Raw genomic sequence first — 55640 nt, forward strand, 5'->3', positions numbered from 1 at the left:
CGGTGCCGGTCAGATCACCATTCGAGAACGTACGGCACGCCCTTCCCCCGGAAATGGCCCACGTTCACGCATTCGGTGCGCCCCACGCGGGCACGCGCGCGCAGGGGGTTGTGCACGTGGCCGAACAGGGCGTAGCGCGGCTGGGTGCGCCTGATCGCCTCCAGCGTCGCCTCGCTGCCGCGCTCGAACCGCCGGGCCACCACGTCGTACAGCAGCTCGGGCAGCGCGGGCGGGATGTGGCAGCACAGCACGTCCACCTCGCCGACGGCCTCGACCTTGGCGGCGTACTCCTCGTCGGGGATCTCGTGCGGGGTGCGGTAGGGGGTCCTGAGCCCGCCGCCCACGAAGCCGAACCGCAGCCCGCCGATCTCCGCGACCTGCCCGTCGAGCACCTGGTGGCCCGGCCTGAGGTAGTCGCCCCACAGGCGCGGCAGGTCGACGTTGCCGTAGGTGAGGAAGGCGGGGGTGGGCATGGCGGCGAAGAGGGCGTCGTACTGGGCGCGTACGTTGCGCTCGATGTGCTCGCGAGGATCGCCGTCGAGCGAGGCCCACAGCCGCGCCGACATGGCTCTGGCCTCGTCGAACCGCTTGGCCGTGCGCAGCTCGATGAACCGCCTGGCGTTCTCCGCGCCGAACAGGTCGGCGAAGATGCCCTGGGCGTGGTCGTCGTAGTCGACGAACAGGATCAGATCGCCCAGGCAGATCAGCGCGTCCGCGCCGTCGGCCGCGCCGGCCAGGGCGTCGGCCCTGCCGTGGACGTCACTGACGACATGCACCCTCATGGGGAGATCCTAAGCCCGCCCGGATCGGCGTTTCCGGTGCGCGTGCGGGCGGGCGGTGGCTGCTAGCGTGAGAAACGCCCTTCATAACGCCTCAATGACGGAGCTACCGGCGCGTAACTTAAGGCGGTAACGTCCAGGCGGTCCCCGAAGAGGAGTTGAGTTCGTGCGCGAGTACAGCGTCCCCGTCCTGGTCGACGTGCCTGCTTCCGCGGGCCTGGCCGACACCGTCTTCCGGCGCGCCGAGCAGGAGCCCGGCGCGGTGGTGATGCGCCGCAAGGTCGGCGCGGGCTGGCCCGTCGTCACCGCGGCCGAGTTCCGCGACCAGGTGGTCGAGGTGGCCAAGGGGCTGATCGCGGCGGGCGTCGAGCACGGCGACCGGGTCGCGCTCATGTCGCGCACCCGCTACGAGTGGACGCTGGTCGACTACGCCATCTGGGCCGTCGGCGGGGTGACCGTGCCGATCTACGAGACGTCCTCCGTCGAGCAGGTCAGGTGGATCCTGCACGACAGCGAGGTCAAGGCAGCGTTCGTCGAGCTCGACGGGCACGAGGAGGCCGTCAGGGAGGCGGCGCCCGAGCTGAAGTCGCTCTGGCGGGTCGACGGCACGCTGGAGACGGGCGAGGTCACCGCCGCGGACGTGGACGAGCGCAGGAAGCGCGTCACCTCCGCCGACCTGGCCACGGTCGTCTACACCTCGGGCACCACGGGCCGGCCCAAGGGCTGCCGGATCACCCACGACAACCTGCTGTTCACCGCGCTCAACGTGCTGCGCGGGCCGCTGGAGCCGCTGTTCGCCCGCAAGGACCCGGCCGCGCTGCTGTTCCTGCCGCTGGCGCACATCTTCGCGCGGATGATCCAGGTCGTGCTGATCGAGGCGGGCGCCGTCATGGCGCACACCCCCAACATGAAGAACGTGGCGCCCGACCTCCAGGACTTCCAGCCGACGTTCCTGCTGGGCGTGCCGCGGGTGTTCGAGAAGGTCTACAACGGCGCCGAGCAGAAGGCCATCTCGGGCGGCAAGGGCAAGATCTTCGCCCGCGCGGTGGACGTGGCGGTGGCCTGGAGCAAGGCCGAGAGCTCCGGCGGCGCGCCGCTCGGCCTGCGGCTGCAGCGGGCCGTGTTCGACAAGCTGGTGTACTCCAAGCTGCGCGCGGCCACCGGCGGCCGCCTGTCGGCCGCCGTGTGCGGCGGCTCCGCCCTGGGCGACCGGCTCGGCCACTTCTTCCGGGGCGTCGGCATCGAGGTCTTCGAGGGCTACGGCCTGACCGAGACCTCGGCCCCGGTCTCGGTCAACATGCCCGGCGCCAACAAGATCGGCACCGTCGGCAAGCCGCTGCCCGGCGTCACGCTGCGCATCGACGGCGACGGCGAGATCCTGGCCAAGGGCCGCAACGTCTTCCACGGCTACTGGAAGAACGACTCGGCGACCGGCGACGTGATCGACGCGGACGGCTGGTTCCACACCGGCGACATCGGCGAGCTGGACGCCGACGGCTACTTGCGGATCACCGGGCGCAAGAAGGAGATCCTGGTCACGGCGGCGGGCAAGAACGTCGCGCCGGGGCCGCTGGAGGACGCGCTGCGGGCGCACCCGCTGATCTCCCAGGCCATGATCGTGGGCGACGGCCGGCCGTTCGTCGCGGCCCTGATCACGCTCGACCCCGAGGCCGTCCCCGCCGGCGCCAAGGTGGCGGAGCTGCGGGCCGACCCGAAGGTGCAGGCGGAGATCCAGGGCGCGGTGGACCGGGCGAACCTGTCGGTGTCCAAGGCCGAGCAGATCAAGAAGTTCGCGATCCTCGACGTGGACATCACGGAGGAGAGCGGGCACCTGACGCCCACGCTCAAGGTCAAGCGCAGCCTGGTGATGCGCGACTTCGCCAAGGACATCGACGAGCTCTACAGCGGTCACTGAGCCGGCGAGGCCCGGCGGGCGCCGGAGCCCGTGAAACCGGGCGAGCGCCGGCCCGTGCGGCTGGGCGGGCGCGCGCCGGGCCCGTGACGCCACTCACGGTCAGGCGGCTCCCGCCAGAGTGCCCGCCAGGGGTGCGGCCTGGCCGGTCGTCCGCTCCGTCTCCGCCACCAGCGCCGCCAGGCTGTCACGGGTCGCCTGGATCTCGGCGAGCTGCTCCTCCAGGCCCGCGAGGCGATCGCGCAGGTGCCCCAGCGTGCAGGCGTCGAGCACCTCGCCCGAGCCGGACGCGCACGGCAGCACGTCCCTGATGACCTTGGTCGGCAGCCCGGCGGCGAGCAGCGTGCGGATCCGGCGGACGACGACGGGGGCGTCCGCGTCGTAGCGCCGGTGGCCGCCCTCCCCGCGGTGGGAGGACAGCAGCCCCTGCTCCTCGTAGTAGCGCAGCAGCCTCGCGCTGACCCCCGTCTCGCGCGACAACGCCCCGATCCTCATGTGACGCTCCTCACAGCCTTCCCGCTTGAATCTCACATCCATGTGAAGTCCTAGCGTGACGGCCATGAGCGAAATTCCTGCACGTGAGACCTTTTCCCTCGGCGGCGACCTCCCGGTGAACCGGATCGGCTACGGCGCGATGCGGCTGGCCGACGGCCCCGAGCCCGCGCCGTCCGCCACCGAGGCACACATCTGGCGTCCCCCGGCCGGTCGGGCGGACGCGATCGCGCTCCTGCGCAGGGCCGCCGAGCTGGGGGTCGACCTGTTCGACACGGCCGACGCCTACGCCCTGGGCGCCAACGAGGAGCTGATCGCCGAGGCGCTGCACCCGTACGCGGGAAGCGTGACGATCGCCACCAAGGTCGGCGTGGTACGCCCCTCGCCCACCGAATGGGTCACCCACGGCCACCCGGCCTACCTGCGCCAGCAGGCGGAGCTGGCGCTGCGCCGGCTGCGCGTGGAGCGCATCGACCTCCTCCAGCTGCACCGCATCGACCCCGAGTACCCGCTGGCGGACCAGATCGGCGCGCTCGCGCAGCTCAGGGACGAGGGCAAGGTGCGCCACATCGGCCTCTCGGAGGTGGGCGTGGACGAGCTGCGCCGTGCCTCGGAGATCACGCCCATCGCGAGCGTCCAGAACCTGTACAACCTGAGCACCCGCGAGCACGACCCCGTGGTGGACTACGCGGCCGGGCACGGGATCGCGTTCCTGCCGTGGTTCCCGTTCGCGGCCGGCTCGCACGCCGGGCCGGGCAGCCCGCTGGCGGAGGTGGCGGCCGAGATCGGGGTCACGGCGGCGCAGGCGTCGCTGGCCTGGCTGCTGCGCCGCTCCCCCACGGTGATCCCGATCCCCGGGACCTCCTCGATCGCGCACCTGGAGGAGAACGTGGCCGCGCTGTCCGTCAAGCTGACGGACGACCAGTACGACCGCCTCTCCCGCGCGATCTAGCCGGTCACGCGACGGCCCCGGGGTGGAGGCCCCAGCACGGCGGCCCGATCCGTCCGTTGACAGTTTGAAATGTTGGCTTTTCGATGAGGGAAGGTGAGCGAACTCGGGGGATTCTGACCGGGTCCGGCAAGGAGGCACCCCCATGAACCAACGGCCGCCGATCTCACGCCGCAATCTCCTGCTGGGCACCGCCGCCGCGTTCGGCGTCCCCGCGGCCCTGGCCGGATGCGGCTCCGGCAGCCCGTCCCCCGCGCCCGGCGGGACGGGCGGCACCCTCGGCACGGTCACGATCGGCTCGAACGCCTCCGACGAGATCCCGAAGAAGTCCCTCGAGACCGTGGTCAAGGGCTTCACCCAGGCCACGACGAGGATCAACACGGTCGATCACAACACCTTCCAGGAGAACATCAACCGCTACCTCAGGGGCACGCCCGACGACGTGTTCACCTGGTTCGCGGGCTACCGCATGCAGTTCTTCGCCGAGCAGGGCCTGGCCGTGGACATCTCGGACGTGTGGCAGGAGGTCGGCGGCAACTACACGCAGGCGTTCAAGGACCAGTCGACCGGCGTGGACGGCAAGCAGTACTTCATCCCGTTCACCTACTATCCGTGGGCGGTCTTCTACCGCAAGAGCCTGTGGCAGGAGAAGGGGTACGAGCCGCCGGCCACGCTGGACGAGCTCACCGCGCTGGCCAGGAAGATGAAGGCCGACGGGGTGATCCCGATCGCGTTCGCCGACAAGGACGGCTGGCCGGCGATGGGCACGTTCGACATCCTCAACCTGCGGACGAACGGCTACGACTTCCACATCTCCCTCATGGCCGGCAAGGAGTCGTGGACGGACCCGCGGGTCAAGCAGGTGTTCGAGACCTGGCGGGGGCTGATGGAGTACCACCAGCCCGCGGCGCTGGGCCGTACCTGGCAGGAGGCCGGGCAGTCGCTGGCGCAGAAGAAGACCGGGATGTACCTGCTCGGCATGTTCGTCGCCCAGCAGTTCCCCGAGGCCGACCGCGACGACCTCGACTTCTTCACCTTCCCGGAGATCAACCCGGCGCACGGGACGGACTCGATCGACGCCCCCATCGACGGCTACATGATCTCCGCCAAGGCCAGGAACGTCGAGGGCGCCAAGGCCCTGCTCAAGCACTTCGCCCAGCCGTCCTCGCAGGACGTCGCCACGGAGCTGGACCCCGGCACGCTGGCCGCGAGCTCGAAGGCCGACACCTCCGGCTACAGCGCGCTGCAGAAGCGCGGCGCGGAGCTGGTGTCGAAGGCCACGCACATCGCCCAGTTCCTCGACCGGGACACGCGGCCCGACTTCGCCTCCACCGTGATGATCCCGTCGCTGCAGTCGTTCGTGAGCAAGCCGGACGAGATCGACTCCCTGCTGGCGAGCATCGAGAAGCAGAAGGCGAACATCTTCCGCTGATGGCCGCCAAGACCCGTCGCTACTCCGCCCGCGACGTGACCGTCCTGGTCATCGGGCTGGGGGTGGCCGTCGCCGTCAACGTGAGCGTCATCTGGGGGCCCACGCTGGCCTCCATCGGGCTGTCCGGCACCGACTGGGACGGGATCGGGCCCGTCGAGTGGGTGGGCGGGCGGAACTACCACGACCTGTCGGCCGAGTACCCGCCGTTCTGGTCGGCGGTCCGCAACAACGTGTTGTGGCTGGGCTTCCTCGGGCTGGTCGCGACGCCGTTCGGGCTGTTCTGCGCGGTGCTGCTGGACCGGCGGCTGCGGCTGTCGCGCTTCTACCAGAGCGCCCTCTACATGCCGGTCGTGCTGTCGCTGGCCGTGGTGGGCTTCATCGCGCAGCTCGTCTACTCCTCCGACTACGGCGTGCTGAACGCGGTGACCGGGCTGGGCGTGGACTGGCTGGGCGACAGCTCCGTCAACATCTGGGTCGTCATGGTCGCGGCCGGCTGGCGGCACGTCGGCTACGTCATGATCATCTATCTGGCGGGGCTCAAGGCGGTCGATCCGGCGCTGAAGGAGGCCGCGGCCATCGACGGGGCGAACGAGCGGCAGGCGTTCTTCCGGGTGGTGTTCCCGACGCTGCGGCCCGTCAACGTGATCGTGCTGGTCATCACGGTGATCGAGGCGCTGCGGGCGTTCGACATCGTCTACGCCATCAACAAGGGCAGGAACGGGCTGGAGCTGCTGTCGGTGCTGGTCACGGAGAACATCGTGGGCGAGGCCGGCAGGATCGGGTTCGGCTCGGCGATCGCGGTGATCCTGCTGGTGATCTCGATGGGGTTCATCGTCGTGTACCTGTCGCAGATGTTCAGGGAGGAGCGATGACTCTCAGCCTGTCGCGGACGCCCGGGGAGGAGCGATGACCCTCACCGCGCCCGCCTCCGCTCCCCCGGCCCAGGCGCGGCGCGCGCCCTCCCGGCGTCCGGTCAGGCCGCTGCGGGTCCTGCTGCACGCCTTCCTCGTGCTGGTGGCGCTGGGGTGGCTGCTGCCGCTGGTGCTGGCCGTGTACGCCTCGCTGCGGCCGTACGAGGAGACGGCCCGCCTGGGGTACGTCTCGCTGCCCGAGCAGCTCACGCTCGGCTACTACACGCAGGCGTGGACGCAGGCCGAGCTGCCCCGCTACTACCTCAACACGTTGATCATCGTGGTGCCCGCGGTGGTGGTGACGCTGCTGCTGGCCTCGTTCACGGCGTTCGCGATCGCGCGGCTGCGCGTCCCCGGGCGCAAGACGCTGCTGATCGTGTTCACCGCGGGCAACCTGCTGCCGCCACAGGTCCTCATCACCCCGCTCTACACGCTCTACACGCTCGTCCCGCTGCCGGCGTGGCTGTCGGACTCGCAGTCGCTCTACGACTCCTACCTGGGCCTGATCCTCATCCACGTGGCGTTCCAGTTCGGCTTCTGCGTCTTCGTGATGGCGAACTTCATGCGCACGATCCCGGAGGAGATCACCGAGGCGGCGCTGGTGGACGGGGCGGGGGTGTGGAAGCGGTACTGGCGGCTGACGCTGCCGCTGTGCCGGCCGGTGCTGGCGGCGCTGTCCACGCTGCAGTTCACCTGGATGTACAACGACTTCCTGTGGGCGCTGGTGCTGATGTCGTCGGGCGACAAGCTGCCCGTCACCTCGGCGCTGAACAACCTGCGCGGCCAGTTCTTCACCGACTACAACCTGCTGGCCGCCGGCTCGATGCTGGTGGCGCTGCCGACGCTGATCGTCTTCCAGCTCCTGCACAAGCAGTTCGTGGCCGGGCTCACGCTCGGCTCCACGAAGGGCTAGAGCAACTGGCGGAAGCGGGCGGCCACCTGGTCCCACGCCCACTCGCAGGCGACCCAGTCGCGGCCGCCCGTCCCCATCTTGCGGGCCTTGTCGGGGTCGGCCAGCAGCTCGACGACGGCCCGCGCCACCTCGCCCGTGTCCTCCCCGTTCACGACCAGCCCGGTCTCGCCGGGCCTGACCGCGTCGGGCGCGCCGCCGGACGCGCCCGCCACCACCGGCAGGCCGGTCGCGGACGCCTCCAGGAACACGATCCCGAGCCCCTCCACGTCCACCCCCTTGAGCCTGGTACGGCACGGCATCGCGAACACGTCGGCCGCCGCGTAGTACCCCGGCAGCGCGGCCGCCGGCACCGTGCCGGTGAACCTGATCGACTCCTGCCCCGCCGCCAGCCGCTCCAGCCTCCTGCGGTACGGCCCGCCGCCCACCAGCAGCAGCACCGCCTCCGGCACGGAGCGCAGCACCTGGGGCCAGGCCCTGATGAGCTGGTCCTGGCCCTTGCGCGGCACCAGCCGCGAGACGCACACCACGACGGGCCGCCCCGGCGGCAGGCCCAGCTCCGCCCTGGCGGCGCCGGGGTGGAACTGACCGACGTCCACGCCAGGCGCGAGCCGGACGAGCTTGCCCGCCGGGATGACCGCGGCCAGCCGCTGGCGCGTGTACTCGCCCAGGTAGGTCACCACGTCGGCGTGCCCGCCGATCCTGCGCAGCACCGAGCGGAAGCCCGGCGCGCTCGCCCACGACGCCTCGTGGCCGTGGGTGAGCATCACCACCCGCCGCGCGCCCGCCCGCCGCAGGCGCGGGGCGAGCAGTCCCAGCGGCGCCGCCGCGCCGAACACCACGGTCCGCGCGCCGTGCTCGGCCACCAGCCCGGCCGCCGTGCGCGCGACGGCCGGGGTGGGCAGCATGAGCCGCGTCGGGTGCCGCACGATCCGGTACGGCTGGCGCCGGTCGAACTCGGCGGCGCCCGGCCAGGCGGGGGCGTAGACCACGACGCCCGGCGTGCGCAGCGCGAGCCCGTGCACGAACGACTGGATGCCGCCCGGCCTGGGCGGGAAGTCGTTCGTCACGATGAGCACGCTGCCGCCGGCGTCGTCGGCTGGGCGGCCGGGGTGGGTCACGGCTCGGGAACGCCGTTCAGCTTGGCCCATGCGCGGGCCATCGCGATGCGCTCGGGGCCGGAGGGATGGGAGGCATAGAGCACATATTCCACCGCATCCGGCGACAAGTCGGAAATATTGGTTATGGCGAGCCGTTTTTGCATGGCGATGAACATGGCCGGATCCCTGGTCAGGTCCAGCGCGTGCACGTCGGCCCTGGCCTCGACGTGCCGGCTGATCACGTTCTGCGCGGGGCCCATGATCAGCGAGCCGAGCGTCATGAGGCCCATGACCACGCCGACCGCCCGGGGATCGGTGATCGAGGTGACGCCGGTGCGCCGCCGTACCGGCTTGAGGACCAGGAACAGCGCGATCGCGCCGAAGCCGGCGCCCAGGGCGCCGATGATCGTGCCGTACAGCACGTCGTCGTACTTGGCGTGCCCCAGCTCGTGCGCCGCGACGAGCTCGACCTCCCGCTGCGGGGCCTGCAGCAGCGTGTCGTAGACGACGATGCGGCGCGTGGCGCCGAAGCCGGACACGTACGCGTTGAGCGCCGTCGTGCGGCGCGAGGCGTCGGCGACCAGCACGTCCTCGACCGGCACGCCGTCGCGCGCGGCCATGTCGAGCAGGTTCGTGCGCAGGGGGCCCTGACGCATGGAGCTGAAGTCGTTGAACAGCGGCTCGAACACCACCGGGTACACGAACGACGTCACCACCGTCAGCGCGAACGCGCCCACCGCCGCGGGGATCCACCAGCGCCTGACCTTGCGCGCCAGCGCGACCAGGGCCAGCAGCATGACGCAGAGCAGGAACACCTCCACGCCCAGGTTCTTCAGCCGGTCGCCCGCCCAGCCGGCCCAGTCCTGGGTGGACAGGCCGTAGTCGCGCAGGATCGTCTCGACCCACATGCCGAGCGGCCACCTGATCACCTCGACGAGCGCGGTGATCACCAGGGCGCCGAGGACGACCCGCAGCCACCACGGGCCCCGCAGCCTGCCCAGCACCCTGGCGCTGAACGGGGTGGCGACCAGGATGCCGGCGATGATGATCGTGAGGGCCAGCGAGAGGTAGCTCGGCAGGGTGGTGGCCGCGTCGAACGCCCGCGCCCTGGCGATCTGGGCGGCGCCGAAGTCGCGGGCCGGGTCGGGCGGGCCGCCGGTGAGCACCTGCCAGGGGGTGCTGAAGGCGGCCACGGCCAGGATCACCAGGCCCAGCAGCACGAGCGCGATGGCCGCCGGGCGCCTCCCACCGCCGTCCTCGCCGCCTCTTCCTGTCACGGGCACCTCCTCACGATGCCCCGGCGCGGGCCCCTCCGCATCGCCCGGCGCCGCCGCGTTGCCGGGGTGGGCGCGTCCAGGGTGGGTGGCGGCGTCCTCCGATTCCGCCGCCTCCTGCCCGTACGGGCCCTCGCTCCGCCCGCCCTCCCCCGAAGGGCCGGGCCCGCTCAGCGTGTCCGGCGCCGCCGCCTCCCCGAGGCCGGCGCGCTCGCCGCGCCCCGTGTCCTCGTCCGGATGGCCGGCGGCGCCGACGGCGGCCATCGCGCCATCCGTCACCTCGTCTTCCCGTGCCGCGTCGTCAGTGTCTCTTCGATCGTCCATCTGCCTCCCCTTCACACGAGCTGATCCCGCACGTATGCGCGCCACCGTGCCGTCAGCGTGGCGACGGAGAGCCCCAGCGAGGCGAGCGCCCGATCGGCGCCTGCCGCCTGGGCTTCACGGTAGAGCCCCACCAGGGTCCCCTCACCGAACCGGTCAGCGAGGAAGCGACACGCCAGCCAGGCCTCCTGGTACGCCCGGGCGAGCCGGTTCGGGTCACGCCCGTCGGCCGCGAAAGCCTCAGGCCCGGGCAAAGCGCTCGGCAGCCGCCCGGCCCGCACCTCCGCCGCCAGCTCGGCGGCGGCGGTCGCCACCGGCAGCCCGGCGTCGCGGTAGCCGACGTAGTCGGCGAAACCCTCGTACAGCCAGACGGGCAGGCCGTCGGTGCCGGCCACGACGTGGGTCAGCTCGTGGGTGAGGACCACGTCCCTGCCGGTGGGGTTGAGGGTGGCGAACGCCTCGGGCACGACGATCACGCGCCGCCCGTCGGCCACGGCGGCCAGCCCGTCGAGCCGTCCCGCACCGGCCAGGCGGGCGGCGTCGCGGCCGGACTCCGGCAGCACGACCAGGGGGCGTACCGGCATGCCGAGCACGGCCGAGACCCGCGCGCCCGCGCTGTCGGCCCTGCGCGCCAGCTCGTCGAGCCGCTCGGGCGGGACCGTGCCGGGACCTGCGACGGTGGACCGGGCGCCGCGGCTGACGGCCGTACGCCGCCCCGGCCACAGGCCGCGCAGCTCGGGGGGAAGGATGGGGGAATCGGGCAGCGGGGTGGCCGCGGCGGGGACGAGGAGCAGCAGGCCCGTCACCACGGCTCGCCGGCTCACCTGCTCGAACACGATGCCCGATCGTAGTGTGCCCTGCCTGCTGAGAGCTCCGGACGTGCGAGAGCCCCGTCCGAATCCAGGAAATCCTCCAAGAATCCGGACGGGGCTTCTTCACATGCCGGGACGAACAGCGCCCACGAAGGACGATCGGCGCCATCCGCTCAGCTTGTCGATGCGTACCCGTTCGCCTGTCCGTGGCGAGTGGATCATCTTGCCCTTGCCGACGTACATGCCCACGTGGCCGAGCCCGCTGAAGAACATCAGGTCGCCAGGCTTGAGATTGCGCCAGGAGACCTTCTGCTTGGTACGGGCGAACTGGCTGCTCGCCACGCGCGGGAGCTTGACGCCGGCCTTCTTCCAGGCGAACTGGACGAGACCGGAGCAGTCAAACGAACCAGGCCCTGTGCCTCCGTACCGGTACGGGTCACCGATCTGGTTCTTGGCCACGGCGATGGCCTTGCGGGCTTTCACTTTCTGCCGAGCGAGCTTGGCTGCCCTTCGCTGGGCGACCGTGGCCTTCTTGGACGTCTTGGCGGTGGTTTCCGCCTTCACCGTCGTCGGAGCGGCCGCATCGCTCGTCGTCGTCGCCTGAGCCGTTGGGGCATGGAGGACGAGACCTCCGGCCGTCACGGTCATCGTGAGTGCTACGCCACTCAGGGCAAGGCGGGACAGGCGGGGGTTCTGCAGGGGACTAGACAGGATTTCTCCTTGTGTCTTCCACGAACGCCTACCGGGTTAGCTGACGGATTCGGGCGTGGAAGTCGCCCTACGGCGCGATGGCGCGCCGACTCACCCCTGATCCCTCGGGGAACTCGGGATCGCTTGGGTCCCCGGCTCCGTGCTCCTGGCTGCACGGATTCGGCAGGCCGCGTGCCCCGATCCAGATTCGATGTGGGGATGCTCGGGGAGCGACCGGCGGATTCTTTTGTCTGTCTCGCATCGGGGCAGACCCGGTGCGGGGTTCGCGGGGACATGGCTTGTTCACCGCGACGACGCCAGAAGCTACGCGGAAAGGTCAAGAATCGGCAAAGGGTGAGTCAGCTTGTAAAGATCAGGCAGAGGGGGGTGTCAAGTTTGAAACCCCTGCTGGAACACCAGGTTCTGTTACCGAAATGTGACCCTGCTCACACTTCGGAACCGCCGGGTTTGTCAGGTCCCAATTGTCACTTAAGTCACATTTGACACCCTTTAAACGTGAGCAAGGCCACTGGGAGCGCTCCCGCTCGCCCTGTCCCGCAACGCCCCGCCATGCCCAAGCAAGCCTCGAAATCTACGGACCTCGCTAGTATTCGTCACTCCTGAGCAGAGTGCGCCTCAGGCCGCTACCGAGGCGACGATCTACGATGCTCGATCGTAGATACTGGCCCGGCAGGGCGCCGGATGCGCCCGCAGAGACCCGCGTACTTCGGCACGCTGAACGCGGCCACCGGAGACCGAAACGGGTGCGGCCACGCCCGGCCCTCAGGAGCCCGGAACTGGTTACGGGCGGACCGCTCCGACGAGGGAACGACCGTAGCCCGAGAGCTTGACGACCTTGACGACATCGCCTGTCTGCGGCGCGTGGACGATCTGGCCATTGCCCGCGTAGATACTGACGTGCCCGAGCCCTTCACTGAAGATCAGGTCCCCGGGCTGCAGCGCGTCGAGCGACACCTTCCGGCTCGCCCCCCACGACCACTGCTGCCACGTCGTACGGGGCAGCGACACGCCCGCCGCCGCCCAGGCCGCCTGGGTGAGTCCCGAGCAGTCGTAGCCGCGCGGCCCCGTACCTCCGTAGATGTACGGCTTGCCCACCTGCGCGTACGCGAACCGCAGCGCCGCCGCCGCGCTGCCCGAAGCCGGACCCGTGTACTTGATGCCCGTGCTGTTGGGATTGCCGGGGTTGTACGCCCCCAGCCTGTCCAGCAGCTTCTTCTGCTGGGCGATCAGCTTGCGGATCTCGGCGCGCTCCTTCTCGACGGCGTCGCGCTCCTCCTCGGCCTCGTCCAGCGCCACCTCGGCCTTGTCGCGCTCGGCCTTCAGCCCCTTGTTCTCGCGGTCGAAGGCGGCCAGCTTCTCGGCCCGTTCGCGCGAGAGCTGCCCGGCCACGGCCCAGCCCGAGAGCATGGCCTGGGGGTTGTTGGAGCCGAACATGCCGGGCCAGGAGGTGACGTCCTCGCCGAGCTTGTAGCTCTCGACGGCCATCCCGATCACCTGCGCCCGCAGGTCCGCGACCGTCCGCAGCTTGCGCTTGTAGCTGTCGTTCAGCTTCGTGTAGGTGCTCTTGGCCGTCTTGTAGCGCTCGTTCGCCTGGTTGAACTGCTCGACGACCTTGTCGGCCTTGTCGTTGAGCTTCTCCAGCTTGGCCTTGGCCTGCGCCAAGGTGGGGCGAGGATCAGCAAGGGCAGCTCCCAGCGGGGTCAGCACCAGTCCGAACGCGAGACCCGCGGCCACCGGTACCCGGCCAAACCTCACTGTATCGCCTCCCAGGGATTACACCTGGGGCGAAATAGTACAGAAGTGGCAGACGAGGTACGGCCAAACCTACCAATTCGTAATTTATGCGCGGCCCAGCCTGCGCAGCAGCAAACCAGACGGAACGGGTCTGGCGCCCATCCGCCTGACGGACTCGGCCACCTCCCGGTCCGACGACACCACGGCGATGGCCCGGCCGGACGGCTCGGCCCGGACGAGCTGCCTGATGAGGTCGTCGGCGATCTCCCCCGGCGCGCTGAACAGCACCCGCACCCCGCGGGGCGCCACCACCTGCACGGGCGCGTTGAGCTCCGCGCCGTCGAACACCACCGTCACCTCGACCCTGGTCTGCGCCACCAGCCCGCCCAGCGAGGTCATCAGCCGGGTGCGCTGGTCGGCGAGGGTGAGGGTGCCGTAGCCGGTCTTGGTGACGTTGTAGCCGTCGATGATCAGATGCACCTGCGGCAGCGCGAGGAGCTGGTCGAGGAGCTGCGGGTCGTCGTCGGCCAGGGCCCGCGCGGGCACGCCGCGCACGCCGGGGCGCTCCCCGGTGACCGCCGCGACGGAGTCGGCGGGCCGGCTGATCGTGGTGGGCAGGGCCAGCTCGCGGCGGAGCCCGGCCGAGGCGTCCTGCAGGGCGTCGAGCAGCACCCGGATGCGGGCGTCCTCGATGCTCCTGCCCTCGCGGGCGGCCCGGCGCGAGGCCTCGAGCTGTTTCTCCACGTCGGCCACCCGCTCGCGCAGCCGCCGCAGCTCGGACTCGCCGGCGCTGCCCGCGGCCGTGGCGGCCGATCTGGCCTCCTCCGCCGCCCGCTCCATCTCCTCGGCCCGCCGCGCGGCGGCCTTGGCCCGCTCGCGCGCGTCGTGCAGCTTGCGGCGCAGGTCGGAGTTCTCCGCGCGGGCCGCCTTGATCTGCTCGCGCAGCCGGTCGGCCTCCTCCTTGGCGGCGCTCTTCTGCGCGGCGAGCTGCTCGCGCAGCCGGGTGACCGTCTCCTCGCGCTCCAGGTCCTCGGCGGCCACCGCCGACTGCTCCAGGTCGGCGCGGGCGGTCTCGATCATCTCCGCCCAGCCCGGCGGCCGGGTCAGGTACGCGGCCGCGGCCACGAGCACGGGGTCGGCGGCCGGCGGCACGTTGCCCTCGGCGAGCGAGGCGACCAGCTCGGGCCATCCGGCGGCCACCGACTCGGCGACCAGCTCGCGGAACTTCTTGTCGTTCTCGAGCTGCGCCGCGATGGGCGCGCCGCCCAGCTTGGCCCGCTTGCGGGGGTCGAACTTGGCGATGCCGCGCAGGGGCGGCGGGATGGTGGCAGCGGGCATCGACCCGAGGACCTGGGAAGCCAGATCCACGACGTTGAGCCGCACCTGCTCGGGAAGCGGGCGAGACAGGCCTTCACCCGCTGAACTCATCCCACTTGTCCCTTCGTGACATGCCCTTTCAGACAAGGGTACGGCTGCTGCGTACCTGACCGTAACGGCCGCCCCAATATGGACAAGCGCTTGCTAGGGGGTATACGACTGTCGAAGGGCACATGTCCAACCGGGAGGCCCCCTGTGACGGAACAGCTGCGCACCTCCACCCGTGACCTGGAAGAACTGCGGAAACGTGCCACCGCCTGGCTCCGCGCCCAGGTCGGCGCCGACGCCACGGTGTCCGAGATGTCCAGACCGTCGGAGAACGGCCTGTCAAGCGAGACCCTGTTCTTCACCGCCACCTGGGACGGGCAGAGCACGCGCTGCGTAGCCAGGCTCGCACCTGCGGTGGAAGCCGTTCCGGTTTTTCCTTCCTACGATCTGCGGGCCCAGTTCCAGATGATGCGCCTGGCCAGGGAAAAAGCTGGGATCCCAGCGCCCAGGCCCCTGTGGTTCGAGCCGGACCCCGGCCCGCTGGGCACCCCGTTCTTCGTCATGGAGCGGGCCGAGGGCGAGGTGCCGCCCGACGTGATGCCGTACACGTTCGGCGGCTGGCTGCACGACGCCTCCCCCGCGGACCAGCGCCGGCTCCAGGACGCCAGCGTGGGCATCCTGGCGGCGCTGCACCAGACCGCGTTCACGCCGGAGGAGCTCGCCCCGTTCGGCGCCGCCGGGCTGCGCGCGCACGTCGAGGCGCAGCGCGCCTACTACGAGTGGGCGCACGGCGAGCACCGGATCCCGCTGCTGGAGCGCGCGTTCGGCTGGCTGGAGGCGCACTGGCCGGACGATCCCGGCCCCGACGTGCTGACCTGGGGTGACGCCAGGATCGGCAACGTGATGTACCAGGGCTGCGACCCGGTCGCGGTGCTGGACTGGGAGATGGCCGCCGTCGGGCCGCGCGAGCTGGACCTGTCCTGGATGATCTTCTTGCACCGGTTCTTCCAGGACATCACGGTCAGCGCGGGCCTGCCCGGCATGCCGGGGTTCATGCGCCGCGAGGACGTCTGCGCGACCTACCGCGACCTGACCGGCTACGAGCCGCGCGACCTGGGCTTCTACGAGATGTACGCGGCGCTGCGGCACGGCGTCATCATGGCCAGGATCTGGCACCGCAGGATCCACTTCGGCGAGCTGCCCATGCCGGACGACCCCGACGATCTGGTGCTGCACCGGGCCACCATCGAGGAGCTGCTGGCCGGCTACGAGCCGGCGTCGTAGACCAGCAGCGCCACCTGGACCCGGTTGTTGAGGCCCAGCTTGGTGAGGATCCGGGAGACGTGCGCCTTGACCGTGGGCACGCTCATGTAGAGCTCGCGCCCGATGTCGGCGTTGGACTTGCCCTGCCCGACGGCCGTGGCCACCTCGCGCTCGCGCTCGCTGAGCCGGCCGAGCAGCCTCCTGGCGCGCTCGCCGCGCTCCCCCGCCTCGCCGCCGTCGGAGACGTGGGTGATGAGCTGCCGCGTCACCGCGGGCGACAGGATCGGCTCGCCCGCGGCCACCTTCCTGATCGCCTGCACGAGGTCACCGGGCGCGATGTCCTTCAGCAGGAACCCGGCCGCCCCGGCGCGCAGCGCCCGCAGCACCTGCGCGTCGGCGTGGAAGGTGGTCAGCACCACCACCTCGGGCGGCTCCGGCGTGCGGCGCAGCGTCTCGGTGGCGGTCAGCCCGTCGATGCCGGGCATCCGGATGTCCATCAGCACCACGTCGGGCCGGTGCGCGCCCACCAGGGGCGGCACCTCGGAGCCGTCGCCGGCCTCCGCGACGATCTCGATGTCGGCCGCGCCGCCGAGGATCATCGACAGCCCGGCCCGCACCATCGCGTCGTCGTCCACGATCAGCAGCTTGATCGGCCCGTCAGCGGTCATGCCTCGTCCTCCCGAGTCGTCTCCACCGGCCACGGCAGCCAGGCGCGTACCACGAACTCCCCCTGCGGCGTCGCGCCGTGCTCCAGCCTGCCGCCGGCGAGCTCCGCCCGCTCGGTCAGCCCGATGAGCCCGGCGCCCGCCCCAGGGATGCGCGCGCCCGCCCCGGGAAGGCGCGCGCCGTGCCGCGGCCCCAGCGGGTTGCGCACCTCCGCCGACAGCGCCCTGCCGGGGGCGCCCTCGACGGTGACGGCCACCGGCGCGCCGCCCGCGTGCTTGCGCGCGTTGGTGAGCGCCTCCTGGACGATGCGGTAGAGGTTGCGGCCCAGCCCCTCGGGCGCGCCGTCGGCCCGAAGGTCGAGCCGCACGTCCATGCCCGCGTGGCGGCACTCCTCGACCAGCGCGGGCAGGTCGGCGAGCGTGGGCTGCGGCCGTTCCGGCACCGTGTCCTCGCCTTCGGAGGTGGAGTGGCGCAGCACGCCGATCACCTCCCGCAGGTCCTGCAGCGCCAGGTGGGCGTTGGTCCTGATCGCCCCCGCCGCCCTGGCGATCTCGGCGGGCGGCGCGTCGGGCCGGAACTCCAGCGCGCCCGCGTGCAGGCTCAGCATCGAGATGCGATGGGCCAGCACGTCGTGCATCTCCCTCGCGATGCGCTCGCGTTCGAGCCGCTTGGCCTCCTCGGCGGCGCCGTCGGCGCGCTGCCTGAGCGACCAGACGAGCTGCCGCCTGGCCCTGATCACGATGCCCCACGCGAACACGGTCAGGACGATGGCCACGCCGAGCGCCGCCGCCCAGGTGCGGTCGAGCTCGCTCTGGGGCCGCAGCGAGACGTACGGGACGAGCGTGAGGAGGTTGAACAGCGTGATCGGCCCCGAGACCTTGAACGGGCGATGCACCGCCACCGTGAACAGCGCGACCACCGACGCCCCGCCGGGCATCTCCAGGTAGGAGGAGAGCAGGCCGGTGACCACCGCGAGGCCCACCGGCCACCTGCGCCGCAGCCACACCGCCGCGCACGACAGCGCCCCCGTGACCTGCTCGATGAACACCAGGGGCTCGGACGGGTTCTGCTGCTGGAGCTCCTCCAGGGACAGGAAGGTCAGAGCGCAGGCGAGCAGGAACATGACGATGTCGACGATCCAGTCGCGCATCGAGCGCCGCACGCGCCCGCCCGCGCGGCCGTCGCCGAGCAGCACCGACGGCAGCGCCCACCGGTATTCGGAGGTGGCGGCGCCGTCTCCCCGCAGTTCCGTCACGTTCATCGAGGTTAGGCCCTTCCGCGGGTACGGCGACAGCGACCAAAGTCGGTGCCTGCCGAGACCAACGGCCGACGCGGGCGGCCGGGTGGCCGGGCGAGGCTTGACGGCATGCAAGCGGTGTTGAAGGTGTTCGGCTGGCTGCTGATCCTGCAAGGGGTGGGCGGCCTGGTGAACGGCCTGCTCGGATGGTGGCGGTGGGCCCACGACCTGCTCGTGGTCAATCTGCTGCCGCTGCTGGAGGGATACGAGGTGTTCGCGGCGATCGTGATGGGGGTGCTCGGGTTCGCGCTGCTGGCCGTCGCCGAGTCCATGGACGGAACGGAGGCCGGGCAGTGAGCGCGACCCGGCTGCGGCCGCCGCGCCACCAGGTCGATCCGCGGGCCGTGGCGTGGTGGACGGTGCAGTGGCTGATCCTCGTGGTGCCGGTGGCGGGGGCGTCCGTGGCGGCGTACTGGTGGTTCACGGAGCGGCCGGTGTGGCTGGGCGCGGTCGTGGGGGCGTTCGCGGCGGGCTGCCTGGCGCTGGCGGTGGTGGCGCCGCGGGCCTCGTACCGGGTGGAGCGGTGGGAGGTCACCGACCAGGCGGTCTACACGCGCAAGGGGTGGCTGACGCACACCTGGCAGGTGGCGCCGATGTCGCGGATCCAGCGGGTCGACACCGCGCGGGGGCCGGTGCAGCGACTGTTCGGGCTGGCGGACGTCACGGTGACCACCGCGTCGTCGGCCGGGGCCGTCAAGATCGAGGCCCTGGATCACGAGGTGGCGGCCGAGCTGGCCGAGCGCCTGACCGCCATCACCCAGGCCACCCGGGGGGACGCGACGTGAGCCCGTACGACACCTCCCCGGCCGCGGCGGAACGGCACGGCACGACCCGGGGAAGCGCTCCCGTTGACGGCGGGTGGCAGGGGCTGGCGCGGCGGAGCCTGTGGGCGTCGGCGGTCAAGTCGCTGGCCATCGTGGCGGGCGCCACCGCGGGGCTGGTGCGCCTGCTGGCGGGCCGCGACTGGCCGGTGGGCGGCATCGTGGCGGTCTGCGCGGGCGCGGCGGTGCTGATCGTCGCGGGCGTCGTCGCGTACGACGTGCTCAGGCTGCGCACCACCCGCTGGCGGCTCACCCCCGAGCGGCTGGAGCTGCGCTCCGGCATCACGGTCCGCCAGCACCGCGCGATCCCGCGCGACCGGGTACGCAGCGTCGACCTGCGCGCCGACCCGGTGAACCGGATGTTCGGCCTGACCGTGGTCAAGGTGGGCACCGGAGAGCGCGCGGAGGACGGCTCGGAGGTCAAGCTCGACCCGCTGAGCAGGCACGACGCCGAGGCTCTGCGCCGCACCCTGCTGCACCAGGGCCAGGAGGCCGCTGCGGGCGAGGGGCCGCTGGCGGAGCTGAGCTGGTCGTGGATCAGGTACGCGCCGCTGTCGGTGTGGACGTTCACGGGCGCGGCCGTGGTGCTCGGGGCGCTGTACAAGGCGCTCGACTCGTTCGGGCTCAAGAGGTTCACCACCCGTCTCGCGACGGGCCTGTGGGAGTGGCTGGTGGCCCAGCCGCTGCTGGCCGTCCCGCTGGTGGTCGCGGCGAACGTGCTGGTGGGCGTGCTGGGCGCGGTGCTGCTGTTCGCCGAGTCGTGGGCGCGCTACCGGCTGGAACGCGAGCCGGGCCGGCTCAGGCTGCGCAGGGGCCTGCTGACCAGCCGGTCGCTGACGCTGGAGGAGCGCAGGCTGCGCGGGGTGGAGATCGGCGAGCCGCTGCTGCTGCGGCTGGCCGGCGCGGCCCGGCTCAGGTCCGTCGCCACCGGGCTGGGCAAGAGCGCCGACAACGAGACCGAGGACGCCGCCGCGCTCACCCCGCCGATGCCGCGCGCCCTGGCGGTGCGGGTCGCCGCCGCGATCATCGGCGCCGGCGTGCCCGCGCTGGCGGCGCACCCCGCCGCGGCCAGGCGCAGGCGGCTGGTACGGGCGATGACGGCGGCGCTGGTCACCGGGCTGGCCACGGCGCTGCTCACCGGCACGGGCGTGGCGGTGCCGTGGCCCCGGGTGAGCGGCTGGGTGAGCACCTGGCTGGGCGGCTGGGTGTGGCTGTTGCCGGTGGCGGTGCTGGCGTACGGGCTGTGGCACGCCGTGGCGAGCGCCGCAAGCCTCGGGCACGCGCTGAGCCCCCGGCATCTGGTCACCAGGACAGGCGCCGTGGTGCGGCGCACGGTCGCGCTCGACCGCAAGGGCATCGCGGGCTGGACCTTCACCGAGTCGTACTTCCAGCGGCGCTCCGGCCTGCTGACGGTCTCGGCGACGACGGGGGCGGGCCGGGGTCACTACGACGTGGTGGACGTGGGCCGCGGCGACGGCCTCGACCTGGCCGCGCAGGCCGTTCCCGGGCTGCTCGAGCCCTTCCTGTCCCGGAACAAGCAATGAGCCGCGAGATCCCCCACGGTTTGCCCATGCCCCTGTACTGGACAAACGTGATCGCGCGGCTCAGGTGCTTGCAGACATAACCGTATTTGTCCCGCTTGCAACCGGGTTGCAGCCGCATTAACCGTTGCCGCAGATCATGAGTCAGAGTCACGAAAGCCGCGACCGGCCACGCGCGAAGGGGCGCCACGCGGCATCGGCCGGGCCGCGGGGCGCCCTGTCAGCCGCGCGAGCATCCGTCAGGCCGTAAGACGCCCCGTCAGCCGCGCGGGCAGCGGCCGGGGCGCCCCGCTCCGTCAGCTGCCGGCCGCCTTCTCCAGGTAGGCCCTGGCCAGGGTGAGCGCGCCGGCCATCGCCTCCTTCTCGGGCATGAACTTCACCTTGGGCGAGTTGGTCGCCTCGCCCTCGGGCCGCTGGTGGCCGGAGTAGTCGACGGCGACCACGACCGAGCCCCGGCGGATGATCACCGAGCCGCTGGAGGCCGAGACCTCCCCGCTCCTGCTCCGCACGAACTGCTGGTACGCCTGGTCGCCCAGGCCCTTGACGCCGGTCAGCGCACCCCAGGTGATGCCGCCGATCGAGGACTCGGCGGTGGTCCTGGCCCGGCCGTACTGGCCGGAGTAGTACGCCTTGGCCGCGAGCTCGTCCGCCGCCCCCGCCCGGTTCGTGAACCGGTGCACGGTGATCAGCGCGCTACGGACCTTCGCGACGCCGGGGCCGCCGGACAGTTCCCGGTTGAGCCACCGGCACTCGGTCTGGTTGTCGTCGCCGACCGCGGTGCCGCGCGCGCGGGTCGTCGGCTCGGGCACGAGCCGGGTGGCCGTCTCCGTCACGGCCTGGCAGTCCGCGGGGAAGGAGGCCAGCACGGTGGGCGAGGGCGTGGCGGTGACGGTCGGCGAGACGGTGGCCGCCGCCGACGGCTCGGCCTTGGCCAGCACCCCGGGGTGCTGCGCCTGCCAGGCCGCCGCGCCCTTGGCGAAGTGCCCGACGAGCCCGCTCACCTCGCGGATGGCGTTCTCCTCCGTGACCGCCTGCGTGCTCTCGTTGCTCAGGACCTGCGCGTCCTTGCGCTGCTGGCCCGCCTGGAACCTGACCTCGATCGTCATGTCGCCGACGCGGGCGTGCGCGGTGCCGAAGGCGTACCAGAGCAGCTCGCCGTCGCGGCGCCAGGTGTACTGGGCGAACGCGGCGTCGCCGACGCCCGTGATGTCCTTGACCGGGGAGACGTACTCCTTCTCGCCGGGGTCGAGCGACGGCTTGGCGGTCTCGCCGTACTTGCCGCCGCGGTACTCCATCTCGTACGAGGTCTGCGCCATCGCCCGGCCCGTCTTGGCGCCCTCGCCCTTGTGCTGGTCGATCTTGACGTCGATCTCCCGGCTGCGCCAGAACTCGCCGAACGAGATGCGCTGGTTGATCCAGTTGCAGCCGAAGTTCACCGTGTAGTCGCCGTCGCGGGACGCCTTGGCCACGGTCGCGCCGGGCACCAGCCGCTCGGCCTCCTCCTCGGGCAGCATGGCGCACACGTCGGGAGCCGTCACGGCGGCCGCGGGCTGCTTGGCGGGCGAGGAGGAGCCTGTGGCGGAGGGGGCCGCGCCGCCGGAGACCTTGCCGTACAGGAAGTAGGCCCCCACGCCGCCCGCCGCGACCAGCACGACGAGCGCGGCGGCGAGGGTGGGCAGGAGCCAGGCCGGACGCCGCGGGGGCGGTGGGGGCTGCGGCATGGGCGGCGGCATGCCCGGCGGCATGGAAGGCACGGGCGGCATGGGCGGCGGGCCCGGTGGCTGGTAGTGCCTGCCTGGCCCCTGATGAGGGGTGTTGGGCGGCTGGAACTCGCTACCGGGGTTCACGGGGACTCCTGGGGTTGCCCTGACTTGCGCGGAGACATAGTAGTCACGCCTCTTGCAAGGCGCTTGCAGCGTGTTTGCTCGCTATGTCTCATTTGGCCAGCGCCGCCGAGATCAGCCGCGCGGCGGCGATGGCCGTCTCCGGGTCCGCCATCGCGTCGGCCGCCTCCTTGCGCGGTGAGGCGCCGGCCGACACGTCCTCGCGGTGCCAGACCACCTCGCCCAGCAGGTTGCTCGTGCGGAAGAGCAGGATGCTGCCGGCGGTGCCGCTCTCGGCGGAGTTGATGTAGAACCTGAAGCCGTTCTGGACGATCGCCGCCTCGCCCACGCCGGTGACGTCCCTGACCGCTCCGTACGCCTGCCGCTGGCCCATGCCCTCGGCGGCTGCGCGGGTGCTCTTCTCGCTGGCGAAGCGGCGCTGCGCCACCTGAGGGCCGCCGAGGTCGCGGCTGGGCTGCTCGGCCCAGACGCGCACGACGAGGCTGCGGGCGGGGGCCGTGCCCTCGCGGATGAGCCACTGGCACTCGCCCGGCCTGGTCAGGCTGCGTTTCGGGGCGCCCTTGACGAGCCGGGCGGCCTCGGCGTCGGTGAGCAGGGTGCACGGGTCGGGCGCCGTGACGTACCGGCCGGTCTCCTGCTCGCTGAGCGCGGCGGCGGCGTACCAGCCGCCCGCGCCCAGCGCCACGACGGCGGCGAGCGCGACCGGCACCGGCCACCACCTGCGGGCGCGCCTGTGGCGATGGCGGGAGGCCATGCTGGGGGCCGTGCTCGGGGCCGTCAGCCGGTTCAGCACCTGGCGGACCTGGTCCGCCGTGGGGCGGACGGCGGGGTCCTTGGCCAGCATGGCCATGAGCAGGCCGCCGAGCTCGTGCCCGGCCCTGGCCGGGAACGGCGGCTCGTGCAGCAGCACCGCCGCCGCGACGGCGGCGGGCAGCGCGCGCTCGAACGGCCCGCGGCCCTCCACGGCGGTGTACAGGCTCGCGCCCAGCGACCACAGGTCGGCGGACGGGCCGGACGGCTGCTCGTTCAGCCGCTCGGGAGCCATGTAGCCGGGCGAGCCGGCGCTGCCGAACATGTCGCCCCTGCCGCCCATCGGCGCGGCGATGCCGAAGTCGGTGAGCATCGCCGAGCCGTCGGCGTCGAGCAGGATGTTGGCGGGCTTGACGTCCTGGTGCAGCATGCCGTGCGCGTGCGCGACCTCCAGCGCCGACAGCACGCGCAGCCCGACCGCGGCCACGAAGGCCGGCGGCAGCGGCCCCCGCTCCTTGATCACCTTGTCGAGCGAGCGGCCGGTGGTCAGGTCCATGATGATCCACGGCTGGTCGCCCTCGAGGACCACGTCGTGCACGAGCACGATCGCCGGGTCGCGCAGCCGCCCCGCCGACCTGGCCTCGTGGATGGCCCGGTCGGCGAACTCCGCCCGCTCCCGCGGGCCCAGCCCCTCGGGCACCCGCACCTGCTTGACCGCGACCTGCCGGTCGAGCATCTCGTCGATCGCCCGCCACACCGTGCCGGCGCCGCCCTGCCCGAGCCGCTCGATCAGCCGGTAGCGGCCCGCCAGCAGGTAGAGGTCACCCGGCATCGCGCAACGCCCGCTCGCTCGCCTGCGCGGCTTTCAGGGCCGCCTGCTTGATGTCCTCGTCGGTCGGCTTGTCGCTGAGAGTGGTGTACTCGACGCTCACCACCAGGTTGGCCAGCCGGTAGTAGACGTGGGCCGAGATCATGCGGCCCGTGGGGCCCTTCAGCTCGAAGCCGAACGCCTCCTCGCCGATGCCGGTGACCTGGCGCACCGGCGTGCGCGCCGCCCTCATGGCCTGCTTCACGCCGATCTCCGGCCAGCTCCAGTCGACGGAGTCGTACTTGTTCCAGTAGCGCTGCTGGTTCTGGAAGAGCTTGCGGGCCGAGGCCTCGGTCATGGACCAGGGGTCGACGGTGTCGGAGTCCTTCTGCACCTGCAGGCCCACGCCGGTGCCGGTCAGCGGCCAGCCGCACTTGGGGCCGACCTCGTCGGAGTCCGGCCGGCCCGCGGGCGGCCGCTGCGTGAGCAGCAGCCTGCCGACCTCCTGCTGGTCGATGAGCGTGCAGACGTCCATCGGCACGGTGAACGCGCCCGTGCCGCCCCCGCCGTCGCGGTTCATCAGCACGAACCCGGTCGCGCCCGCCCCCGCGAGCACCACCACCGCCGCCGCGGCGGCGATCCAGAGCGCCGCCCGGCCGCGCCGCCCCGCCGCGTGCGGCGCCGTCACCTCGGCGGTGACGGGAAGCCGCGGCGCCGGGCCGCCCGCCGCCACCTGCCGCAGCGCCTCCACGACCACGCGCGGGTCGGGCCGGGCGGCCGGCTGGTAGGCCATCATGGCGGTCACCACCGGCCCGAGCGGGCCGTGCATGGCGGGCACCGGCTGCGTCAGCGTGGCGCGGATGCGCTGGGCGGCCGAGCCCTCGTAGGCGGGCGCGCCCGTCAGCGCGACGTGCAGCGTGGCGCCGAGCGACCACAGGTCCGCGGCCGGCCCGCCGGGCTCGCCCTCCAGCCGCTCCGGCGCGATGAACCCGGGCGAGCCGATCATCAGGCCCTGCTCGGTGAGCGTGGCCTGGCCCTCCTGCCTGGCGATGCCGAAGTCGGTGAGCACCACCCGGCCGCTGTCGGTCAGAAACACGTTGCCCGGCTTGACGTCGCGGTGCTGCATGCCCTGGGCGTGCGCGACCATCAGCGCCTCGAGCACGTCGGCGCCGACCCTGGCGGCGTAGTCGGGCGGCATGGGGCCGAACTCGCGCACGGTCTCGGCCAGCGTGCGGCCGCGCAGCAGCTCCATGACCAGCCACGGCCGCTCCTGCTCGACGACCACGTCGTGCAGCGCCACGATGCCGGGGTGGCGCAGCCGCGCCATGGCCTGCGCCTCGCGCACGGCCCTGGTCACGAGGTCGTGGCGCTCCTTGTCGGACATGCCCTCGGGCAGCGTGAGCTCCTTGACCGCGACGTCGCGATCAAGCATCTCGTCCCTGGCCAGCCACACTTTCCCCATGCCGCCCGCGCCCAGCGGGTGCAGCAAGGAGTAACGGCCGGCAAGTCTTCCCGCGGACATAAAGGGAAGGGTAACTAAGGATCAAGAGGGGTGCTTACTCGTTCCTGTCGGTCCGGCTCTCTATGGTCTTGGTTCGTGGATCCGGTTCAAGGCACTCTCGACGAGCTCGGCACGCCGCTGAGCGAAGTCACGTTCGTCGTGTTCGACCTCGAGACGACCGGCGGCGCGCCCGCCGAGGACGCCATCACCGAGATCGGAGCGGTCAAGGTGCGGGCGGGCGAGGTGCTCGGCGAGTTCTCGACGCTGGTCGATCCCGGGGGGCCGATACCGCCGTTCATCTCCGTGCTGACCGGCATCACCGACGCCATGGTGACGGCCGCCCCCAAGATCGACTCGGTGCTGCCGAGCTTCCTGGAGTTCATCCGCGGGTCCACGCTGGTGGCGCACAACGCGGGGTTCGACACCCGCTTCATCAAGGCCGCCTGCGCCACGCTCGGCTATCCCCCGCCGGCCAACCCGGTCGTCGACACCGTCGACCTGGCCAGGCGGGTGCTGACCCGCGACGAGACCCCCAACGCCAAGCTGGCCACGCTCGCGCGGTTCTTCCGCAGCCCCGTCGAGCCGTGCCACCGCGCCCTGCAGGACGCCAGGGCGACCGTGGACGTGCTCCACGGGCTGATCGAGCGGGCCGGTTCCTTCCAGGTGCACACGCTGGAGGAGCTCAAGTCGTTCGTCCGCGCCCCCACGCCCGAGCAGCAGCGCAAGCGCCACCTGGCCGAGTCGGTGCCGCACGCGCCCGGCGTCTACCTGTTCGAGGACGAGCGCGGCGAGGTCCTCTACATCGGCAAGAGCACCAACCTGCGCAACCGCGTGCGCTCCTACTTCACCGCCGGCGAGACCCGGCCCCGCATCCGCGAGATGATCGGCATCGCCGAGCGGGTGCGGCACATCGTCTGCTCGACCGCGCTGGAGGCCGAGGTACGCGAGCTGCGCCTGATCGGCGGCGCCAAGCCCCGCTACAACCGCCGCTCCCGCTTCCCGGAGAAGATGGTGTGGCTCAAGCTCACCACCGACGTCTTCCCGCGGCTGTCGATCGTCCGCGACCTCAAGGACGACGGCGCCACCTACCTCGGCCCCTTCACCAGCACCCGCCTGGCCGACGACGCCCGCATCGCCCTGCACGAGGCCGTCCCGCTGCGCCAGTGCACCCAGCCGGTCACGCTGCGTACCCGGCGGGCGGCGTGCGTGCTGCACGAGATGGGCCGCTGCGGCGCCCCCTGCGAGGGCAGGGAGAGCCCCGAGGAGTACGCCGTGCACGTCGAGAACGCCCGCCGCGCCATGACCCTCGACGCCTCCTCCGTCTTCAGCGCGGTGTCGGCCCGCATGGAGCGGCTGTCGGTCGAGCAGCGCTACGAGGAGGCGTCGGTCGATCGTGACCGGCTGGCCGCGTTCGTCCGCGCGGCGGCCCGCATGCAGCGGCTCAGCGCCATCACCCGCATCCCGCAGCTCGTGGCCGCCAGCCCGGCCTTCGGCGGCGGGTGGGACATCCACGTGGTCCGCTACGGCCGGCTCGCCGCCGCCGGGGTCATGGCGAAGGGCACCCATCCGACCCCCTTCGTCACCTCGCTCAAGGCCGCCGCCGAGGTCGTGATCCCAGGGCCGGGGCCCGTGCACGCGGCCAGCGCGGAGGAGACGGAGTGCATCCTGCGCTGGCTGGAGTCGCCCGGGGTGCGGCTGGTGGAGGTGGACGGCGAGTGGAGCCTGCCCGCCTTCGGCGCCGGGCGACACAAGGCCCGCATTGACCTCGCTTACCGGCATCTCGACCAACGCCGCCCTCGGGAGGGGCGACCTTTGAGGTGAAACGATAGAGTTGATACATGGTCACGGCTATCGTCCACATCAATGCAGAGGTAGACCGGATCCCGGAGGTCGCCCAGACGATCGCCGAGATCGAGGGGGTCAGCGAGGTCTACTCCATCACCGGCGAGTACGACTTGCTGGCCATGGTCAGGGTCGCGGCGTACGAGGAGATCGCCGAGGTCGTACCGGGGCGGATCAACAAGGTCGCCGGGGTGCTGCACACGGAGACGCACATCGCCTTCCGCGCCTACTCCAAGCACGACCTGGACGCCGCCTTCTCGATCGGCTTCCCCGAGGCCGACTGACCGCCCCTCCGGAACCACCCCGGTCCCGCACCGGCGCGCACCGCACCCCCGGCCACCGAACGACGCCACTGCCCGCGCCGCCGTGCCACGCCATGTGCTGCCACGCCATGTGCTGCCACGCCATGTCACGCCACGCCATGTCACGCCACGCCATGTCACGCCACGCCATGTCACGCCACGCCATGTCACGCCACGCCATGTCACGCCACGCCACGGCCTCCGGCCGCTGAGCGACGCCACGCCCCCACGCACGCGCATCACGCCGGCCCGCCGCCCTGCGCCGCCCGCCACGCTGATCCAGCGCGTTCGCCCGCATCCGCCACACCCCGTCAGGCGTGCCCCAGGCATGCCAGGCGCACGTGCGCGCACCGGAACCCCGCACCGACGCCGACGGGCCCGGACGAGAGATTCTCTCGTCCGGGCCCGTGCGGTTGTGGCGTCAGGGCTCAGTGGGTGATGCTGCGGTCGTCGCCCCCACCGCTGCCGATGGCGGCGTGCTCGTCCTCGTGCTCGTGCCCATGCCCGTCGTCCATCGGGATCTTCTCCCCGCCGTACGCCTTGGACATGCGCCCGCGCAGCTTGCCGAGCGGCCCGCGCATGCCCTTCGGCGGGATGCCCGAGGTGTCCTCCTCCACCGGCAGCATCGGCACCGGCTCCTTGCCGCGCATGTGGGCCTCGATGTCCTCCGACGGAGGCGTGTGGACCTCGATGAACTCACCGTGCGGCAGCCGCTTGATCACGCCGGACTCCACACCGTGCGAGATGATCGCCTGGTCGGAGCGCTGCAGGCCGAGGCAGATGCGGTAGGTGATCAGGTAGGCCAGGGCCGGCCCGACGAAGATCAGCACACGGCCCGCGTAGGTCGTGTGGTTCAGGCTCACGTGGAAGTTCGCCGCGATCTCGTCGTTCGCGCCGAGCAGCCACAGCACGCCGTAGAACGTGATGGCCGCCATGCCGATCGAGGTGCGGTGCGGGTTGTTGCGCGGGCGGTCGGCCACGTGGTGCTCGCGGTTGTCGCCCGTGACCCAGCGTTCCAGGAACGGGTACAGCGCCAGGCCGGTCATGATGATGCCCATCGGCACCAGCGCCGGGATGATCACGCTCAGCGGCAGCGTGCCCGCGTGGGACGTGCCGAAGAGGTTGATCTCCCACGGCGGCATGATGCGCAGCGCGCCTTCGAGGAAGCCCATGTAGAAGTCGGGCTGCGAACCCGCCGACACGTCCGCCGGCGTGTACGGGCCGAACAGCCAGATCGGGTTGATCTGGGTGAACGTCGCCAGACCGCTGACCACGCCCAGCGTGAACAGGAAGTACGCGCCCGCCTTGGCCATGAAGGCCGGGTAGAACGGCGCGCCCACCACGTTCTTGTTGTCGCGGCCCTTGCCCGGCATCTGCGTGTGCTTCTGCACCCACATGAGCACCATGTGCGCCGTGACCAGCGCCAGGATGATGCCCGGGATGAGCAGGATGTGCAGCGAGTAGAACCGGGAGATGACCGCCTCGCCGGGATACTCGCCGCCGAACAGGAAGAACGTGATGTACGTGCCCACCAGCGGCAGCGAGATCGCCACACCCTCGGTGATCCGCAGACCGGCTCCGGAGAGCAGGTCGTCGGGGAGGGAGTAGCCGGTCAAGCCCTCGGCCAGCGCCAGCGTCAGCAGCAGCACGCCGATGATCCAGTTGATCTCGCGCGGCTTGCGGTAGGCGCCGGTGAAGAACACGCGCAGCGCGTGCACCATCATGCCGGCCACGAAGAGCAGGGCCGCCCAGTGGTGCATCTGCCGCATGAGCAGACCACCCCGGACATCGAAGCTGATCTCCAGCGACGACGCGTAGGCCTCGGACATCATGACGCCCTTGAGCGGCGCGTACGAGCCGTCGTAGGCGACCTCCATCATGCTGGGCTTGAACCAGAACGTCAGGAACGTACCGGTCAGCAGCAGGATGATGAAGGAGTAGAGCGCGATCTCGCCCAGCAGGAACGACCAGTGGTCGGGAAAGACCTTGCGCAGGTTGCGCTTGAGGGCGTTGGCACCGCCGAGGCGCTCGTCGAGGAAGTTCGACGGTCCGGCGATGGCCTTGGGCACGGCCTTCAGATCACTCATGCCTGGCCTCCCTTCTCCCTGACCGCTGCCTCAGCGTCACCGCGCTCCCAGTAGCTGGGGCCGACGGGCACGTCGAAGTCGCCCTGCGCGATGAGGTAGCCCTCGGCGTCGACGGTGATCGGCAGCTGCGGCAGCGGCCGCGCGGCCGGACCGAAGATGACCTTGGCGCCGTCGGCGGCGTCGAACGTCGACTGGTGGCACGGGCAGAGGATGTGATGGGTGTTCTGCTCGTAGAGGGCGGCGGGGCAGCCCACGTGGGTGCAGATCTTGGAGTACGCGACGATGCCGTCGTGCGTCCAGTTCAGCCTGGTGCCGCCCTTGATCTCTTCCGGACGGAACTTGATCAGGATCAGCGTGGCCTTGGCCAGGGCGTTCAGGTCGTGCTCGTACCCCTCGGGGACGACCGACAGGATGCCGCCGGGCGAGTTGAAGTCGGCCGCCCTGATGGGCTGGCCGGTGCCCTCGACGACGAGCCTGAGCGGCTTGCCCTCCTTGTTCTTCTCGCCCCACACCGTGTGGCGCAGCTGCTCGTTGAACTTCGCGCCCGGCATCCGGTTGTTGTCGAGGTCGCGCAGCAGCACCAGCGGCACCAGGCCGAGCGGCGCGGCCGCCAGCAGCAGGGTGCGGCGCAGCAGCTTGTGCTTGACGAAGCCGCTCTCGTTGGCGCCCCTCAGGAAGGTGTCCGCGACGACGTCGCGGTCCTCCTCCTCGGAGGCCATCGTGTGGCGCTCCTGGATCAGCGAGTACTTCGGCATGATCTGGCGGACCCAGATCACGATGCCGACCGCCAGACCCAGGATCGCGATCGTGAGGGTGCTGCCCAGCGCCAGGTTGGAGTTGCCCGTCGCCTCGGGGCTGCCGACCTGGAAGTACACGTAGGAGATGATGAACGCGATGGCCGCGAGGAACGTGATCGTGAAGCAGAGCGCCACGATCTTCTCGGCCTTGCGTGCCTTGACCGGGTCCTGCAGCGTCACGCCGGGGACGTCCTGGTCGGCCTCTGCCGTTTCCGCGGTGCCGAGCATCGAGGTGCCCGGCGCGGGGGTCCCGATGACGCGCTTGGGCACGCGCTCATCCGGCTGCTCGATCTCGTGCTCGTTGTCTGTCATGACTTCTGTCGCTTCTTCGCGGTGATCCAGATGGCGGCGAGTGCTAGGGCAGCGATGCCCACCACAAACGCTACGAGACCTTCGGTGACCGGGCCAATACGGCCGAGGGCGAAACCGCCCGGGTCTCTCTGCTCACGAACCTGGGTGATGTAGGCGATCATGCTGCGCTTCTCTTCGGGCGTGATCGTCGTGTCGTTGAAGACCGGCATGGCCTGCGGACCGGTGACCATCGCCTCGTAGATCTGCGTCGGCGTCGCCTCGTTGAGGTTGGGCGCGTACTTGCCCTGCGTCAGCGCACCACCGGCGCCGACCCAGTTGTGGCACTGGATGCAGTTGGCGCGGAAGAGCTCGCCACCCTTGCCGGCGTCACCGAGCTTGGGGTCGACCTGCTCGGCGCCGGGCACCTGCGGGCCACCGCCGAGCGACTGGACGTAGGCCGAGATCTGGCGGATCTTCGTCTCGTCGACCCACTCGGGCAGCGGCTTGCGCGGCGCCTGGGGGCCGGGCGCGCCGGCCGGCATGCGGCCGGTGCTCATCTGGAAGTCGACGGCCGCGGCGCCGACGCCGATGAGCGTGGGCGCCGTCGTGGTGCCCTGCGCGTTGGTGCCGTGGCAGCTCATGCAGTGCGCTTCGAACAGGCTCCTGCCCTCGGCCACGTCATCGACCTTGCCTGTCGCCAGTGCCGCGTCGGCAGGCTTACCCGCCTGGACAAAGGCGGTGTATACCATCCCGACCAGCGCCAAGGCCAAAATCAGGACGGCGTATCTCGCGAGGGGATGCCGCCGCCAAGCGGTGATCCTAGTCACAGAGATCCCGTTCCTTAACGAATGATGTAGATGGTCGCGAAAAGACCGATCCAGACGACGTCTACGAAGTGCCAGTAGTAGGACACGACGATCGCGCTGGTGGCCTGCTCATGCGTGAAGCGCTTCGCGGCGTACGTGCGTCCCAGCATGAACAGGAACGCGATCAGGCCACCGGTCACGTGCAGGCCGTGGAAGCCCGTCGTCAGGTAGAACACCGAGGTGTAGGCGTTAGCGGACAAGGTCGCGCCCTCTGACGCCAGCTCCATGTACTCGTACAGCTGCCCGGCGACGAAGACGGCGCCCATGAGGAAGCTGACGATGTACCAGAAGCGGAGCTTTCCGACCTGCCCCTTCTCTGCGGCCCACACGCCCAGCTGGCACGTCACACTCGACAGAACCAGGATGATCGTGTTGACCGTCGCGAACGGGATGTTCAGGTGAGCGACTCCCTCTGCGGCCTCTGCGCCTGCAGGAAGGAGCGCGGGACCCCACTCGAGGCCCTTGCCCTCGCTCACCGACCGGATGGTGAAGTACATCGCGAACAGCGCCGCGAAGAACATGAGCTCAGAGGACAGCCAGACGATCGTGCCCACACTGACCAGGTTCGGTCTGCGGTACGACTGTGCTGTCGTCGTCGAAGTTATTGCGGATGCTGTCGCCACGGGCAGCATTATTGCGGCTCCGGTGGTCGGTCCGGCGCACGACCCCCCGTTAGCAGGTACAAACCGGGAGCCAAGCTGGGATAATTGCCACATAACACCCACCAGGCATGGTGCCCTGGGTATGCATCCCGGCACACCGGTACGATCCCAGGTGACCATACCGCTTCGACTGATAGTGAGCGCGACCGATGTCCACTGGGAGCACCGACGAGAAGATGAAGGTCCTCGTCTACAGCGACGACGCCGCCACCCGGGCCGAGGTGAGCCAGGCCATCGGCAGGCGCCCCGCGGCCGACGTACCCCTCGTGGAGATCGTGGAGTGCGCCACCGAGCCCAAGGTCCACCAGTGGCTGGGGTCGGGCGAGATCGACGTGGCGATCCTCGACGGCGAGACGCAGCCCGCCGGCGGCATGGGCGTCGCCCGCCAGGCCAAGGACGAGGTCTACGACTGCCCGCCCATCTGCCTGATCATCGCCAGGCGCGACGACCGCTGGCTGGCCGACTGGTCCAAGGCCGACGCGGTCGTGTCACAGCCCCTGGAGCCCATGGTCGTGGCCGACACCGTGGCCGATCTGATGCGCCGCCGCAACTCCACCCGTCTCAACGCTAAGTAGGTGCCCATGGACTCCCGGACGACCTGGCCCACCCTGCTTTCCGCTCTCCTGTCGGGAGAGCACCTCACCTCCGACGAGTCGGCCTGGGCGATGCGGGAGATCATGTCCGGCGCCGCGACGCCGTCCCAGATCGCCGGCTTCGTGATCGCGCTGCGCGCCAAGGGCGAGACCGTGGCCGAGGTCGTCGGGCTCGCCCGCACCATGCTCGACCTGGCCACGCCGCTGAGCGTGGAGGGGCCGGTGGTCGACATCGTCGGCACCGGCGGCGACCGGGCGCACACCGTCAACGTCTCCACCATGGCCGCCATCGTGGCCGCCGCGGCGGGAGCCAGGGTCGTCAAGCACGGCAACCGCGCCGCCTCGTCCTCCTGCGGGGCCGCCGACGTGCTGGAGCACCTGGGCATCCGGCTCGATCTCACGCCCGAGCAGACGGCGCAGGTGGCGCGCGACGCGGGCATCGCGTTCTGCTTCGCCCCCGTCTACCACCCCGCGCTGCGCTTCGCCGGCCCGACGCGCAAGGAGATCGGGGTGCCCACGATCTTCAACTTCCTGGGCCCGCTCACCAACCCGGCCCGCCCGTCGGCCCAGGCCATCGGCGTCTACGACCCCGGCATGCTGCCGGTGCTCGCGGGCGTCTTCGCCGAGCGCGGGGTCTCCGCCCTGGTGTTCCGCGGCGACGACGGCCTCGACGAGCTCTCCATCGCCACCACCTCGACGGTCTGGGTGGTCAAGGACGGCACCGCGACGCAGACCACGTTCGACCCGGCGGTGCTCGGCATCCCGCGCGCCGACGTCGGCGCGCTGCGCGGCGGCGACGTGGCGTTCAACGCCCAGGCCGTGCACGACCTCGTCCGCGGCAAGACGGGCCCGGTGCGCGACGCCGTGCTGCTGAACACGGCGGCCGCCCTGGTGGCGCTCGACGGCCCCGGCGACGACCTCGACTCGGCCATGATCGACGGGTACGCCCGCGCGGTCCAGGCGGTCGACTCCGGCGCCGCGGCGGCCACCCTCGACCGCTGGATCGAGGCCAGCGGCTCCTTCCGCCCCGCCTCCTGACGTCACCTCCCGGGCTCCGCGCCGCTCACCCGGAGCCCGGCAGTCAGACAGTCCCGCAGCCCGGCAGCCCGGCAGCCCGGCAGCCCGGCAGCCCGGCAAGTTGCGCCGACGCTCTCGCTCGCCCTCAGAACCCCGCACCTGACGCCAACGACGTCATTGGGTGCCCAGCGCAGGCGCGACGACGCGCGCCCGGCCCGCCCGCGTGGCGACAGGAGCGAGCAGGCCGGGCGCGAGCCGTCACGTGGCCGGCCGCCGGGCGCGCCTCAGCGCAGCGCCAGGGTCGGTCCCGCCTTGAGCGAGCTCCACTTGAGCCACTGCTTCCAGTTCTCCTGCCAGTGCCCCCACCCGTTGGTCGGCTCCAGCTTCCGCGGCGACCCCGTGATGATGATCGGATCTCCGATCAGCGTGTTCTTGATGAACCAGGCCGCGTTGGCCGGGCTGATGTTCACGCACCCGTGGCTGACGTTCGAGTTCCCCTGCGAGCCCACCGACCACGGCGCGCTGTGCACGTACTCGCCGCTGTTGGAGATCCGCACGGTGTTGTAGACGGTGAGCCGGTAGTAGCCAGGCGACCCCGGCCCGATCCCGGGCGAGGTCATCACGGTGACGGGCTCGCGCGACATCGCCAGGTGGATGCCCGAGGTCGTGTAGTACTTCCACTGCCCGCCCTGCCCGGCGCTCATCGGCATGGTGCGGATCTTCTTGCCGTCCCGCCTGACGACGAGCACGTGCTCGTCGGTGCTGCCCTTGGTGATCTGCGAGCGGCCGATCTTGAAGTCGACCCGCACGTCGCGCTTGCCGTACATGCCGGGCCCGCCGCGCACCCCCGCGAGCTTGGCCTCCACCCGCACCTTGGTGTGCGCGGGCCAGTACTTCTCCGGCCGGAAGTCCACGTGCTGGCTGTCGAACCAGTGCCAGGCCCCCTCGACCGGCTTGGAGCTGTGCACGGTCAGGTTGCGCTCGATGGCCACCCGGTCGGTGATGGGCTTGTCGAAGGCGATCATGACGGGCATGCCGACGCCGACGGTCAGCCCGGTGTCGTCCTTGTTCGGGGTGATGGTCTCGATGTCGAAGGTCTTGTTCCCCTTGACCGTGGTGAACGCGCTCCTGGTCTCGCTCGCCCGCCCCGAGGCGTCCACGGAGACCGCGGTGACCGTGTAGGAGGTGCCGGGGCTGGCGGTCCCGACGCTGCGCCAGCGGGTGCCGTCGGCGCTCAGGACGCCCTTCAGCGGGCCGGCCTTGCCGCCTGCCACCTGTACGCTCTTCAGCCTGCCCCCGTGGACCGACACCACCACGGGCTGGTCCGTGGGCACGTTGGCACTCTTGTCCGCCGGAGAGACCCCTACAGGGGCGCCACGCGTCCCGCCCGCCATGGCGACCCCTTCTGGCTTGTCGGCCGGGCCCGCCGAGCACGCTGTCAGCAGGGCCAAGGCCAGCAGGCCGGCCGTTCCATACGCTCCGCGCCCCACGAGTACTCCCTCGTCCACCATCAAGCCACTTCTGCCTCCTTTATTACCCTGAGTGATCGAATCACCACATCCGCGCACTGGTAAAGAACGCCAAAAAGCGGGCGTCCTCCCCCAAGGGAGAACGCCCGCTCCAGGTAGGTGCGCTCAGTGCGAGAAGTGACCCCGGTAGTACTGGAACACGAACCCGATCATGGCCATGATCACGAGGAAGACCCCGATCAGGAACATCCAGAAGCCGATCACGAACCCGGCGAAGGCGAAGGCCGCCGCCAGGCACAGGAACAGCGGCCACCAGCTGCTCGGGCTGAAGAAGCCCAGCTCGCCCGCGCCGTCGCTGATCTCGGCCTGCTTGTTGTCCTCCGGCTGCGCGCCGATGCGGCGCGCGGTGAACATCAGGTAGTACCCCACCATGAACGCGAAGCCGACCGAGATGGCCATGGCGGTCGTGCCGACCGGCTCACCCTTGCCCGTGGCGGCCTTCGTCCAGAACCAGTAGGCGATGTCCACGCCGGCGAAGAACAGGCCGCACAGCAGGAACAACCATCCCTGCACCTTCATCAGGACTCAACCTCCGGGTGGTCGGACTTGGCGGAAGCGTGCGGGAACCGCTTGTCGAAGGCGGGACGCTCCGACCGGATGCGCGGCAGCGAGGTGAAGTTGTGCCGCGGCGGCGGGCAGCTCGTGGCCCACTCCAGCGAGTTGCCGTAGCCCCACGGGTCGTCCACGGTGACCTTGGGCGCGCTGCGCCAGGTCTTCCAGACGTTGTAGAAGAACGGCAGGGTCGAGGCACCCAGCACGAACGCGCCCACCGACGAGAGCATGTTGAGGTCGGTGAAGCCGTCGGCCGCGCTGTAGTCGGCGTAACGGCGCGGGAAGCCGGCCATGCCCAGCCAGTGCTGGACGAGGAACGTCGTGTGGAAGCCGACGAACAGCAGCCAGAAGTGCAGCTTGCCCAGCTTGTCGTCGAGCATCTTGCCGGTGAACTTGGGCCACCAGAAGTAGAACCCGGCGAACATCGCGAACACCACGGTGCCGAAGACCACGTAGTGGAAGTGGGCGACGACGAAGTAGGTGTCGCTGATGTGGAAGTCGAGCGGCGGCGAGGCCAGGATGACGCCCGTCAGACCGCCCAGGAGGAAGGTGATGAGGAAGCCGACCGAGAACAGCATCGGCGACTCGAAGCTCAGGTGGCCGCGCCACATCGTGCCGATCCAGTTGAAGAACTTCACACCGGTCGGTACGGCGATGAGGAACGTCATGAACGAGAAGAACGGCAGCAGCACCTGCCCGGTCGGGAACATGTGGTGCGCCCAGACCGTGATGGACAGACCGGCGATCGAGATCGTCGCGCCCACGAGGCTGATGTAACCGAAGATCGGCTTGCGGCTGAAGACCGGGATGATCTCGGTCACGATGCCGAAGAACGGCAGCGCGATGATGTACACCTCGGGGTGCCCGAAGAACCAGAACAGGTGCTGCCAGAGCAGCGCGCCGCCGTTCTCGGAGTCGAAGATGTGGGTGCCGAGCTTGCGGTCGGACTCCAGCGCCAGCAGCGCGGCGGCCAGCACGGGGAAGGCCATCAGCACGAGCATGCTGGTCAGCAGCACGTTCCAGACGAACATCGGCATGCGGAACATGGTCATGCCGGGCGCGCGCATGCAGATGATCGTGGTGATGAAGTTGACCGCGCCGAGGATCGTGCCCAGACCCGACAGGGCCAGACCCATGATCCACAGGTCGCCGCCGATGCCGGGCGAGTTGATCGCGTTGGACAGCGGCGTGTACGCGAACCAGCCGAACGAGGCGGCGCCGCCCGGCGTGAAGAAGCCGGAGACGGCGATGAGGCTGCCGAACAGGTAGAGCCAGTAGCTGACCATGTTCAGGCGCGGGAACGCCACGTCGGGGGCGCCGATCTGCAGCGGCATCAGCTCGTTGGCGAAGCCGGCGAACAGCGGCGTCGCGAACATCAGCAGCATGATCGTGCCGTGCATGGTGAACAGCTGGTTGAACTGCTCGTTGCTGGTGAACTGCAGCCCCGGCTGCGCCAGCTCGGCCCGCATGACGAGGGCCATCACGCCGCCGATGAGGAAGAAGGCGAACGACGTGATCAAGTACATGTGCCCGATGATCTTGTGATCAGTCGAGGACAGCCACTTGGCGATGATCTGGCCCTTGGGGGTCCCCGCGGGCCGGACCGGCGCTGTCGTCAGGGGTTCGTGGATGGCGGTCACTGGGCACTCCCAGCCTGGTTGGTCGCAACGTACTGGTCGAACTCAGCCTGCGGAACGAGCTTCACGGAGAACAACATCCGGCTGTGGTCGACACCGCACAGCTCGGCACAGCGGCCGGCGTAGACACCAGGCTTGTTGAGCGTCGTGATCTGGAACTTCCGGCCCGGGTCACCCTCCGGGATGCCGGGGATGACGTCCCGCTTGAACAGGAACTCCGGCACCCAGAACGAGTGGATGACGTCGTCCGTCTGAAGGTCGAACTCGACCTTCGTGTTCACCGGCAGAACGAGCTGCGGGCCCTGCTTGTAGTCACTCACCGGCACGCCGGCGACGGGCTTGGTGCCCTTGCCGCTCACGGTGGTGGTGAAGCGCCAGCTCCACTGGAAGGCCTCGACCTTGACCTTGACCGGCGCGTCGCCGTCGACCTTGGCGAGCGCCTCGCTGTCGCGGGCGGTGAAGAAGAAGAACACCGACACCATCACCAGCGGGATCAAGGTGTAGAGCATCTCGATCGGCAGGTTGTAACGCACCTGCGGCGGAAGCTCGGCCTTGGCCCGGCGCTTGCGGTGGAAGATGCACGCCCAGATGATCAGACCGATGACGACGGCACCCGTGGCGAGTGCGGCGATCCAGGCCCCGTTCCACAGATTCTGGACGATCTCGCCCTGCTCGGTGATGTGGTCGGGAAGAAGGCCGCGAGACCAGTCGGCCTCGGGGACGTCATTAGCACACGCCGTAGCAGTGGCCAGCAGCAACGCCAAAGCGGCGGCGCGCGGCACCCTGCGCCGGGCCAACGAACGCCGCGTCGTACGGCGAGTCGGACTCACGGATCGCCTACCCCACAGATGAAGCCCAAGAGTCTTTCCCTTGGGCGCTCGTATTGCTCTTTCTGCATCAAGCACAGACTGACAAGCAGACACATTAGCGTGCAGGGGCCTCGCCCCACCGCGCGACCCCTCGGTGGTGCCGGAAGTGGGACGATGAGTCTCGTGGCTTACTTCGACGCGGCTTCGAGCGAACCGCTCCACCCTCAGGCGCGCGAGGCGCTGCTGACGGCGATCGACGCCGGCTGGGCCGACCCCGCGAGACTCTATGGCCAGGCCCGCCGCGCGCACCTGCTGCTGGAGCAGGCCCGCACGGAGGTGGCCGAGGTGCTCGGCGCGCGCCCCGACGAGGTTTCGTTCACCACGTCCGGCACGCAGGCCGTGCATCTCGGCGTCCTCGGCACCCTACACGGAAGGCGCAGGGCCGGGCGCCATCTCGTGACGAGCGCGGTCGAGCATTCCAGCGTGCTGCACGCGGGGCAGGTGCACGAGCGCGAGGGCGGCACGGTCGAGACGGTGGGCGTGACGCTGAGCGGGCGGGTGGATCCCGGCCGGTTCGCCGAGGCGGTCGCGCGGCCCGGCACGGCGCTGGCCTGCCTGCAGACGGCCAACCACGAGGTGGGCACGCTGCAGCCGGTGGCGGAGGCCGCCGCGGCCTGCCGCGAGCACGGCGTGCCGCTGCTGGTGGACGCGGCGCAGACGGCCGGCCGGATGCCGCTGCCGCAGGGCTGGTCGGTCCTGACGGCCAGCGCGCACAAGTGGGGGGGCCCCGCCGGGGTGGGCGTGCTGGCGGTGCGCAAGGGCACGCGGTTCCGCTCGTACCTGCCGGAGGACGAGCGGGAGCGGCGGCGCGTGCCGGGCTTCGAGAACGTGCCGGCCATCGTCGCGGCGGCGGCGGCCCTGCGCGCGGCGGCCGCCGAGGCCGGGCGGGAGCAGGCGAGGCTTTCCGCGCTCGTCGACAAAATCAGGGAGACCGTCCCGAAGATCGTGCCGGACGTGGAGGTCATCGGCGACCCCGTTGACCGGGCGCCGCACATCGTGACCTTTTCGTGCCTGTACGTTGACGGGGAGGCGCTGCTGACCGAGCTGGACAAGGCCGGATTCGCCGTATCGTCCGGAAGTTCGTGCACCGCTAGTACGCTTCGTCCATCGCACGTCCTCGAAGCGATGGGCGTGCTGACGCATGGGAATGTCCGGGTGTCGCTGCCCAGGGGCGCTGACGCGGACGAGGTCGACAGGTTCCTCGCCGCGCTGCCCGAGCTGGTGCGCCGCATCCGCCAGGACGCGGGAGTCGCATGACCGAGGTGACACAGCCGGCTTTGACGATCGACGCGCTGGGCAAGAAGTGCCCGATCCCGATCATCATGCTGGCCGAGCAGATCAACTACGTCCCGCTGAACGCCGTGGTGGCCGTGCTCGCCGACGATCCGGCCGCCTACACGGACGTGCCGGCGTGGTGCAGGCTGAAGTCGCACCGCCACGTGGGGTCGTACGAGCTGCCCGAGGGCGGCTGGGCGATCCACGTCATGCGGAACTACTGAGGTTCCGGCCGTCCGCAAATCCCCGATTCAGTCTCGCACGGTGGGTAGGGGCCTTCCGTACGAGTCCATCGACATGCAGGGGAAAGCCATGATCAGCGGACAACCGAACGAAACCGCCCGCGACGTCATGAGCGCGGGGGCCGAGTGCATCGGCGCGCACGAGACCCTCGACCGGGCGGCACAGATGATGCGCAACAACGACGTGGGGGCGCTGCCCGTGTGCGGTCCTGACGACCGCGTGACGGGCATCATCACCGACCGCGACATCGTCGTCAAATGTGTCGCGGCCGGTCACGATCCGGCGCAGGTGACGGCGGGAGACCTGGCCACCGGGCTGGTCTGGGTGCCGGCGGAGGCCACCGTGGAGGACGCGCTGGCACGCATGGAGGAGCACCAGATCAAGCGGCTGCCGGTGATGGACAACGGCCGCATCGTCGGCATGATCAGCGAGGCCGACCTGGCCAGGCACCTGCCCGACGACCAGCTCGCCGAGTTCGTGCACCGGGTCTACGCGCTGCGCTGACCGCACACGTGGAGGCCGTCCCGCGAGCCGGGGCGGCCTTCACCCTCTTCCCGGCACCTCTTCCCTGCACCGCTTCCTGGGCTCAGGGGTGGTAGCAGCGGACGTGCTCGCCGATCTCGGCGGTGGCCTCGGCCCCGTACGCGGCGGCGAACCGCTCCAGGAAGACCTCCTGGCCCAGCTCGTACTCCTGCCCGCCCACGCGCTCCAGCACGTGCGTGGCGGTGAGGTTGCCGATCTGGCCGCACCGCTCCAGCGACAGGCCCCAGGCCAGCCCGGACATGAAACCGGCGCGGAAGGCGTCGCCGACCCCCGTGGGGTCGGCCTTGCCGCGCTCGGGGGCGGGAGCGACCTGGATGGACGGCTCGCCCTTGCGGTCGATGACGGCGCCCTTGGGGCCGAGCGTGGTGACGCGGACGCCGACCCGGCCGAGGATCTCCTCGTCGGACCAGCCGGTCTTCTGCTCGATGAGCCCCTTCTCGTAGTCGTTGGAGAACAGGTAGGCGGCCCCGTCGACGAGCTGGCGGATCTGCTCGTCCGCCATGCGCGCGAGCTGCTGGGAGATGTCGGCGGCGAACGGGATGCCGCGCTGGCGGCACTCGTCGGTGTGGCGCAGCATCGCGTCGGGGTCGTTGGGGCTGATCAGCACCAGGTCGAGCCCGCCCACGCGGTCGGCGACGGGCTGCAGCTCGATGAGCCGCGCCTCGGCCATGGCGCCGGTGTAGAACGAGGCGATCTGGTTGTGGTGCTCGTCGGTGGTGCACAGGAAGCGGGCGGTGTGCTGCGTCTCGGAGACGTGCACGGAGCCGCAGTCCACGCCGTGGCGCTCCAGCCAGGAGCGGTAGTCGGCGAAGTCGTTGCCGACGGCGCCCACGAGGATCGGGTTGAGACCGAGGCAGGCCATTCCGAAGGCGATGTTCGCGGCGCAGCCGCCGCGCCGGATCTGGAGATCATCGACCAGGAAGGAGAGTGACACCCTGTCGAGCTGCTCGGCGATGAGCTGATCGCCGAAGCTTCCAGGGAAGGTCATCAGGTGGTCTGTCGCGATTGAGCCGGTCACGGCAATGCGCACGGGATTCTTCTTCCTCGTTGTCAGCAGGCCAATGGGCCCCACGAGAATACGCGAAGGTCCCGCACGCACAAAGGCGGGCGGGACCTCTCTCGAGCGCCGGTCGAGCGCTAGTTGAACGAGTCTCCACAGGCGCACGAGCCCGTGGCGTTGGGGTTGTCGATCGTGAAGCCCTGCTTCTCGATCGTGTCGACGAAGTCGATGGAGGCGCCCATCAGGTAGGGGGCGCTCATCCGGTCGGTGACCACGCTGACTCCACCGAAGTCCGACACGACGTCACCGTCCATCGAACGGTCGTCGAAGAAGAGCTGATAGCGCAGGCCGGAGCAACCTCCCGGCTGCACGGCGACCCGCAGCTGCAGACCTTCCTCGCCCTGCTGCTCGAGCAGGCTCTTGACCTTGGCGGCGGCGGCCTCAGTCAGGATCAGGCCCTGTGCCGTGGTCTCGCTGCTCTCAACCGTCATCTGCTGACTCCCTAACCCGGCTGTCTGTTTCCGACGTCCTACTAATGACGCTACCAACACCTGGGCGATGCCACACATTCCCGGGGCCCGCTCCCCCGGAATAACCACGTGGCGCCGTGTGTCATGATGAGTATCGTCAAATCGACGATAAGGGGGTATGGCCATGGCTGCCCAGACCGGACTGCCGCTCTACGTCCTCGGCAGGGGTGCCGATCCGCACAGCGAGAAGGGGGTCGACTGCCCCGGCGAGCTGCCGCCCGCCTCCGATCCCGAGCTGGTGGACCGCGCGCGCAAGGCGAAGGAGGCGCTCGGCGACCGCCTGTTCGTGCTCGGCCACCACTACCAGCGTGACGAGGTCATCCAGTTCGCCGACGTGACGGGTGACTCCTTCAAGCTCGCCCAGCAGGCCGCCGCGCGGCCCGAGGCGGAGTTCATCGTCTTCTGCGGCGTGCACTTCATGGCCGAGTCGGCCGACATTTTGACGGCCGACGCCCAGAAGGTGATCCTGCCCGACATGGCGGCCGGGTGTTCGATGGCTGACATGGCCACGTTCGACCAGGTCGAGGAGTGCTGGGAGGCCCTGGAGGACGCCGGGCTGGCCGATCAGGTGATTCCGGTCACGTACATGAACTCCAGCGCCGACATCAAGGCCTTCTGCGGCAGGAACGGCGGCGCGGTCTGCACCTCCTCCAACGCCCGCCGCGCCCTCGACTGGGCGTTCGAGCAGGGGCAGAAGGTGCTGTTCCTGCCCGACCAGCACCTCGGCCGCAACACGGCGGTGCTGGAGATGGGCATGTCGCTGGACGACTGCGTGGTGTGGAACCCGCACCGCCCCAACGGCGGGCTGAGCCAGGAGCAGCTGGAGCGCGCCAGGATGATCCTGTGGCGCGGCCACTGCTCGGTGCACGGCCGCTTCACGGCCGAGTCCGTGGACGACGTGCGCGCGCGCATCCCCGGCGTGAACGTGCTCGTGCACCCCGAGTGCCGCCACGAGGTCGTGCTCAAGGCCGACCACGTGGGCTCCACCGAGCACATCATCAAGACGCTGGAGGCGGCGCCCGCGGGCTCGAGCTGGGCCATCGGCACGGAGCTGAACCTGGTCAAGCGGCTGGCCCAGACCTTCCCCGACAAGAACATCTCGTTCCTCGACCGCACGGTCTGCTACTGCTCGACCATGAACAGGATCGACCTGCCGCACCTGGTGTGGGCGCTGGAGTCGCTGGTGCTCGGCGAGGTCGTCAACCAGATCACCGTGGACGCGGACACCACCCACTGGGCCAAGGTCGCCCTCGACCGCATGCTCGCCCTGCCGTAGGCGTCAGGCGAAGTCGTAGCCGAGCTTCACGTGCACCGTGAGGCTCTGGCGGCCGGGGCTGATCGAGGCGTCGCTCTCGGCCGCCAGGGTCTGCGCCATCTGCCGCATCGGCACCGGTGGCGCGCCCACGACCTCCTCGACCCGCACCACCGGGCCCAGCGGGCGGCCGGCCAGCTCGGCGTACTGGGCCGCCTTGGCCGCCGCCTGCCTGAACGCCCCGACCCTGGCCTCGGCCAGGGCCTCGCCCGGCGCCGCCACCTCGAAGGCCACGCCGTGCAGCCGGGCCTCCTCGCCCACGCCCACCACGGTGTCGATGACGTGGTCGCCCCTGCTCACGTCGCGCACGACGACCTGGAGCCCCTGCGCCGCCCGGTAGGCCGACACCTTCGGATACGACTCGTACTCCGGGCCCAGGGACAGCTCCGCGGTGGACATGTCCTCCGGCGCGATCCCCGCCTGCCGCAGCGCCTCGCCCAGCCGGGCCGCCGCGGCCCGCACGGCGGCGAACGCCTCCCCGGCCGAGGCCCTGCGGACCTCGACGCCCGCGTGCAGCCGCAGCGTGTCGGGCGCGACCAGGACGGAGCCCTCGCCGGTCACGGTGATGTCCACGAGCCCCAGCTCCTCCCGCATGGGTTCAGCCTTGATCCTAGAACGGCGGGCGGAGCTACGGGGAGACCCGGCTGAAGCGGAAGCCCATCTTGTCGAACTCGGCCTTCTTGCCCGCCGTCGCCAGCACCCGGCTGACCTTCCCTGACAGGTCGATCACCACGGCCTCGTACCCGCCGCCCTTCGCCCGCCACACCGCGAGGTGGTCGTCGTCCCACCAGCCGATGAGCCGGTTGCTGGCGAACGGGATCCTGATCGGCTCCGCGTCGCCGCCCGAGGTGGGGCGGGCGCACAGCGAGGTGCCCGCCGAGGTGCAGTGGGCCAGGAACCGGCTGCCCGACGGGGAGATGTCGTCGCCCTCCACCCACACGGGCGTGCCCACCCCGGACAGGGTGCGCACCACCTTGCCGTTCAGGTCGTAGAACCTCATCCTGCCGCCGGTCCACGTGCCCACGGTCCGGCCGCCGGCGTCCCAGAAGAAGCGCCACTCCCCCGCGCCCTCGTCCTTGATCTCGAACGCCCGCCCCTTCTCCGCCGCCACGTCGATGATGCCGAACCCGTGCTCGGCGGCGTTGCCGTCGGTGCCCTTGTAGAGGGTGACCAGGCCGTACCTGCCGTCGGGCGACCAGCGGGGCGTGGTGGGGAAGACCGGCTTGCGGCTGAGCTTGACGACGCGTCTGGCGTCGCTGACGTGGTCGATGATGGACACGGTGGCGTACAGGTCGGTGCTGTAGTCCACGTCGGTGCCCAGGGCCCGGTTGGTGGCGGGGTCGAGGGCGTACTCGAAGTAGCGGGTGTCGGAGGCGAACCGGCCGGTGGCGTGTTTCCTGACGTAGAGGCGCTTGCCGCTGTCCACGGTGTAGGAGGCGAGCCTGATGGGGTCGCCGTCGCGTTCCTGGAGCTTCACCGACGTGCCGGGAAGGGTGAGCGGGCGGGTGACGGGCGCCGCCGTCGTGCTGGGCGGGGCCGAGGTGGTGACCGCCGCGGTGCTCGGCGTGGGGGACGCGGTGCGCTCGGGGATCCCCGACAGGCGCACGGCGACGAACGCGCTGGCGGCGGCGAGCACGAGCGCGCCCGCGACGCCGCCCGCCACCCACCAGCCGGTACGCCCGCGCCGAGCCGGCCGGGTGGCCGGGCCCGGGAAGTAGGCCCCGGGGGGACCCACCGGCGGCCGGTACGCACCACCACCCGAAGCACCGCCCGCACCACCAGCCGGAGCGCCGCCCGGACCACCACCCGGACCACCGCCCGAAGCACCGCCCGGACCACCGCCCGAAGCACCGCCCTGAGCACCGCCCGCGGCGCCGCCTGGTGCGGCTGCGGCCGTGCCCTGCTGGAGCAGGCCGGGCGCCGGGGCGGGCGCCGCGCGGCCCCGGAGGTCGGCGGGCGGGATGCGGCCGGAGGTGCCGGCAGGGGCGCCGTGGCCGAGGAGGCGCATCAGGGCCTCGCTCGACGACGGGCGCCGGGCGGGATCCTTGGCCAGGCAGTCGGTGACCAGCGCGCGCAGCGCGGGATCGGTCAGCGAGCCGGTGTCGGGCTCGGTGTGCAGGATCCGGTTGACCACCGCCGGCACGCTGTCCTGCCCGAAGGGCGGCTGCCCCGACGCGGCGAACAGCAGCGTGCACGCCCATGCGAACAGGTCCGACTTCGGCCCGGGGCCGGTCTCCGTGAGCTGCTCGGGCGCCATGTACGACGGCGTGCCGATCACCGCGCCGGTGAGTGTCGAGGTCAGGTCGAGCGCCTTGGCGATGCCGAAGTCGATCACTCGCGGCCCGTCGGAGGCGAGCACCACGTTCGACGGCTTGAAGTCGCGGTGCACGATGCCGGCCTGGTGGATGGCGACCAGCGCGGTGACGGTGCCGATGGCCAGCCGGTGCAGCGAGGTGCCGGAGCGGGGGCCCTGCTCGCGTACGACGGCGGTCAGGGTGGGGCCGTCGATGTACTCGCTGACGATGTACGGCCGCCCGCCGAACAGGCCGGTCTCGACGACCTGGGCCGTGCAGAACGGCGCCACCCGCCGGGCCAGCGCCACCTCCCGGACGAACCGCTCCGACGCCTCGGCGTCACCGGCCAGGTCGGCGCGCAGGAGCTTGAGCGCCACCTTCGTGCCGGCGGGGTTCGTGGCGAGGTAGACGATGCCCTGCCCGCCCTCACCGAGCCGCCCGGCCAGGCGGTACTCGCCCACCGTCGCGGGGTCCCCTGGTCTCAGGGCCGCGAGGTCCGGCATTGGCGACTCCCCCTATATGGCGTCTTTCCCGCCATTCTGGTGGGTCGTTCGGGGTTCCGTCATGTGTTCGGGGAAGGCGTGCGGCCCGGCTCAGGTGACGGCGTCGGCGACGGCCTGCGGGGCGCGGAGCTGGAGCCGACGGCCGGCCCGTGGCAGGCGTACGTGCTCGGCGGCGAGCTCGCCCGCCAGGTGGCCCGCGCAGCCGTCGGGGTCGTCCGAGCTGATCACGGTGACGGGCACCTCGGGGAACGGCTTCTCGGCCCGCAGCCGGCGCAGGTCGGCGGCCATGCCGCGGCGGGCCAGCCACTCCCCCGCCACCGCGGCGAGCACCCTGCCCGTGCCGTAGACGCCCGACGGGTCGGCCGTCCCGGTGAGCAGCCGGTGCGCGGGCGGCCCCGTCAGGCGGGCCAGGGCCGTCGCGCCCCAGGTGCGGCCCAGCGCGGGCAGCCACCTGCCCGCCGTCCCGGCGAACGGCAGCGGCCGGCGCTCACCCGCGCAGGCGGGCTCCACCAGCACCAGCCTGGCCAGGCACAGCGGGTGCAGCCTGGCGAACGCCTCCGCGTGCCAGCACGCCACCCCCTCGGCGATGAGGGTCACCTGCTGGGGGTGCGCGGGCGACAGCGCGGCCAGGCGGGCGGCCTCGCCGTACAGGGTGGGCGGGACGGGCGTGCACGGGCTGAGCCCGAGGCCGGGCCGGTCGAACCGGATGACGCGGTGACCGCTCGCGAGCCGCGCCGCCACCGCGTCCCAGTGGAACCAGGCTCCCGCCAGCCCGGCCGTGATCAGCACCGCCGGCCCGGCCCCCTGCACGACGACATGCGGCCGCCCGCACCCCACGGCGCCCCACGCGGCAGGATCGACCCCGCCGCACCCGCCCGCCGCCCCGTCGCCCGTGCCGTTCCAGGCGGCAGCGTCGCCCGTACCGTTCCAGGCGGCAGCGTCCCCCGTGCCGCTCCAGGCGGGAGCGTCGTCCGTACGGACCCGGGCGCCGCCCACCCCTCCCATGCGGCCGGGCGCGATCCTCGGCCCCGCCTCCTCGGGGTCGTCGGCGACGAGCAGGCGCAGCGCGACGTACACCAGCCACACGGCGATCATCGTGAGCTGGGCGCGGTGCGCCAGCCCGACACCGTGCCCGACGGCCTGCGCGATCGCGGTGAGCAGGGTGGCGGCCAAGGTCAGCCACGTGAACAGCCACGACGCCCGCGACGCCCATCGCGCGCTGAGCAGCACCATGGCCGCCAGCACGGCGACGGTGCCCAGCACCCGCGCCAGCGCGTGCGCCACGTGCGCGAAGGATGCCTCCCGCCGCCCGCACAGCGGATCGCTGAGCGCGGCGCAGTCCAGCGGGAACAGCCCGGCCGCGAGGGTGAGGAGCCCGAACGCGGCCAGCGCCAGCCAGCCCGGCCACTCGCGCGCCACCCTCGGCACCAGCGCCACCCCCGCCAGGCAGGTCAGCCCCGACAGCACGTCGCTGACCCGGAACAGCCGCGTCCACGGCTGGTCGACGGCCGCCAGCTCGCTGACGTACCCCTCGGTCCTGTCCACGGCGGGCGTGGTGAACTGGCCGGTCACCCAGGCGCTGCCGAGCACCGCCGCCACGATGAACGCGCATGCGGCGAGCACGAACAACCTTCGCTCCACGTAACAATTAGATCACTCCGGGCTACCCGTGCCCATGAGCGCCCCGGTCAGAGCCCCGGAGCGCCCCAGACAGGGAACCATCGGCTGAGATCCTTCTCCAGCGGCAGCTCGCCCTCCAGAGCTCCCCTGGCCTGCAGTTCGAGCGGGTTGTCGCGCCTCTGCCCCGGCAGCGGGGCGAACGGGTAGAAGGTTCCGCGTTTGTACAGGTACACCACGGCCAGCCGCCCGCCGCCCTCGCCGGCGAACGACACCAGCGAGCACAGCAGCGAGGGCCCGAACCCGGCCCCCTCCAGCGTGGAGTTGACCGCGTGCAGCTCGGTGACCAGGTCGCCGAGCGCCTCCGGCGGGCGGCGCGCCAGCAGCCAGGTGTAGCCGTAGCCGTCGTCGGACTCCTCGACGCGCTCCCCCAGCAGCGCCTTGGCGTCGCTCTCCGCCGTGGCGAACGCGCCGCCCTCCGCGGCCCTGAACGCCACGGAGCCGAGGCCGGTGGGCACCAGCCCGGTCGCCGCCTGCAGCGTCACGGCCGCCGACGGCAGCGCGAACAGCGCGTCGAGGTTGGGTTTGACCGGCTTCGACCGGCCGAGCAGCGCGTCGAGCCAGCCCACGTGGCGTTCAGCCCCTTCCGAGTTGCCGGGAGATGTCGGCCAGCTGTTCGAGCCGGCGCTCCAGCGGCGGGTGCGTGGCGAACAGGCTCGCCACGGTCTGGCCCTTGGCCAGCGCCGGGGCGAAGTAGAAGGCGTTGAACGGCTCCGCCTCGCGCAGGTCCCTGGTCGGGATCCTGGCCATGTCGCCGGTCACCTTGGTCAGCGCGCTGGCCAGGGCCGACGGCCGCTGCGTGAGCAGGGCGCCCGCCCGGTCGGCTGCCAGCTCCCGGTAGCGCGACAGGGCGCGGGTGAGCAGGAAGCTGACGGCGTACACGATGACGGACACCAGCAGGATGATCGCGCCGATCGGCAGCCCGCCCTGGCCGCCGTTGCGGCGGCCACCGAGCCCGGTGTAGAGCGCGACCCTGGTCATCAGGCCCGCCACGATCCCGAGGAACGAGGCGATCGTCATGACGGCCACGTCGCGGTGGGCGACGTGGGACAGCTCGTGGGCGATCACGCCCTCCAGCTCCTGCGGCTCCAGGCGGCGCAGGATGCCGGTCGTCACGCAGACGACCGCCTTCTTCTGGTTGCGGCCGGTGGCGAACGCGTTGGGGACGTCTGAATCCGCGATCGCCACCCGCGGCTTGGGCATGTCGGCCAGCGCGCACAGCCGGTCGATCAGGCCGTGCAGCTCAGGAGCCTCCTGCGGCGAGACCTCCCGCCCGTGCATCGCGAACAGCGCGATGCGGTCGGACAGGAAGTACTGCACCAGCAGCAGGCCGCCCGCCAGCACGAGGACGGTCAGCGCCCGCACGCCGAGGGCGACCAGGACGCCGACGAACACGACGTAGAGCAGCCCGAGCAGGAACATCGTCACGACCATGCGGCTGGTCAGGCCGCGGTCGGACGCGAACCGCGTACGCACGGGACTCAGCCCGGGATGAGGCCTTGGTCGCCCAGCATCTCCCGGACCTCCTCGATCGAGGCGTCCGCGGGGGGAAGGATCAGCTCTGACGGCTCAAGGCTGTCGTCGGGGAGCGCCTTGCCCACGTGGCGCACCTTGTCGAGCAACGCGTGCAGCTTGACCCTGAAGGCCTTCTCGTCGCTGGCCTCGATGGCCGCTTCGAGCTCGCTGTCCAGCTCGTTGAGGACCGAGATGTCGTCGGCGGAGATCTCCACCTGACCCTCGCCCATGATCCTGACGATCATGCGCCCTCCCCAGGCTGGCGGTACTGCTGGGTCTGGCCGCCCTGCTGCTGGGGCTGCGCCTGCGGCTGGGGCTGGGCCTGCTGCTGCGGCTGGCCCGGCTCGATCGCCGACTTCGGCGCCGGGCCCTGGCCCAGCTCGGCCTTCATCCTGGCCAGCTCCAGCTCGACGTCCATGCCGCCGCCCATGCGGTCGAGTTCGGCCTGGATGTCGTCACCGCGGGTGCCGCTGAAGTCGTCGAGCGCGCCGCTGGCCAGCAGCTCGTCGATGGCGCCGGCACGGGCCTGCATCTGCGCCGTCTTGTCCTCGGCGCGCTGGATCGCCAGGCCGACGTCGCCCATCTCCTCGGAGATGCCGGAGAACGCCTCGTTGATGCGCGTCTGCGCCTCGGCGGCGGTGTACGTGGCCTTGATCGTCTCCTTCTTGGTGCGGAAAGAGTCGACCTTGGCCTGCAGCCGCTGGGAAGCCGTGGTCAGCTTCTCCTCCTCGGCCTGCAGGTTGTCGTGCTGCACCTTCAGGTCGGCCATCTGCGTCTGCAGGCTGGACCGGCGCTGCAGCGCCTCACGAGCCAGGTCCTCGCGCCCGACGGACAGCGCCTTGCGGCCCTGCTCCTCCAGCCGCTGGGCCTGCTTCTCAAGGCCGGTGATCTGCAGCTCCACCCTCTTTCGAGAGGTGGCGACGTCGGCCACCCCCCGGCGCACCTTCTGCAGCAGCTCGAGCTGCCGCTGATAGGAGTAGTCAAGGGTCTCGCGCGGATCCTCCATCTTGTCCAGGGCCTTGTTGGCCTTGGACTTGAAGATCATCGAAAGTCTCTTCATCACGCTCATGCGCGTCGGCCGTCCCCTTCTAGGTCGTGCTGGTGTCAATCCCAATGCAGCGCAGCCGCCTTGGGATTACCCTACGCATAACGCACGGGGGCGTCACTAAGTTGCAGTCCAGGTAGGGTTGACGTGTGTTGCGACGCCGTTCCCAAACCTCCGTGGACGACACCCCCGTCCCCGTTGACGATCCTAAGCCCCAGGGTAAAGGTCGTCCCACACCCAAGCGCCGGGAAGCCGAGGGCAAGCGGCGCCAGTATGTCTCCGCGCCGAAGGACCGCAAAGAGGCATATCGGCAGATGCGGGCCAAGCAGGCCGCCGAGCGCGAGCGGGCCCGCCAGGGCATGCTCGCAGGTGACGAGCGGTACCTTCCCGTTCGTGACAAGGGCCCAGCGCGCAAGTTCGCGCGTGACTGGGTCGACTCGCGGCGGCTGCCCAGCCAGTATTTCCTGCCGTTCTCGCTAGTGATCCTGCTGGCCACCTGGATCCCGTGGCCGATGGCGGTCCGCGCGCAGGTGCTCGGCTACGTCGTCACCATCGGCTGGCCGATCATGATGATCGGCGTGCTCTTCACCTCGGTCTTCGTGTCGTGGAAGGTGAAGAAGCTGGTGGCGGAGAAGCTGCCCGGCGAGAGCGTCAAGGGCGTGGGCTTCTACGCGGCCATGCGGGCACTGCAGATCCGCAAGCTGCGCTTCCCGCCGCCCCAGCTGCTGCCCGGAGGCAAGCCGGTGCCGCCGAAGCGCTAGCCGCTACGGGTTGCCGTACTCCACGTTCTCCCAGCGCAGCACGCCTCGCTTGACCGCGGGCCGCCAGCCGTCGAACTCCGTTCCCTTCTCCAGGGCGTCGGCCACGGCCCGCACGAGCGCGTAGTAGGACGGCGTGCGCGGCGCCAGGCCGGCGATCGTGTCGTCCCAGCCGGCCGCACCGTCGGCGGAGTCGACCACGGCCCACTGCGCGGAGCCGTCCTCCCGCCCGGCGAAGTAGAGGAACGGGATCAACCGGCCGTTCCAGAACTCCGCCCAGGGGTCGTCGCCGCGGTCGGTGGGGTCGAGGCGGCACATGTGGCGCCAGGTGTCCCTGATGTCGCGGATGCTGAGGTTCGACGCGCCGTAGAACCAGGCCCCGAACCCGAACCCGTCCGTCCCCCGCGAGCCGTTGTGGCGCAGCAGGGAGGCGCGCAGGTCGTCGGGGAAGTCCACGCCCATCTGCGCCTCGGCGATCGCGATCGTGCGGGCCCTGCCGGGGGCGCCGAGCGTGCGGTACGTGCGCGGCGCGTTCGCCTTCAGCCACCGCTCGATCCGCCGCCACTGCCGGTCCACGGCCCGCTTGACCCTCGGGTCGACGGGCCGCACGGTCACCGGGCGGGGCGCGGGCGAGCAGTGGGGGTCGGGGATCTCGGCCGGCGCGGGCGTCGGCGTCGAGGGCGGCCGGGACGTCGCCTGCTGCGCCGCCTGGGCCCGCAGGGCCGCCAGCCTGGCCTCCTCCTGGGTCATCGCCTTCGCCGGGCCCGTCGGGGCGGGTGTCGCCCTTCCCGCGCTGCCCGGCACCAGCGCGGCCGTCAGGGTGACCGCCACGATCGCCGCGATGGCGGCCCACACGAGCCCCATCCGCGTGCGGCGGGCCGGCGGGGCCGGGGCCGGGGTGACGGGCCGCCTTTCTGGCATGCCTGCGCGGCGGCGCAGCCGTACCGCGATCGCGGTCAGGATGGCCGCCGTGAGCGCCAGCCGAACGAGCTTCAGCACGTCGCGCACCCTATCCCGAATCGGATCATCCCATGTGCCGGGATTAAGGTCGGATCCATGGAATTCCGTCACCTTGGTCGCAGTGGTCTCATCGTCAGTGAGATCAGCTACGGCAACTGGCTCACCCACGGCTCCCAGGTCGAGGAGGACGCCGCCAAGCAGTGCGTGCAGGCGGCGCTCGACGAGGGCATCACCACGTTCGACACCGCCGACGTCTACGCGGGCACGAAGGCCGAGGAGGTGCTCGGCCGCGCGCTCAAGGGCGTACGCAGGGAGTCGCTGGAGATCTTCACGAAGGTCTACTGGCCGACCGGGCCCGGCAAGAACGACCGGGGCCTGTCCCGCAAGCACATCACCGAGTCGATCCACGGCTCGCTGCGCCGTCTGCAGACCGACTACGTCGACCTGTACCAGGCGCACCGGTTCGACGCCGAGACTCCGCTGGAGGAGACGCTCAAGACGTTCGACGACCTCGTCCGCCAGGGCAAGGTGCTCTACGTCGGCGTGAGCGAGTGGAACGCCGACCAGATCGCCCGGGCCCTGAAGATCGCCGACGAGATGGGCTTCGACCGGCTCGTGTCGAACCAGCCGCAGTACTCCATGCTGTGGCGGGTCATCGAGTCGGAGATCGTCCCCCTGTGCGAGCAGGAGGGCATGGGGCAGATCGTCTGGTCGCCGATCGGCCAGGGCGTGCTGACCGGCAAGTACCTGCCGGGCCAGCAGCCGCCCGAGGGCTCGCGGGCCACCGACAAGAGCGGCAGCGCCATGATCGCGCGGTTCATGAACGACGACGTGCTCACCCGCGTGCAGGAGCTCAAGCCGATCGCCGCCGACCTGGGGCTGTCCATGGCCCAGCTGGCGATCGCGTGGGTCCTGCAGAACCCGAACGTCTCCAGCGCCATCATCGGCGCCAGCCGGCCCGAGCAGGTGCGTGACAACGTGAAGGCGGCCGGCGTCAAGCTGGACGCCGACGTGCTCAAGCGCATCGACGACGTGCTCGGCTCGGTCGTGGAGCGCGACCCCGCCAAGACGCAGAGCCCGGCTTCGCGTCCGTAACGCCTCCCGCAACAGAAACCCCTTGAGCCGCAACCGCGCTCAAGGGGTTTTTCGGTTATCCCGGAATCACTCCGGACGCAATGACAAACCCGTGTACTCGACGCGGTCCTCATCGAGCAACGCGACCTGCTCAACTCCCGAATCCAGCAGCTCACGCCAGTTCTCGCCGAGCCAGGACTCCGCGTCCGCCTGGCTCGGAAAAACCTCTCGCGGCAAAGGGCGATCGGTTACCTCACCACCATTTGCATTTTCATAACGCCATCGCCATGTCATGCCATACGCTCCTTTTTCCGCAGGTTCGCCGGCGCACCCTCCGCAGGCACTGGAACCCTACTCCCGAGCTTGGAGGTCAATCGATGCTGCGCGCGTATCGTGTTGTGGCAGGGGTCGCCTTCGGGGTGGCCGCCTTACTGTCCCTCCCCTCCTCCGCCCTCGCCTCACCCTCTCCCGAGGGCGCGACGCGGGCGTGGAGCGTCTGGCTGAGCGACGGGACCGCGTGGCTGGCCGCCGCGCCGGGAGACTCGCCGCCGGACGGCTCGGTGGTCGGCTGGCGCTTCTCGGTGGCGCCGGACGGGACCACCGGGGAGCCGCCCGGCGGGGACCTGCCCTCGTTCGAGGCGGTGTGCGGCAGGGACACGGCCGGTTCGGGCCACAAGCGGGTGGTGCTGGCGGTGGACTTCGGCGACGCGGAAGCCGACGCCCACCCGGGTGAGCGGCCGCCCGCGCAGGCGGCGCCGGCGTGCGTGGCGGGCGCCGAGGACGCCACCACGGCCCAGCTTCTCGCCGCTGCCTCCCCGGTCCGCGTGGACGGCGCGGGCGGCGTGACGTCCGTGGACGGCTACCCGGCGGCCCCGCCGCAGGGCGGCACCGCGCTCACCGCCGCCCCGCCCCCCGCCGGGGCCGGCGGGCCGCCGACCCTGCTGATCGTGGGTGGCGCGGGCGCGCTGGCCCTGCTGGCGGCCGGCACCGCCGTCGCCACCCGCCGCCGCATGAACGCCGGATCCGGCCGCCAGGCGCCCGCTTCACCCCCGTAGCTCGGGTCCAGCGGGCCCTGGGTGGGGCCGGGGCGGGGGTGGCTTTGTACGCTCGGCCGGTGAACGTCCTTCTCACCGGTACGGCGGGGAGCGCGGGCTGGCCGGAGCCCGGATGCCGCTGTGCGTCCTGCTCGGCCCTGCCGCCCGGCCACCGCCGCCCCTTCGGGCTCGTCGTGGACGGCGCGGTCCCGTTCCCCTCCGCCGATCCGCCCGCCGGATACCAGGCCCGCGCCGGCGGCCTGGGGCTGGCCGGGCCCGACGGCTCCCGGCTGCTCTGCCTGCCCCGGGGACACGCCGTGCCCTCCGGCGAGCCCGGCCGGTACGACGTCGTGCTCATCGACCTCCTCGACCGCCCGGAACGCCTCGGGGAGCTGCGGCGGGCCGGTCAGGTGGACGAGGGGACCACGGTGGTGGCCGTCGGGCTCGACCACCGGGTCCGGTCGGAGGAGGAACTGGCCAGGCGGCTGCGGTTGTGGGGTGCGCTGGCCGTCCCCGACGGCACCGAGCTGGACGTCGTGCCGGGGCGGGGAGCCGGGGCCGCGCGCCGTACGGTCAGGCGGGCGCTGCTGCTGGGCGGGTCGAGGTCGGGGAAGTCGGCCGAGGCGGAGCTGCGGCTGGCGGCCGAGCCGCACGTGACGTACGTGGCCACCGGGCCCGGCGGCGCGGGCGACGGCGAGTGGGCGGCACGGGTGCGGGCGCACCGGGAGCGGCGGCCCGCGCACTGGAGCACCGCCGAGACCACCGACCTGGTCACCGCGATCCGCACGGCCACCGGGCCGCTGCTGATCGACGGGCTGGGAACCTGGGTGGCGGCGGTGTTCGACGAGCACGGCGCCTGGGAGGGCGACCGCGCGCCGGTCGCCGGCCGCTGTGACGAGCTCGTGGCGGCGTGGCGCCAGGCGCCCGGGCCGATCGTGGCGGTGTCGGACGAGGTGGGGATGGGCGTGGTGCCGGCGACGTCGAGCGGGCGGGCGTTCAGGGACACCCTGGGACGGCTCAACGAGCGCCTGGCGGCCGAGTCGGAGTACGTGGCACTGGTGGTCGCCGGCCGCCTCATCGAGCTCTGAACCGCCGCCGTCATCGGCCGCCGCATCGCGCTCCGGTCCGCCGCCGGCATCGCTCGGGACCGCCGGCGGGAAGGTCAGGGGCGGGACGCGCGGGCGTACCAGCGGCCGTCCACGCGGTCCACGTGGAGGGGACGGCCGAAGCAGTCGCTGAGGTTGGCGGGGGTGAGCACGTCGGCCACCGGCCCGGCGGCCAGCACCCTGGCGTCGCGCATGAGCATGGCGTGCGTCGTCGTCGCGGGCACCTCCTCCAGGTGGTGCGTCACGGTGACGGTGGTCAGCACGGGCCTGGTGGTGGCCAGGTCCTCCACGGCGGAGATGAGGTCCTCGCGCGCGGGCAGGTCGAGCCCCGCGAACGGCTCGTCGAGCAGCAGCACCGCGGGGTCGGCCATGAGCGCCCTGGCCACCCTGATCCTGGCCCGCTCCCCCTGCGAGCAGACGCGGAACTTCCGGTCGGCCAGGTCCTTGCAGCCGAGGTCGGCCAGCAGCCGGTGGGCGCGCTCGCGCTCGGAGTCGCCGTACTTGTCCCACAGCGGAACGCTCGTCCCCGTGTGC

Annotated in this window: 54 protein-coding genes and 1 riboswitch (1 of these 55 running past the window's edge); of the genes, 21 read left to right on the plus strand and 33 right to left on the minus strand. The window is 71.2% G+C overall.

Annotated features, from left to right (window positions below):
- Positions 1-14: 14 nt before the first annotated feature.
- On the minus strand, positions 15-782 hold the full coding sequence (locus ACBJ32_RS12130; RefSeq protein WP_357865814.1) for a metallophosphoesterase: 768 nt from the start codon (positions 780-782) through the stop codon (positions 15-17).
- A gap of 163 nt (positions 783-945) precedes the next feature.
- On the opposite strand from ACBJ32_RS12130, the gene ACBJ32_RS12135 reads away from it, so the two are divergent.
- Positions 946-2694 carry an AMP-dependent synthetase/ligase gene (locus tag ACBJ32_RS12135; RefSeq protein ID WP_375126766.1) on the plus strand — a complete coding sequence of 583 codons (1749 nt, stop codon included), beginning with the start codon at positions 946-948 and terminating at the stop codon, positions 2692-2694.
- A 99-nt stretch (positions 2695-2793) separates the two neighbouring features.
- Here the strand turns inward: ACBJ32_RS12135 and ACBJ32_RS12140 are convergent, their stop codons facing one another.
- Complete coding sequence (locus tag ACBJ32_RS12140; RefSeq protein ID WP_375126767.1) at positions 2794-3186, minus strand: MerR family transcriptional regulator; 393 nt, start codon at positions 3184-3186, stop codon at positions 2794-2796.
- Between the two features lie 64 nt (positions 3187-3250).
- On the opposite strand from ACBJ32_RS12140, the gene ACBJ32_RS12145 reads away from it, so the two are divergent.
- The 4 genes from ACBJ32_RS12145 (at position 3251) to ACBJ32_RS12160 (ending at position 7388) form a co-directional block, all read left to right on the plus strand.
- The gene (locus tag ACBJ32_RS12145) at positions 3251-4135 is read left to right on the plus strand and encodes an aldo/keto reductase (RefSeq protein WP_375126768.1); all 885 of its coding nucleotides are present in this window, start codon (positions 3251-3253) and stop codon (positions 4133-4135) included.
- Positions 4136-4277: 142 nt separating this feature from the next.
- Positions 4278-5564, plus strand: a complete 1287-nt coding sequence (locus ACBJ32_RS12150; RefSeq protein ID WP_375126769.1) for an ABC transporter substrate-binding protein — start codon at positions 4278-4280, stop codon at positions 5562-5564.
- Positions 5564-6436: a carbohydrate ABC transporter permease gene (locus ACBJ32_RS12155; protein WP_375126770.1), complete on the plus strand. Its 873-nt coding sequence runs from the start codon at positions 5564-5566 to the stop codon at positions 6434-6436. Before ACBJ32_RS12150 ends, ACBJ32_RS12155 begins: the two co-directional genes overlap by 1 nt.
- Before the next feature lie 34 nt (positions 6437-6470).
- A complete protein-coding gene (locus ACBJ32_RS12160; protein ID WP_375126771.1) occupies positions 6471-7388 on the plus strand; it encodes a carbohydrate ABC transporter permease in 918 nt (305 codons plus the stop codon).
- Here the strand turns inward: ACBJ32_RS12160 and ACBJ32_RS12165 are convergent.
- The 6 genes from ACBJ32_RS12165 to ACBJ32_RS12190 all read right to left on the minus strand — a co-directional run bounded on the left by ACBJ32_RS12165 (position 7385) and on the right by ACBJ32_RS12190 (position 14765).
- The gene (locus ACBJ32_RS12165; protein ID WP_375126956.1) at positions 7385-8458 is read right to left on the minus strand and encodes a glycosyltransferase family 4 protein; all 1074 of its coding nucleotides are present in this window, start codon (positions 8456-8458) and stop codon (positions 7385-7387) included. The genes ACBJ32_RS12160 and ACBJ32_RS12165 overlap by 4 nt on opposite strands.
- Positions 8459-8502: 44 nt before the next feature.
- Entirely contained in the window at positions 8503-10083 is a 1581-nt protein-coding gene (locus tag ACBJ32_RS12170; RefSeq protein WP_375126772.1) for a M48 family metallopeptidase, read from the minus strand.
- Positions 10084-10094: 11 nt separating this feature from the next.
- Positions 10095-10916, minus strand: coding sequence for a hypothetical protein (locus ACBJ32_RS12175; RefSeq protein ID WP_375126773.1), 822 nt, complete (start codon positions 10914-10916; stop codon positions 10095-10097).
- Positions 10917-11015: 99 nt separating this feature from the next.
- A complete protein-coding gene (locus ACBJ32_RS12180; protein ID WP_375126774.1) occupies positions 11016-11540 on the minus strand; it encodes a C40 family peptidase in 525 nt (174 codons plus the stop codon).
- A gap of 73 nt (positions 11541-11613) precedes the next feature.
- A riboswitch (cyclic di-AMP (ydaO/yuaA leader) is annotated at positions 11614-11778 on the minus strand.
- Positions 11779-12383: 605 nt separating this feature from the next.
- Positions 12384-13265: an NlpC/P60 family protein gene (locus ACBJ32_RS12185; RefSeq protein ID WP_375126775.1), complete on the minus strand. Its 882-nt coding sequence runs from the start codon at positions 13263-13265 to the stop codon at positions 12384-12386.
- A gap of 177 nt (positions 13266-13442) precedes the next feature.
- The gene (locus ACBJ32_RS12190; protein ID WP_357865793.1) at positions 13443-14765 is read right to left on the minus strand and encodes an NYN domain-containing protein; all 1323 of its coding nucleotides are present in this window, start codon (positions 14763-14765) and stop codon (positions 13443-13445) included.
- Between the two features lie 144 nt (positions 14766-14909).
- Here ACBJ32_RS12190 and ACBJ32_RS12195 point away from each other — a divergent pair, with 144 nt between their 5' ends.
- A complete protein-coding gene (locus ACBJ32_RS12195; RefSeq protein WP_375126776.1) occupies positions 14910-15986 on the plus strand; it encodes a phosphotransferase family protein in 1077 nt (358 codons plus the stop codon).
- On the opposite strand, the gene ACBJ32_RS12200 is transcribed toward ACBJ32_RS12195, so the two are convergent.
- Positions 15968-16633, minus strand: coding sequence for a response regulator (locus tag ACBJ32_RS12200; protein ID WP_375126777.1), 666 nt, complete (start codon positions 16631-16633; stop codon positions 15968-15970). The genes ACBJ32_RS12195 and ACBJ32_RS12200 overlap by 19 nt on opposite strands.
- Positions 16630-17892: a sensor histidine kinase gene (locus ACBJ32_RS12205; RefSeq protein ID WP_375126778.1), complete on the minus strand. Its 1263-nt coding sequence runs from the start codon at positions 17890-17892 to the stop codon at positions 16630-16632. Before ACBJ32_RS12205 ends, ACBJ32_RS12200 begins: the two co-directional genes overlap by 4 nt.
- 105 nt (positions 17893-17997) lie before the next feature.
- Between ACBJ32_RS12205 and ACBJ32_RS12210 the strand changes: the two genes are divergently transcribed.
- The 3 genes from ACBJ32_RS12210 to ACBJ32_RS12220 are packed head-to-tail and all read left to right on the plus strand — an operon-like array spanning position 17998 to position 20293.
- The gene (locus ACBJ32_RS12210; protein WP_357865785.1) at positions 17998-18225 is read left to right on the plus strand and encodes a hypothetical protein; all 228 of its coding nucleotides are present in this window, start codon (positions 17998-18000) and stop codon (positions 18223-18225) included.
- Positions 18222-18713, plus strand: a complete 492-nt coding sequence (locus ACBJ32_RS12215; protein ID WP_375126779.1) for a PH domain-containing protein — start codon at positions 18222-18224, stop codon at positions 18711-18713. Before ACBJ32_RS12210 ends, ACBJ32_RS12215 begins: the two co-directional genes overlap by 4 nt.
- A complete protein-coding gene (locus ACBJ32_RS12220) occupies positions 18710-20293 on the plus strand; it encodes a PH domain-containing protein (protein ID WP_375126780.1) in 1584 nt (527 codons plus the stop codon). Before ACBJ32_RS12215 ends, ACBJ32_RS12220 begins: the two co-directional genes overlap by 4 nt.
- A 293-nt stretch (positions 20294-20586) precedes the next feature.
- On the opposite strand, the gene ACBJ32_RS12225 is transcribed toward ACBJ32_RS12220, so the two are convergent.
- The 3 genes from ACBJ32_RS12225 to ACBJ32_RS12235 all read right to left on the minus strand — a co-directional run bounded on the left by ACBJ32_RS12225 (position 20587) and on the right by ACBJ32_RS12235 (position 25214).
- Positions 20587-22137, minus strand: a complete 1551-nt coding sequence (locus ACBJ32_RS12225) for a hypothetical protein (RefSeq protein ID WP_375126781.1) — start codon at positions 22135-22137, stop codon at positions 20587-20589.
- Positions 22138-22225: 88 nt separating this feature from the next.
- Positions 22226-23716: a serine/threonine-protein kinase gene (locus tag ACBJ32_RS12230; protein WP_375126782.1), complete on the minus strand. Its 1491-nt coding sequence runs from the start codon at positions 23714-23716 to the stop codon at positions 22226-22228.
- Positions 23706-25214, minus strand: coding sequence for a serine/threonine-protein kinase (locus ACBJ32_RS12235; RefSeq protein ID WP_357865776.1), 1509 nt, complete (start codon positions 25212-25214; stop codon positions 23706-23708). Before ACBJ32_RS12235 ends, ACBJ32_RS12230 begins: the two co-directional genes overlap by 11 nt.
- 75 nt (positions 25215-25289) lie before the next feature.
- On the opposite strand from ACBJ32_RS12235, the gene ACBJ32_RS12240 reads away from it, so the two are divergent.
- Together ACBJ32_RS12240 and ACBJ32_RS12245 are read left to right on the plus strand one after the other, a co-directional pair.
- Complete coding sequence (locus tag ACBJ32_RS12240) at positions 25290-27014, plus strand: DEDD exonuclease domain-containing protein (RefSeq protein WP_375126783.1); 1725 nt, start codon at positions 25290-25292, stop codon at positions 27012-27014.
- Positions 27015-27031: 17 nt separating this feature from the next.
- Complete coding sequence (locus tag ACBJ32_RS12245) at positions 27032-27319, plus strand: Lrp/AsnC family transcriptional regulator (RefSeq protein ID WP_043638385.1); 288 nt, start codon at positions 27032-27034, stop codon at positions 27317-27319.
- A gap of 446 nt (positions 27320-27765) precedes the next feature.
- Here ACBJ32_RS12245 and ACBJ32_RS12250 read toward each other — a convergent pair whose 3' ends face one another.
- Genes ACBJ32_RS12250 through ACBJ32_RS12265 form a run of 4 tightly spaced genes read right to left on the minus strand, consistent with a single transcriptional unit; the run spans position 27766 to position 32010 of the window.
- On the minus strand, positions 27766-29424 hold the full coding sequence (locus ACBJ32_RS12250; protein WP_375126784.1) for a cytochrome bc complex cytochrome b subunit: 1659 nt from the start codon (positions 29422-29424) through the stop codon (positions 27766-27768).
- Positions 29421-30533 (minus strand): Rieske 2Fe-2S domain-containing protein, encoded by a 1113-nt coding sequence (locus ACBJ32_RS12255; RefSeq protein WP_357865772.1) that lies wholly within the window; start codon positions 30531-30533, stop codon positions 29421-29423. The genes ACBJ32_RS12250 and ACBJ32_RS12255 overlap by 4 nt, the downstream gene beginning before the upstream one ends.
- Positions 30530-31339: a c-type cytochrome gene (locus tag ACBJ32_RS12260; protein ID WP_357865770.1), complete on the minus strand. Its 810-nt coding sequence runs from the start codon at positions 31337-31339 to the stop codon at positions 30530-30532. Before ACBJ32_RS12260 ends, ACBJ32_RS12255 begins: the two co-directional genes overlap by 4 nt.
- 14 nt (positions 31340-31353) lie before the next feature.
- A complete protein-coding gene (locus tag ACBJ32_RS12265) occupies positions 31354-32010 on the minus strand; it encodes a heme-copper oxidase subunit III (RefSeq protein WP_185106915.1) in 657 nt (218 codons plus the stop codon).
- Positions 32011-32189: 179 nt separating this feature from the next.
- Between ACBJ32_RS12265 and ACBJ32_RS12270 the strand changes: the two genes are divergently transcribed.
- On the plus strand, positions 32190-32615 hold the full coding sequence (locus tag ACBJ32_RS12270; RefSeq protein ID WP_357865768.1) for a hypothetical protein: 426 nt from the start codon (positions 32190-32192) through the stop codon (positions 32613-32615).
- 6 nt (positions 32616-32621) lie between these two features.
- Entirely contained in the window at positions 32622-33671 is a 1050-nt protein-coding gene (gene trpD / locus ACBJ32_RS12275; RefSeq protein ID WP_357865767.1) for an anthranilate phosphoribosyltransferase, read from the plus strand.
- Between the two features lie 263 nt (positions 33672-33934).
- Here the strand turns inward: trpD and ACBJ32_RS12280 are convergent, their stop codons facing one another.
- The 4 genes from ACBJ32_RS12280 to ACBJ32_RS12295 all read right to left on the minus strand — a co-directional run bounded on the left by ACBJ32_RS12280 (position 33935) and on the right by ACBJ32_RS12295 (position 38132).
- A complete protein-coding gene (locus tag ACBJ32_RS12280; protein WP_375126785.1) occupies positions 33935-34984 on the minus strand; it encodes an Ig-like domain-containing protein in 1050 nt (349 codons plus the stop codon).
- 300 nt (positions 34985-35284) lie between these two features.
- The gene (locus ACBJ32_RS12285; protein ID WP_080041195.1) at positions 35285-35698 is read right to left on the minus strand and encodes a cytochrome c oxidase subunit 4; all 414 of its coding nucleotides are present in this window, start codon (positions 35696-35698) and stop codon (positions 35285-35287) included.
- Entirely contained in the window at positions 35698-37371 is a 1674-nt protein-coding gene (ctaD, locus tag ACBJ32_RS12290) for a cytochrome c oxidase subunit I (protein WP_375126786.1), read from the minus strand. Before ctaD ends, ACBJ32_RS12285 begins: the two co-directional genes overlap by 1 nt.
- A complete protein-coding gene (locus ACBJ32_RS12295; protein ID WP_375126787.1) occupies positions 37368-38132 on the minus strand; it encodes a cytochrome c oxidase subunit II in 765 nt (254 codons plus the stop codon). Before ACBJ32_RS12295 ends, ctaD begins: the two co-directional genes overlap by 4 nt.
- A 219-nt stretch (positions 38133-38351) precedes the next feature.
- On the opposite strand from ACBJ32_RS12295, the gene ACBJ32_RS12300 reads away from it, so the two are divergent.
- The 3 genes from ACBJ32_RS12300 to ACBJ32_RS12310 all read left to right on the plus strand — a co-directional run bounded on the left by ACBJ32_RS12300 (position 38352) and on the right by ACBJ32_RS12310 (position 40259).
- Positions 38352-39494, plus strand: coding sequence for a cysteine desulfurase family protein (locus ACBJ32_RS12300; protein WP_375126788.1), 1143 nt, complete (start codon positions 38352-38354; stop codon positions 39492-39494).
- Entirely contained in the window at positions 39491-39736 is a 246-nt protein-coding gene (locus ACBJ32_RS12305; protein WP_225273752.1) for a sulfurtransferase TusA family protein, read from the plus strand. Before ACBJ32_RS12300 ends, ACBJ32_RS12305 begins: the two co-directional genes overlap by 4 nt.
- A gap of 88 nt (positions 39737-39824) precedes the next feature.
- Positions 39825-40259, plus strand: coding sequence for a CBS domain-containing protein (locus tag ACBJ32_RS12310; protein WP_375126789.1), 435 nt, complete (start codon positions 39825-39827; stop codon positions 40257-40259).
- 82 nt (positions 40260-40341) lie between these two features.
- Here the strand turns inward: ACBJ32_RS12310 and ACBJ32_RS12315 are convergent, their stop codons facing one another.
- Together ACBJ32_RS12315 and erpA are read right to left on the minus strand one after the other, a co-directional pair.
- Positions 40342-41328: a carbohydrate kinase family protein gene (locus ACBJ32_RS12315; protein WP_357865757.1), complete on the minus strand. Its 987-nt coding sequence runs from the start codon at positions 41326-41328 to the stop codon at positions 40342-40344.
- A gap of 107 nt (positions 41329-41435) precedes the next feature.
- Positions 41436-41789 (minus strand): iron-sulfur cluster insertion protein ErpA, encoded by a 354-nt coding sequence (gene erpA, locus ACBJ32_RS12320; RefSeq protein ID WP_185106933.1) that lies wholly within the window; start codon positions 41787-41789, stop codon positions 41436-41438.
- Positions 41790-41946: 157 nt separating this feature from the next.
- Here erpA and nadA point away from each other — a divergent pair, with 157 nt between their 5' ends.
- Complete coding sequence (gene nadA / locus ACBJ32_RS12325; protein ID WP_375126790.1) at positions 41947-43104, plus strand: quinolinate synthase NadA; 1158 nt, start codon at positions 41947-41949, stop codon at positions 43102-43104.
- A gap of 3 nt (positions 43105-43107) precedes the next feature.
- Here the strand turns inward: nadA and ACBJ32_RS12330 are convergent, their stop codons facing one another.
- The 7 genes from ACBJ32_RS12330 to ACBJ32_RS12360 form a co-directional block, all read right to left on the minus strand.
- The gene (locus ACBJ32_RS12330; protein WP_357865754.1) at positions 43108-43734 is read right to left on the minus strand and encodes an SIMPL domain-containing protein; all 627 of its coding nucleotides are present in this window, start codon (positions 43732-43734) and stop codon (positions 43108-43110) included.
- Between the two features lie 34 nt (positions 43735-43768).
- The gene (locus ACBJ32_RS12335; protein ID WP_375126791.1) at positions 43769-45937 is read right to left on the minus strand and encodes a protein kinase; all 2169 of its coding nucleotides are present in this window, start codon (positions 45935-45937) and stop codon (positions 43769-43771) included.
- A gap of 90 nt (positions 45938-46027) precedes the next feature.
- Complete coding sequence (locus ACBJ32_RS12340) at positions 46028-47578, minus strand: alpha/beta fold hydrolase (RefSeq protein WP_375126792.1); 1551 nt, start codon at positions 47576-47578, stop codon at positions 46028-46030.
- Between the two features lie 47 nt (positions 47579-47625).
- The gene (locus ACBJ32_RS12345) at positions 47626-48183 is read right to left on the minus strand and encodes a hypothetical protein (RefSeq protein WP_375126793.1); all 558 of its coding nucleotides are present in this window, start codon (positions 48181-48183) and stop codon (positions 47626-47628) included.
- A 7-nt stretch (positions 48184-48190) separates the two neighbouring features.
- On the minus strand, positions 48191-49090 hold the full coding sequence (htpX, locus tag ACBJ32_RS12350) for a zinc metalloprotease HtpX (RefSeq protein WP_357865747.1): 900 nt from the start codon (positions 49088-49090) through the stop codon (positions 48191-48193).
- A gap of 5 nt (positions 49091-49095) precedes the next feature.
- Complete coding sequence (locus ACBJ32_RS12355) at positions 49096-49374, minus strand: hypothetical protein (protein ID WP_080041207.1); 279 nt, start codon at positions 49372-49374, stop codon at positions 49096-49098.
- Positions 49371-50174 (minus strand): PspA/IM30 family protein, encoded by an 804-nt coding sequence (locus ACBJ32_RS12360; protein ID WP_375126794.1) that lies wholly within the window; start codon positions 50172-50174, stop codon positions 49371-49373. The genes ACBJ32_RS12355 and ACBJ32_RS12360 overlap by 4 nt, the downstream gene beginning before the upstream one ends.
- Positions 50175-50350: 176 nt before the next feature.
- Here ACBJ32_RS12360 and ACBJ32_RS12365 point away from each other — a divergent pair, with 176 nt between their 5' ends.
- On the plus strand, positions 50351-50935 hold the full coding sequence (locus ACBJ32_RS12365; RefSeq protein WP_375126795.1) for a DUF3043 domain-containing protein: 585 nt from the start codon (positions 50351-50353) through the stop codon (positions 50933-50935).
- A 3-nt stretch (positions 50936-50938) separates the two neighbouring features.
- Here the strand turns inward: ACBJ32_RS12365 and ACBJ32_RS12370 are convergent, their stop codons facing one another.
- Positions 50939-51931 carry an SMI1/KNR4 family protein gene (locus ACBJ32_RS12370; protein ID WP_375126796.1) on the minus strand — a complete coding sequence of 331 codons (993 nt, stop codon included), beginning with the start codon at positions 51929-51931 and terminating at the stop codon, positions 50939-50941.
- 57 nt (positions 51932-51988) lie between these two features.
- On the opposite strand from ACBJ32_RS12370, the gene ACBJ32_RS12375 reads away from it, so the two are divergent.
- Positions 51989-52987, plus strand: a complete 999-nt coding sequence (locus tag ACBJ32_RS12375; RefSeq protein WP_375126797.1) for an aldo/keto reductase family protein — start codon at positions 51989-51991, stop codon at positions 52985-52987.
- Positions 52988-53053: 66 nt separating this feature from the next.
- Here the strand turns inward: ACBJ32_RS12375 and ACBJ32_RS12380 are convergent, their stop codons facing one another.
- Positions 53054-53260 carry a hypothetical protein gene (locus ACBJ32_RS12380; RefSeq protein WP_357865739.1) on the minus strand — a complete coding sequence of 69 codons (207 nt, stop codon included), beginning with the start codon at positions 53258-53260 and terminating at the stop codon, positions 53054-53056.
- An 83-nt stretch (positions 53261-53343) separates the two neighbouring features.
- On the opposite strand from ACBJ32_RS12380, the gene ACBJ32_RS12385 reads away from it, so the two are divergent.
- Together ACBJ32_RS12385 and ACBJ32_RS12390 are read left to right on the plus strand one after the other, a co-directional pair.
- On the plus strand, positions 53344-54021 hold the full coding sequence (locus ACBJ32_RS12385) for an SCO2322 family protein (RefSeq protein ID WP_375126798.1): 678 nt from the start codon (positions 53344-53346) through the stop codon (positions 54019-54021).
- Positions 54022-54080: 59 nt separating this feature from the next.
- Positions 54081-55088: a bifunctional adenosylcobinamide kinase/adenosylcobinamide-phosphate guanylyltransferase gene (locus tag ACBJ32_RS12390; protein WP_375126799.1), complete on the plus strand. Its 1008-nt coding sequence runs from the start codon at positions 54081-54083 to the stop codon at positions 55086-55088.
- A 74-nt stretch (positions 55089-55162) separates the two neighbouring features.
- Here the strand turns inward: ACBJ32_RS12390 and ACBJ32_RS12395 are convergent, their stop codons facing one another.
- A protein-coding gene (locus tag ACBJ32_RS12395; RefSeq protein ID WP_357865735.1) for an ATP-binding cassette domain-containing protein crosses the window boundary here: on the minus strand, positions 55163-55640 show its 3' portion. The gene runs 323 nt beyond the window's last position; only the last 478 of its 801 coding nucleotides appear in the window; its start codon lies off the right edge, out of view; it ends in the stop codon at positions 55163-55165.

Origin of the sequence: Nonomuraea sp. GTA35, assembly GCF_041950525.1 — a bacterium.
Taxonomy (GTDB): domain Bacteria; phylum Actinomycetota; class Actinomycetes; order Streptosporangiales; family Streptosporangiaceae; genus Nonomuraea.

Excerpts from the sequence above, each read along its gene's own strand:
- ACBJ32_RS12130 (WP_357865814.1), bottom strand. The coding sequence starts at position 782 with ATGAGGGTGCATGTCGTCAGTGACGTCCACGGCAGGGCCGACGCCCTG.
- ACBJ32_RS12140 (WP_375126767.1), bottom strand. The coding sequence starts at position 3,186 with ATGAGGATCGGGGCGTTGTCGCGCGAGACGGGGGTCAGCGCGAGGCTG.
- ACBJ32_RS12145 (WP_375126768.1), top strand. The coding sequence starts at position 3,251 with ATGAGCGAAATTCCTGCACGTGAGACCTTTTCCCTCGGCGGCGACCTC.
- ACBJ32_RS12150 (WP_375126769.1), top strand. The coding sequence starts at position 4,278 with ATGAACCAACGGCCGCCGATCTCACGCCGCAATCTCCTGCTGGGCACC.
- ACBJ32_RS12155 (WP_375126770.1), top strand. The coding sequence starts at position 5,564 with ATGGCCGCCAAGACCCGTCGCTACTCCGCCCGCGACGTGACCGTCCTG.
- ACBJ32_RS12160 (WP_375126771.1), top strand. The coding sequence starts at position 6,471 with ATGACCCTCACCGCGCCCGCCTCCGCTCCCCCGGCCCAGGCGCGGCGC.
- ACBJ32_RS12170 (WP_375126772.1), bottom strand. The coding sequence starts at position 10,083 with ATGGACGATCGAAGAGACACTGACGACGCGGCACGGGAAGACGAGGTG.
- ACBJ32_RS12180 (WP_375126774.1), bottom strand. The coding sequence starts at position 11,540 with ATGACCGTGACGGCCGGAGGTCTCGTCCTCCATGCCCCAACGGCTCAG.
- ACBJ32_RS12190 (WP_357865793.1), bottom strand. The coding sequence starts at position 14,765 with ATGAGTTCAGCGGGTGAAGGCCTGTCTCGCCCGCTTCCCGAGCAGGTG.
- ACBJ32_RS12200 (WP_375126777.1), bottom strand. The coding sequence starts at position 16,633 with ATGACCGCTGACGGGCCGATCAAGCTGCTGATCGTGGACGACGACGCG.
- ACBJ32_RS12205 (WP_375126778.1), bottom strand. The coding sequence starts at position 17,892 with ATGAACGTGACGGAACTGCGGGGAGACGGCGCCGCCACCTCCGAATAC.
- ACBJ32_RS12210 (WP_357865785.1), top strand. The coding sequence starts at position 17,998 with ATGCAAGCGGTGTTGAAGGTGTTCGGCTGGCTGCTGATCCTGCAAGGG.
- ACBJ32_RS12230 (WP_375126782.1), bottom strand. The coding sequence starts at position 23,716 with ATGCCGGGTGACCTCTACCTGCTGGCGGGCCGCTACCGGCTGATCGAG.
- ACBJ32_RS12235 (WP_357865776.1), bottom strand. The coding sequence starts at position 25,214 with ATGTCCGCGGGAAGACTTGCCGGCCGTTACTCCTTGCTGCACCCGCTG.
- ACBJ32_RS12245 (WP_043638385.1), top strand. The coding sequence starts at position 27,032 with ATGGTCACGGCTATCGTCCACATCAATGCAGAGGTAGACCGGATCCCG.
- ACBJ32_RS12250 (WP_375126784.1), bottom strand. The coding sequence starts at position 29,424 with ATGAGTGATCTGAAGGCCGTGCCCAAGGCCATCGCCGGACCGTCGAAC.
- ACBJ32_RS12255 (WP_357865772.1), bottom strand. The coding sequence starts at position 30,533 with ATGACAGACAACGAGCACGAGATCGAGCAGCCGGATGAGCGCGTGCCC.
- ACBJ32_RS12265 (WP_185106915.1), bottom strand. The coding sequence starts at position 32,010 with ATGCTGCCCGTGGCGACAGCATCCGCAATAACTTCGACGACGACAGCA.
- ACBJ32_RS12270 (WP_357865768.1), top strand. The coding sequence starts at position 32,190 with ATGTCCACTGGGAGCACCGACGAGAAGATGAAGGTCCTCGTCTACAGC.
- trpD (WP_357865767.1), top strand. The coding sequence starts at position 32,622 with ATGGACTCCCGGACGACCTGGCCCACCCTGCTTTCCGCTCTCCTGTCG.
- ACBJ32_RS12285 (WP_080041195.1), bottom strand. The coding sequence starts at position 35,698 with ATGAAGGTGCAGGGATGGTTGTTCCTGCTGTGCGGCCTGTTCTTCGCC.
- ACBJ32_RS12300 (WP_375126788.1), top strand. The coding sequence starts at position 38,352 with ATGAGTCTCGTGGCTTACTTCGACGCGGCTTCGAGCGAACCGCTCCAC.
- ACBJ32_RS12305 (WP_225273752.1), top strand. The coding sequence starts at position 39,491 with ATGACCGAGGTGACACAGCCGGCTTTGACGATCGACGCGCTGGGCAAG.
- ACBJ32_RS12310 (WP_375126789.1), top strand. The coding sequence starts at position 39,825 with ATGATCAGCGGACAACCGAACGAAACCGCCCGCGACGTCATGAGCGCG.
- erpA (WP_185106933.1), bottom strand. The coding sequence starts at position 41,789 with ATGACGGTTGAGAGCAGCGAGACCACGGCACAGGGCCTGATCCTGACT.
- nadA (WP_375126790.1), top strand. The coding sequence starts at position 41,947 with ATGGCCATGGCTGCCCAGACCGGACTGCCGCTCTACGTCCTCGGCAGG.
- ACBJ32_RS12330 (WP_357865754.1), bottom strand. The coding sequence starts at position 43,734 with ATGCGGGAGGAGCTGGGGCTCGTGGACATCACCGTGACCGGCGAGGGC.
- ACBJ32_RS12335 (WP_375126791.1), bottom strand. The coding sequence starts at position 45,937 with ATGCCGGACCTCGCGGCCCTGAGACCAGGGGACCCCGCGACGGTGGGC.
- ACBJ32_RS12355 (WP_080041207.1), bottom strand. The coding sequence starts at position 49,374 with ATGATCGTCAGGATCATGGGCGAGGGTCAGGTGGAGATCTCCGCCGAC.
- ACBJ32_RS12360 (WP_375126794.1), bottom strand. The coding sequence starts at position 50,174 with ATGATCTTCAAGTCCAAGGCCAACAAGGCCCTGGACAAGATGGAGGAT.
- ACBJ32_RS12375 (WP_375126797.1), top strand. The coding sequence starts at position 51,989 with ATGGAATTCCGTCACCTTGGTCGCAGTGGTCTCATCGTCAGTGAGATC.
- ACBJ32_RS12380 (WP_357865739.1), bottom strand. The coding sequence starts at position 53,260 with ATGACATGGCGATGGCGTTATGAAAATGCAAATGGTGGTGAGGTAACC.
- ACBJ32_RS12385 (WP_375126798.1), top strand. The coding sequence starts at position 53,344 with ATGCTGCGCGCGTATCGTGTTGTGGCAGGGGTCGCCTTCGGGGTGGCC.